This window comes from Mesorhizobium denitrificans, assembly GCF_003403035.1.
Taxonomy (GTDB): Bacteria; Pseudomonadota; Alphaproteobacteria; order Rhizobiales; family Rhizobiaceae; genus Mesorhizobium_G; species Mesorhizobium_G denitrificans.
Map to the genome: position 1 here is coordinate 113276 of NZ_QURN01000011.1, position 56204 is coordinate 169479.

A 56204-nucleotide genomic window follows, 5' to 3' on the forward strand; every position below is an offset into this window, starting at 1 on the left:
CGAGGTCGTCGCTGATGGCGCCGTCATAAACAATGCAGCCCATAGCGCCGCGCTTGAGCACGATCGTTGCCTGCGATAGCGCGCGAATCGCCTTGAGCGCCGACAGAACATCGTCCGCGCCGGAGGCGATCATGATTTCCTCTTCGGTGCCGACGATGAGGTCGCAATCGGGGAGGATGGATTTCAGCTTCGCGGATACGGCGTCCGACTTCACATAGCGCTCGAAGCCCTCGGCGTGACCAGCCAGTCCCCAGAGGTTCGGGCGGTAGTCGATGTCAAACGCAACCTTGCGGCCATGCTGCTTGGCAATGGCGATTGCCTTGCGCTGCGCGGCTTCGGCATTCTCACGGGAGAAATGCGTGCCTGTGACAACGATGGAGCGCGAGGAGGCGATGAAGTTTTCGTCAATGTCTTCCGGAGCGAGCGCCATATCCGCGCAATCGCTACGGTAGAAGATCATGGGCGACACGCCTTCGGCTTCGACGGCCAGAAGGACCAACGCGGTCAGCCGTTGTTTGTCGGTTTTCAGCCCCTCGGTCGAAACGCCTTCGCGTTCAAGCTGCTCACGGATGAAACGACCCATCTGCTCGTCGCCTACGCGCGTGAGCAGCGCTGAACGCAGCCCAAGCCGAGCCGTGCCGATGGCGATGTTGGCAGGGCAGCCGCCAACGGATTTTGCAAAGGATGCAATGTCCTCAAGGCGCGAACCGATCTGCTGGCCATAAAGATCGACTGATGCTCGCCCGATTGTAATGACATCCAGCGCCGGTGGGGCGCTGCGGGTATCCGCCATATGGTCCTCCCAATGCGCTTATGGCCGGAACACCGGCTGCCTGATGCCATGCTTTCTTTGTTTGATTTATGAAACAACAATTCCATATGAAGGTCAATATGGAATATTTATTCCTAAACGAAAGATCATGATGCCAAACGCGCTTTCGACGTCTCGATTCGTTCGATGGTGCCGAGGATTTCCGACGAAGAAACGGGCTTTGAGAACAAAAAGCCTTGAGCCAACACGCACCCAAGGGAGAGGAGCAGCTTGGCATTTTCTTTCGTTTCCACACCCTCGGCAGAGACTTCGATTTCGAGCGCTTTGCCTAGATCGATGACTGATTTTACGAGAAGCGCATCGTCTAGGGAGGAGGTTGACCCGCTCACAAATTCCTTGTCGATCTTGATCTTGGTAATCCAGCCATTCTTGATGGAAGCGAAGGTGGAGAAGCCGGTTCCGAAATCATCTAGCGCGATTGAAACGCCCGCTTCGGCCAAGGTTCGGAGTTTCTTGTCTGCGCGAGAATAGTCGAGAGATGATTCCTCGGTGATCTCTATCTCGAACTGAGCCGTGGACAGCCCACGCGCGCGGAGACCTTCAATGATGAGCTTGTCTACCTCGGTGATATCAAGCTCGAGCGGAGAGAGGTTCATCGCAACTTTGATTTCGGGACGGCCTGACTTATTGAGCCGCCCCATTAAGGCGCAGCAATTGGTGAAAACCATGTCGGTCAGCACCGGCAGCGCGCCGATCTCGCGTGCGGCTGTGATGATTTCAGGCGGGGAAATCGTGCCATGCACGGGATGGGTCCAGCGTACCAGTGCTTCTATTCCAGCTACGCGCCCGGTATCGAGATCCACGATGGGCTGAAACCAACTCGTTAAATCCGACGAAGCGATAGCGGCGCGCAAATCCCGTTCGATATGCTGGCGGCGTTCCAGTTGGTGACGGAGTTCCGTATCGAAGAAGTAAAACTCGTTACGCCCCTTCGCTTTGGCGGCGTAGAGGGCGACATCGGAGTGCAGCAGCATGTCTGCTGCGTCCAGTTTCTTCGATTCATATATACCGACGCATGCCCCGATGCGGGCTGAGGGCGCCGATGAATAGGGAGCCGTTATCGAATCGATGAGCTTCTGAACTTTCGCGTGCTCAAGACTTTTTCCGGGTTCAAGCTGATGGACGATTGCAAATTCGTCACCGCCTATGCGCGCGAGAATGGCGTCGCCAGGTGCCCAAGCGGCGGCGCGTTGGGCTAATTCGATAAGAAGATCATCGCCGATGCGGTGGCCATAGGTATCGTTGACTGACTTGAAGCCATCCAGATCAATCGCCATTGCCGCGAAGGTTTGATTTGACGGCTTGGCCGCAGCTAACGCGTGCTCGAAACCGCGCCGGTTCAGAAGACCTGTAAGGTGATCTTCTCTCGAACTGCGCTCCATCTCCTCAGCAAATAGCTCGGCCTTTCTTCTCAGCCGGATCAGCTCCAGAAAGCGGGCCTCGGCCATGAAGGAACTGCGAACCAGCCCGACCAGGAAAAGGGCGACGGCGAAAGCGAGCGCCGAGCTTTCAAACGTGGCACGCCAGACAAGAGTGAGCGCTGCGGTGATGAGGGGCGGGCCGATAAAATTGATGGAAAGCAGGGCACATGAGCCGCTGTAAGTGACCGCGCCTGCACAGATACCTGCCAGTATTATCAAATTGAAGGTTGATGTGGGCTGTGTGTAGCCTTCTGTGAGGACCGCCAGATAGGACCAACAAATGCCCGACATGAACGCGAATGCTTTAAGATGAAAAAGCTGGTTCTCGGGGACGGTGGCGATCGGTCTTAGGGCGATTGCTATGCGCGCGCCGTTGATTAGATTTACGGCAACAAACCAGATTAATACGCGAATACCTTCGCCCGCAGAATATTCGATCGCAAGGATGAGCAAGGAGAGTGCAGCGCTGATGGGCATGGAAACCCAGAGGCCGGACCTTACGTCCTCCAGCTGATCGCGGACAATGCGTGTTTCGAGGACGTCATTCTGCAAAGCGGCGGACCCGATCAAGACGCGGTTTTGGGTTTTGTCGCGATGCAAGCCAGCAGGCTATAACAGGGCGAACTCACAAGCGGACGCTGGTCACATCCAGAAATTCGGTTCGGGGTGTTCACCCATTTCGCTTGACCTATCTTTGCTACGAGATCGGTAACACGCCGCGACACGCAGGCAGGTTTCAGTTCCGGGAATGTAGAAGTAGCCCTCGCCGTAGGTATCGCAGACGCGAACATATTCCATCGGTTCCGGCTCAGCCACAACCGCGACCGCATCCGCCGCGCGAGCACCTGACATAGCAACGAGCGCTGCCGCCGATCCCAAAAGAATGCCTTTGAACGTCATTTCCAAACCTCACACGGGTTCAATTAACTGTGAGTCAGCTATGCGCTTTAAAGTTTACCTCGACAATAAGGATTTAGCTCAGCGCAGAGTGGTCGATGGCGAAATCGATCCTGGCGTGGCGGATTGACAACAGGTGTCGCGGCTAAGGGACGTTTACGCGGCGTGAGGCGGGTAGCGACCGGGGAAATCCGTGGCGCGGTGATAGGCGTCTGCGAGGCGCAGAAGTTCTATGTCGGTATTGCGCGCGCCGATGAGTTGCATGCCCATCGGCAAGAGATTCGCAGAAAAGCCCGCAGGAATGCTGATCGCTGGCAGGCCCGCTATAGAGGCAGGAATCACGACTTCCATCCATTGATGGTAGGTAGACATGGCGCGACCGGCGATGCTTTGCGGCCAGCGAATCTCTGCATCGAATGGAAATAGCTGCGCGCTTGGCAGCACAACAGCGTCATAGCTTTGGAACAACTCGGCAGCCGTGGCGAACCATTGCGAGCGTACAACGCTGGCGGCGTGAATCTGCGATGCGGTGACGGCCATACCCGCTTCGATCTCGTAGATCATTTCAGGTTTCAGAAGCGCGCGCTTTGCCGGGTCTTCGTACAGGTCGCGCTTGGAGCCGCAATTCGCAAAGCTGCGAAGCACCAGCCATGCCTTCCAAAGCCGTTCGGGATCGAAAGGCGGGACAACAGGTTCAACCCGGATGCCAAGGTCATCGAATGTTTTGAGTGCGGTTTCGCAGAGTTCGAGAACGCCTGGTTCAGTAGGCAGATGGCCGTTCCAGTTTCCTATCCAGCCAATACGCTTTGCGCGCGTGGGGTGGTCGAGTCCAGTCAGGAATGAAGGCTGCGCCGGTAGTGCGTGAGGATCCCAAGGAACGGGTCCGGCCAAAACGTCGAGCAACAGCGCGATGTCGCGGACGTTGCGGGCCATAGGGCCGTCCATCGAAATCTGGTTGAGGAACAGGTCGCCAACGGGATCGCGTGGAATGATGCCGAAGCTCGGACGAAAGCCATAGATGTTGCAGAAGCCAGCCGGGTTGCGAAGCGAGCCCATTGTGTCGGAGCCGTCCGCCAAGGGCACCAGCCGAAAAGCGAGAGCAGCGGCAGCGCCACCACTGGAACCGCCTGCGGTTTTGGAGTGATCGTAGGGATTGCGCGTAACGCCGTGGACAGGATTGAAACTGTGGGAGCCCAAGCCAAATTCCGGCGTGTTGGTTTTGCCGATGATGATTGCGCCGGCCGACCTTATGCGTGCTGCGAGAAGGTCATCTGATTGAGGGATATGATCGGCATAGATGGGTGAGCCGTGCGTGGTGCGTATGCCCGCCGTTTCAACGAGATCCTTGATCGCAAAAGGAATGCCGTGCAGCGCGCCGCGTTGTTCGACCGTGTCGGCTTGCGCGGCGTCGCGCAGAAGTTCGTCGCGTGGGCGAAGAGAAATGATTGCATTGATTGCAGGGTTCAATTGCTCAATGCGATCGAGGCACGCAGTCATAAGCTCGACGCATGACAAATTGCGCGCGGCGATTGCCTGCAAAAGCCGTTCGGCTGAAAGATTTGTAGGGTCTGCCATGATGAAAGGGGCGGCGTGGCCGCCCCAATCTCAGGTTATTTGTTTACGTCGGTCCAGATGCGCGTATAGAGATCGGACACTTCTGGCGGGCACGCCTTCAAGAATTCGCCGGCCTTTTCATATTCGGCAGGGATAACCAATTCAGGCGCCGTCTTCATTTCTTCCGGCATGAACTTGTCCGAGCCTTTGATGCCATTTGCATATTTGGCGAAGGCCGAGATCATCGCAGCGTTTTCCGGCTCCATGATGAAGTTCATGAACAGCTTGGCATTGTCGACATTCTTGGCGTCTTTCAGGATAGCGACACTGTCCATGAACAGCGGGTAGCCTTCCTTCGGATAACCGAACTTGATGTCCGGGTTGGCGAGGCGCGAACGCATGATCGCACCGTTCCAGTAATAGACTGCGGAGTAGTCGCCCGCGGGCAGCTTTTCGGTCACGCTATAGTCCATTGCCAACCACTTTGGCTTGGCTTCGAGCAGCTTGTCGCGGACCTTCTTGAGAAGCTCCTTGTCGTCCGTGCACCAGTTGCCGCCGAAATATTTGATCGTGGCGAACATGACGTCTGTCATTTCCGGCTCGACATTGATCTTTCCGACGAGTTCGGCAGGTGGATCGAGGAAGATGGCTGAGGTGTTGATGTCGCCGCCATAGACCTTGGTGTTTACGCCGATGCCGGAAAGACCCCACTGCCACGGCACGGTGTAGTGGCGACCTTCATCCCAAGGCACGTTGACCCAGCGTTCGTCGACATTCTTGAAATTTTCCATCTGGTCCGGTCGTGCTTCAAGGAGCAGACCTTCCTTGATCCAGATCGGAACGTAGTTGGCCGATGGCACGACGATGTCGAAGCCGTGGCCGCCTGCACGAACCTTGGCGAGTGCGGTGTCGTTCGAGTCGTAGTCGGTGATCGTAACCTTGACCTTGTACTGCTCCTCAAACTTCTTGATCATATCCGGGCTGGTGTAGTCGCCCCAGTTGTAGATGTTCAGTTCACCCTCTGCTGCCGCAACGCCCGTAAAGGCCAGCAGCGCGATTGCCGCCGACGCGGTCGTGGTTTTCCATTTCATTTGTCGTCTCCGTTCCCGTGTTTTTGTTTCAGTTCTTTTGGCGATTGATGAAAAAGAACGCCGTAACGAGGATGACCGATAGAGCCAGGAACGCCGTAGCGATGGCGTTGACCTCCGGCGTGACGGTGCGGCGAATCTGGCCGAGCATGTAGGTCGGCAGCGTGTCCTGTCCGCCCGACTTGACGAATTCGGTGATGACCACATCGTCCAGCGAGATGACGAAGGCCAGCATGAAGCCCGCAATGATGCCGGGGCGCAGCAGCGGCAGCGTGATCCGTTTGAAGGCCATCCACGGAGTCGCGTAGAGGTCGGCGGCGGCGCGCTCCAGTGTCAGGTCCATGCTTTCAAGTCTTGCGCGGATCGGCAGATAGGCGAAGGGAATGCAGAAAGCCGTGTGGGCGGCGATGAGGTAGCCGAGGCCGGAATATCCGGTCCACACTTTCACGCGCGAAAATACAATCAGAAGTGCGACCGCCGTAACGATTTCCGGCACCATCAAGGGCTGGTTGATAAACGCGTATTTGAAGGTGAGGCCGGGATAGGGCGGCGTGCGGGTGGTTGCCAGCGCAGCCATCGTGGCGGTTATTGTAGCAAATGTAGCCGCGAAAACCGCAATGATGAGCGAGCGCCATGCGGCATCCTGAACGGCAGAATTGTTCCATGCGACGCGGAACCAGTGCAGCGAAAGCCCACCCCAGATTGTTATCGAATCGCTGGCGTTGAAGGCGTAGACAACCAGAACCGCGATTGGCAGATACAGCATGAAGAAGGTGACGAGCGCCAGAAACGCAAAGCCCGGCTGAGTGCGGATCTCGAAACGCCGCCTAACCATGCTGTGCTCCCGAGCGAGCGGCGTTTCGCACATAGAATAGCAGCGCCACCATGACGATGACCATCAAGGTGATCGACAGGGCGGCGCCGAGCGGCCAATTTCTGCCTGCGCCGAATTGCAGCTCGATGAGGTTGCCGAGCATGAGGTTCTTGCCACCGCCAAGCACGCGCGGAATGACATATGCGCCGAGCGACGGGATGAAAACGAGGATCGAGCCTGCGATTACGCCGGGCTTGACCAGCGGGATAATGACCCGCCACAGAACTTGTAATCTGCCCGCATAGAGGTCGTACCCCGCCTCGATCAGCCGGAAATCCAGCTTTTCCATGCTGGCATAAAGCGGCAGGATCATGAGCGGCAGATAGACATAGACCATGCCGAGCAGAATTGCCGTGTCGGTGAACATGATCTGTAAAGGCTGGTCGATAATTCCGGTCCACATCAACACACTGTTTACGACGCCTTCATTGCGGATGACCTGCTGCATGGCGAAGGTGCGGATGAGCAGATTTGTCCAGAATGGGATGGTGACGAGGAACACCCAGATTTCGCGTGTGTTCCTCGGGCGCGTGGCGATGAAATAGGCTGTTGGGAAGCCGAGCAGGAGTGTCAGCAGAGTCGTGAAGAAAGACAGCTTCAGCGAGCGCCAAAAAATCGAGAGATGCGCGTCGGCCAAGGTGAGTGTGTCGTCGAAAATGTCTCGCTGGAAGAAAACGGAAAACCAGCCGTCCAGCGAATATTGGCCGAATTTAACGTCACCATAATCGCCCTTGACCATGAAGGAATAGGCCAACACCACGAAAAGCGGGCCGATGGCTGCAAAGAAGATAATGAGCAGGGCAGGGGCAGACAAAAGCCAGCGGTTGCGGATTTCCCTTTGCTGCGTTTGCCGGGCGATTTCCGCTGCGCTGCTCATTGGTTTAGTCCCGCAGCACCTGGGCCGCATCGGCGGCGATTTCAATTCCGGCTGGATCGCCTATCTCGAAGCCACAGAATTCGCTGCGCGCATTTTGCTGCCGCACAGTGAACGGACTGCCATCTTCGAGACGAATGTGAATGTGCGTGTCGGTGCCGAAATAAACGACATTCTCGACCGTGCCGGATAGCTGCCCGCCTTTTTTGACCGCGCGCGCATGTTCCGGCCGCACTACAATGGTGGCCTCATGTTTCGGTTGCATTCCTTCCGCGACCGTCGCTGGGATTTCCTTGCCTGAACTCAGCCGCACGGTTGCTCTGCTATTGGCAATGTCGACCACGGCGGCGGTGAGGAAATTGGTTTCACCGATAAAGTCAGCCACGAACCGGTCTGCGGGCTTATCGTAAATATCCCAAGGGGAGCCGACTTGCAGGATGCGCCCTTTCGACATGACCGCGATGCGATCTGACATGGTGAGCGCTTCTTCCTGATCGTGTGTAACGAAAATGAAGGTGATGCCGGTTTCGCTCTGCATTCGCTTGAGCTCGATCTGCATTTCCTTGCGCAGCTTGTAGTCCAGCGCGGAAAGCGGTTCGTCGAGCAGGAGCACTTTCGGACCCGGAGCCAAAGCGCGCGCCAAGGCAACGCGCTGTGCCTGACCGCCGGAAATCTGGTCGGTACGGCGATTGCCGAGTTCTTCCATGTGCACGAGCTTAAGCATGGCTGCGACGCGACTCTTGATCTCGTCCTTCGAGCGGCCAAGCATTTCGAGGCCGAAGGCGACGTTTTCGCTGACGGTTAGATGAGGGAAGAGCGCGTAGCTCTGGAAGACCGTGTTGACGGGACGCTTGAAAGGCGGAAGGCCGGCGATGTCATCACCGTAAAGCAGGATCGCGCCTTCGGTTGGATATTCGAAACCGGCAATCAGGCGGAGCAGGGTTGTTTTTCCGCAGCCGGACGGCCCTAGCAGGGTGAAGAACTCGTTCTCGCGGATCGCGACTGAAACATTATCCAGCGCGCGTATCGCATTCGACCCTTGTCCGAATGCTTTTACGATGCTTCTCGCCTCTACAGCTACACGCTTCTGCTCTGCCTCTTCAGGCTTTGGCATGAATTGCACCCGCGCCCGTATTTCAACCACTGTTTGTGCCAGCGTATTTGACGTCTTGGCTTCGGGCAAGGCTCCTACGTATAAATGTGCGACACGGAGAGCATCATGCAGCAAGCGGACATTATTGTTGAGAATGCGCGAGTGTTGACCCTTGATCCGGGAAGGCCGCGAGCGACGGCGGTTGCGATCCAGGGCGGAAAGATATTGGCCATTGGTGATACCGAGGCCGTAGCGGGTATGGCTTCGACGGCCACCAAGCGAATCGATGCTGGTGGCGCGACGGTGCTGCCCGGCTTTATCGACAGCCATATCCATATTTTTCCCGGTGGCGCGCAGATCAAAAGCCTGTCGCTGGTGGGGCTGAACGGTTTTGACGAGATCGCTGCGGCAGTAAGGAAACGCGCGGCGCAGGAGCCAGATACAAAAATTCTGATCGCCGAGCAGGCCGGCTATTTCATGTTCGGCGATAATGAGCCGATCACAAGGCAGATACTCGACCGCGTGCTGCCGGATCGACCGCTGGCGGTGTTTGCCAGCGACCATCACACGATGTGGGCGAATACGGCGGCGCTCAAGGCTGCGGGCATATTGCACGGGCGCGAAATGCCGCCCGGCAATGAGGTAGTGATGGGGCCGGATGGACTGGCGACCGGTGAGTTGCGCGAGTTTGAAGGATTTGCGCCGATTACCGACCTGACGCCGACAGGTGGGCGCGAAATGCTGGGCTTGCAGGGAAGCGAGCCGGGCGTGCCCCCGACAGCTGCACAGCGCGCAATTGATCGCGGCATCATCAGCGACGGGCTGGCCTATTGCGCGTCGTTGGGGATCACCAGCTTTCACAACATGGATGGCAATTTTTATCAGTTGGAATTGCTGGAGGAGATCGACCGCGCGGGAGGGCTGACGGTTCGCACGCGTATGCCATTCCGCATGATGCCGGACCGCCCGCTTTCAGACCTTGAGAAGGCCGTGGAGATGCGGTCGCGCTGGAACAGCGATGTGCTGCGCGCGGACTTTGTGAAGATTTTCATGGATGGCGTTATCGAATCCACCACCGCTCATATGTTTGAGGATTATGTCGGGATGCCGGGCGTTCGCGGCTCATCCTATTTCGATCAGGCCGCGTTCGATGCGATTTGTATCGAGGCGGATCGGCTTGGCCTGCAAATCGCAGTGCATGCGATTGGCGACGAGGCCGTCAACATCACGCTGAACGGCTATGAGGCGGCGCAGCGTGCAAATGGCAAGCGCGACAGCCGCCATCGCATCGAACATATCGAAATGCTGTTGCCTGCTGACTTGCCGCGATTTGCAAAGCTCGGCGTGATTGCCTCAATGCAGCCGACACATGCGCCCGGCGGCTATTATCCGCCGGAGCCGATCCTTTCGATGGTTGGCCATCAGCGCATGATGACGGGCTACGCCTGGCAGTCCATTCGCGAGACGGGCGCGCGTCTGGTGTTCGCAAGCGACTGGCCTGTTGCGCCGCTCGATCCTCTGCTTGGCATCAAGACCGCGATGGTTCGCGAGCCGGTGTTCGATGGCGCGCCTGACGAAAGTCAATCGCTTGCAGATTCCATTGCAGGGTTCACGGCGGACGGCGCTTACACGGAGTTCATGGAAGATCGCAAAGGCGTACTGAAGCAAGGCGCGCTGGCCGATCTGGTCATCCTGTCCGGCGATATTGAAAGGACCAGGCCGCAGGATGTCGATGCGTTGAAGGTGCAGGCGACGATTTGCGCAGGGCGCATTACCTACGAGCGCTGAGCGGCGGCCTGCGGTCAAACCACGGCGCAGCCTCCTCGAGCGCGGCGCAAATGCCCATCAAGAATGTGTCGCGACCATAAGCCGTGGCAAGATGGATGCCGACCGGCAGGCCGTTATCTGTCCAATGCAGCGGCACGGACGCTGCGGGCTGACCCGAGGCGTTGAACGCGGCAGTGAAGGGTGAATAGGCGAATACGCGGCCTGGTCCCATGCGGTATTCGACATAATCTTCCGGCTGGTGATTGAAACGCCCGATAGCGGCGGGTGGCTCCGCAAGCGTGGCGGTCAGCAGCAGATCGTAGTTCTGGAAGAACGCGGCCATCTCGCGCCCATAGGCGTGGACCTTGTTAATGGCTTCCAGATATTCGCTGCCATTAACCGTGCGCGCATAAGCGACCGCGCCGCGTGCTATGCCCTCGATTTCGCCGGAAAGCAGTGCTTCGCCGCGCTTGCGGACCGCAGAGTCCACCGAAAGCGCGGTGCCGCAGGCGACGATTTTTGTCCATGCGGCCATCATGCCAGGAGTGTCGGCCTGCGGACGGGCTTCCTCCAGATTATGTCCCATCGATTCGAGCAGGCGCGCTGTTTTTTCGACCGCTGCGCGACATTCGGGATGGATGGCCTCGCCCGTGAGCGATGTGGTGGCGAAGGCGATTTTCAGCCCACGGTCGCGGCGGCTGAGTGCTTCAAGGAACGTACCTTCCAGCGGTGGCGCAACATAGGGGGCGCCGAGGTCTGGGCCCTGTGTGGCGTCGAGCAGGACGGCGGTGTCGCGTACGCTGCGGGTGAGGAAGCCGTCAATGGCCATGCCTGCCCAACCCTCGCCGACATACGGACCATCGGGCAGGCGGGCGCGGGTGGCTTTGAAGCCGAACAGGCCGCAGGAAGATGCGGGAATGCGGACGGAGCCGCCGCCATCCGAACCGTGAGCGGCAGGAACAATGCCCGCGGCGACCGATGCGGCTGCGCCGCCGGAGGACCCGCCGGGCGTGTGGTCGAGGTTCCACGGATTGCGTGTTGGTCCGCCATAGACAGAGGCTTCGGTTACGGGGCCGACGCCGAATTCCGGTGAGGTCGTGCGCCCGAAAGTGACTAGACCGGTTGCCTTCAAGCGCTCGTAAATGGCCGAATCTTTCGCGTAGCGGGTGTTCGCAAAAAGGCGAGAGCCGCTGTTGGACGGGAAGTCCTTCGCTTCCGCGCCAAGATCCTTGAGCAAAAACGGAACGCCTTTGAGCGGGCCATCCGGCAGTCCATTTGCGATGAACCCACGCGCCGTATCCTCGCGCATCATGGTTACGGCGTTGATCTGCGGGTTCAGCGCTGCAATGCGCGCGAGTGCTTCGTCCAGCAATTCATCCGGGGAGACATCGCCGCGCGCGACATGCGCTGCCAATCCCGTTGCGTCTTCGATGTCGTAAAGTGCGCTGATGCTCATGCCGTTTCCTTGCTCCGTGGATGCGGAACATACGAACCGGCAATGTGGAAGTCACGCGGCTGATGGACCTGGATCATCGAAATTTCCGGCACTCGTTGGGGCAGGTTGCTTCGGGCTTCCGACTACTCGAAAGGACAAGCGCCGTTGCTCGGGCGTTGCGAAGCGTTCTGCCGCCTCCTTGTCGCGGCGTGCGGCTTCAGGCTGGTATTGTACGCTTGTCAGCAGAACATCTTCATGCTCGCCCTCTCTATTGGTGAATGCGAACGATTGGCCTTCGGTAAGGCCAAGCAGCGCGATTCCGCGGAGGGTCGAGATTGGGAGATAGAGGCCGGTAGGCGCATTCATATGGCCGTGCGTGAGAATCCGCGTGTCCGTATCGCCGCCATTTATAGCGTAGGTGACGCGGCTGCTGATCGTGGCCAGCGTTGGTGGAGCGTCTTCGCGAAAGACGATTTTCGCGGACGCAATTTTTCGATCCAGCAGGGGTCGAATAGGATCGTCAAGTCCGAGACAGCGCTCGCGCATGACTTCGATTATGGTGAAATCTTTCGTGGTGAGGATGCAAGATTCGTGAGACATCGCAGTGTTCTCCGAGGCTTCGAGAGCCGTTTCCTATTGGACAGGTGGAGATAACCCCTGCGCGAAACGCGCAGGGGCTAGGTTCTTGCGATCAGGCAGCCCCCTATATGCGATAGTTTGGATTTACCGGTCATGATGCAGCCAGATGACCGCTGTCTTGCACGACATGATTTACGGTGAGCCGGTGGGCGCGACCGTCGCGAGACTGCCACTCGATCGACTGCCCCGGCGAAAGGCCGATAAGCGCTGCGCCAATAGGGGTCAGGACCGAGATGCGGCCCGCTGCGATATCTGCCTCGGCAGGATAGACGAGCGTGACCGTTCGCGCCTCGCCGGTGTCGGTGGAATAGGAGAGCGTTGAGCCCATTCGCACAATGTCGGTGCGCATGCGCGCATCAGGAACGACCTTGGCGCGATCAAGCTCGGCCAACAGTTCATCGGCAACTTTAGGCTGCTTGCCAGACCATACGTCGGCCAGTCTCTCAAGCGCATCTCTTTCGGAGCGAGAAATTGTTATCGGCGGCTTGCGCCGTTCGAGTTGTACAATGGTCATAGCCTTGCCTTTCGGGCACACGCATAGCGTGTGTGGAATGATACTTTGTGGGTGTGTTGCCGCTGATGGCTTGATGCTTGCCGGGAGATTTCCGGCTTGCGCCTGCGCCCCTCGGCCAAGGCGCGACGAGCCAGGCCGGGGGTTAGCTGCCCGCGATTGGGCAGACCCTATTCAATATCCGAGATATGTATTCAGCGCGGCTCATGTCGCGAACTTGGGAATAATTGGCCAGAAAGTCAAGGCAGGCGGGGGAGGCGTTAACGCCTCACCCCATATAGGTCGGTACGGCCTCTGGTTCCGGCTCCGGTGCGTGGCCGTGTTCGACAGGCTTGTGTTCATGCCTGTGGGCAAGAAACGTGTAGAACATCGGCACGACGAACAGCGTGAACATCGTACCGATGAGGATGCCGGTGAAGATCACCAGACCCATCGAGAAACGTGACGCTGCACCAGCACCAGCCGCCGTGATAAGCGGGACGACGCCCAGTGCCATTGCGGCGGTGGTCATGAGGATCGGCCGCAAGCGAACGCGTGCAGAGGCGATAATAGCCTCACGGATCGACATGCCGTGCTCTTCCTGTTGCTGATTGGCGAACTCCACCAGCAAGATACCGTGCTTGGTAATGAGGCCGATGAGAGTGATAAGGCCGACCTGCGTGTAGATGTTCAATGTCGACCCCGGAATGGCGATCCCGAAGAAGTTCCCGTTGAGAATGTTGAGCGGCAGGATCGCGCCGAAGATCGAAAGCGGCACCGCCATCATGATGATGAGCGGATCGCGGAAGCTTTCAAACTGCGCGGCCAGAACCAGGTAGATCACGATGATCGCCATGATGAAGGCGATGAGGATCGTGTTTCCCTGCTCCTTCTCAAGGCGAGATTGGCCGGAATAATCGAGGAAGAAGCCTTCCGGCATCGTTTCCTGCGCAATTTGCTCAAGCGCTGCCAGACCGTCGCCTGTGGTGACGCCGGGCAGCGGCAGAGCCGAGATCGTGGCCGAGTTCAACTGGTTGAACTGCTCGATGGCGGCGGGTGACGCGTTGGTCGTGATTTCGACCACAGCCGACAGCGGCACCATCTCCCCCGTTTCACTGCGCACGAACAGGTCACCGAGCTTGCTCGGATTGTTCCGATACTCCTGCGGCATCTGCATGATGACGTCATAGCTGTCGGAATCGCGGTCGAACTTGGAGATTTCACCGTCGCCGACGAGCAGGCTCATGGTGCGCCCGATGTCGGCAATCGGAATGTTCAGTGCAGCTGCGCGGTCGCGGTCGATCGTTACTGTAACCTGCGGCGTGTCGTAAGACATGGAGTTTTGAACGACGATGAACTTGCCGGTGCCTTGCGCTTTCTGTTTGATCTCATCTGCAACTTCAAAGACGCGGGCAGCATCGCCAGTCGTGCGGACGACCATGGTGATGGGCAGGCCGCCGCCGGAACCGGGCAGGGTTGGCGGGGCAAAGACGAAGGCTTCAACGCCTGCGACCTTGGACAACCGGCCCTGAATGTCTTCCTGCAACTGTTTTGAAGAACGGGTGCGGTCAGCCCAATCTTTGAACGCAAAGCCGACAAAGCCCTGATTGGTCGCGCCGCTTGCGAACGCAACCACGGAGAATATCGCACGTGTTTCAGGGATATCCTGAACGAGTTGCGTGATCTGCTTCACATAGGTTTCGGTGTAGTCGGACGTTGCATAGTTGGGCGCGTTTACGATGGCCATCAGGAAGCCCTGATCCTCTTCCGGCGCCAACTCGGTCGATGTTTTCGTGAACATGAAACCGGTCAGGCCGACCAACGCCAGCACAACGATGAGCATGACAGGGCGCATTTTGAGCGAGCCAATGACCATGCGTTCATAGAAGCGCTCGACGCGCTCGAATGTGTTGTCCACGAAACGCTGGAAACGACCCGGTTGACCCTCTTTCAGAATACGCGCCGCCATCATTGGCGTGACGGTGAGCGCGATGATGCCGGAAATGACGACTGCGCCTGCCAGCGTGAACGCGAATTCGCGGAACAGAGCGCCAGTCAGACCGCCGATGAAAGCCAGCGGCGCAAACACCGCGGCGAGCGTGATGGTCATCGCGACGACCGGGCCGGCAATCTCCCGCATGCCGCTGAACGCAGCCTGCATGGGCGTCATGTGGTCCTGCTCCATGTGTCGGTGGATGTTTTCCACGACGACGATAGCGTCGTCCACGACGAGGCCGATGGCGAGAACCATCGCCAGAAGAGACAGAAGATTGATTGAATAGCCCATGAAATAGAGCACGAAACAGACGCCCACCAGCGATAGCGGGATTGTCAGGATCGGCATCAACACTGAACGGAACGAGCCCAGGAAAAGCAGGATAACCACTATGACGATGGCAACCGCCTCGCCGATCGTTTTGAACACTTCCTCAATCGATGCACTGATCTGCTCGGTGGAGTCGTACACGATTTCCATCGACATGCCTTGCGGCAAGGTCTGCTGGATAGCATTGACTTCCTTGGTCACATCTTCCGCAACATTTAGCGGGTTTGCGGCGGGTGTGGGGAAGATACCCAGAAAGATTCCGGGCTTACCGTTGAAGCTAACGCGTGCATCGGTGTTTTCCGCAGCGAGTTCGACCTTCGCGACATCACCCAGCCGCACGACGTTGCCCTCTGTGGTGCGCAGTGGCAATTGAGCGAAGCCTTCCGGCGTCTGCAGCGTGGATTTCACAGTTATGGTGTGGACCACATATTCATTCTGAGTGTTACCAGGTGCGGATAGGAAATTGGCATTGGTTATGGCGGTCAGGACTTCAGTCGCGGTGATGCCGCGAGCGGCAAGCGCAATCGGGTCCATGCGCACGCGCATCGAATAATTGGCAGCGCCGAGAATCTGGGCATCGGCAACGCCTTCCACGGTGGAGAGTCGCGGACGAATAACTCGGGAAATGTATTCGGTGATCTGTTCCGACGTCATGTTCGCGTTCTGCAGCGTGATGTACATCAGCGCGAACTGATCTCCCGTGCCCTTTACGATGACGGGGTCCAGCGCGTCGTCCGGCAGCTGGCCGCGCACACCCTGAACCTTGGATAGAACTTCGTTTACCGCAACGTCAGGGTTGGAGCCGAGCTTCATCTGCACTGTGACAACGCTGGCCGACGAGCGGGATGATGACGTGACGTAGTCGACATTTTCGGTCGATGAGACGGCGCGCGCGATAGGCGCGGTAATAAAGCCCTGAATGAGATCAGCACTCGCACCAGGATAGGCCGTCGTGACTGTAACGACCGTTTCGTCGACCTTCGGATACTGACGAATCGGCAACTGCACAACGCCTTGCAGGCCGAGCAGCATGATCATGAGAGCCAGAACGGTGGTGAAGACCGGCCGGCGAATGAAGAATGCAGAGAAATTCATTTGGCCAAGCCCTTCGCATCGAGCGTGACGGTGTTGTCGACCTTCACAGGAGCACCGTTCGATAGGCGGTTCTGGCCTGCGGTAACGACCATATCGCCAGCTTTCAGACCGGAAACGATTTCAATTGTCCCTTCCGAGCGACGGCCCGTCTTAACGAACACCTGATTTGCGACGAGCTTAGGCGCCTCAGCTTTTGTCTCGTCGGTCTTTGGTGTTTCGGAAGCGGACGCAGCGCCGGTTTGCCCCGCAGGAGCTGGTTCTGATTGCTTCGCCTGATCGGCGGGACGCACGACATAGGCGTAATCACCATAAAGGCTGGTCACGACCGCCGTCTGGTCAACGGCAATGACATTCGGCTGTTCATTCAGCTGCACGCGCACCTGCACGAACTGGCCGGGCGTAAGCTTGCCCTGAGCGTTCGAGACTTCACCGCGCACCGATACCAGACGGCTGGCGGGGTCTACGCGCGGATCAATACCGGCGACTTTGCCGGTGAAGGATAAATCGCCGTTTCTTGGTCCAAGGCGAATCGGCTGTCCGATCTTGAGGTCGGCAAGCTGCTGCTCGGGCAGGGTGAAATCCACACGCATCCTGTCGAGATCCTGAAGGGTTACGACAGTCGTGCCAGGCTGCAGATATTGGCCGTCATCAATGCGGGGAATACCGACGGTTCCGGCAAACGGCGCCGTCAACTGTTTCTGATCAAGAATGGCCTGAAGGCGGTTGACCTGCGCTTCCGAAGTGGACGAGGCGGCGCGTGCGTCATCCAGCGTCGATTGCGAGCCGACGCCGCGTTGCTGGAGTTCCAGCGCGCGCTGGAGCACCAGACGGTTGTTGGCCAGCGTAGCCTTGCCCGCTTCGAGATCCGCGCGCTCGACTGCATCGTCAAGCTGGAGAAGCACTTGTCCTGCCTGGACCTTTTCGTTTGCCGTGAAGAGAATGTCTTTGACGACGCCGGTGGTCTCGACGGTCAGGTTTACGCCCTGATTGGCGTTGACCGTTCCCAGAGCTTCAAGTTCGGGCGTCCAGCTCGTCTCCTTGACCTCCTGCGTAGACACGGTGATTTCCGGGCGCGGCATGTTTGCGAAAAAGTCCGCAATGCCTTTGTCGCGCATGAAATTGTAACCAACTATGCCGGTCACAATGACGGCAACGAACAAAAGCAGCAGAGCTGCAATAAGGAAGCGCTTCACGATGTCCTCGCGGAAATTCTTGGGCTTGGGTATTATCTTCGATAGACTCTAAAGACGGTTCATATAAACGGTGATTGAATAAATGGCAATCGTTACTGTACCGTCTGGACGGTAATGCTGACATAACGTATGCTGTTGATATGATGTCTCCACTTTGCCAACCCAAGATTACGGCCCGGGACAAGATTCTTGCTGCCGCCGTCGAGATTTCCCATGAGAATGGGGCGGCGAATCTTTCGCTTGATGCCGTTGCAGCTCGCGCAGGTGTTTCCAAGGGTGGGCTGCTCTATCATTTTCCTAGCAAAGCGGCGCTGATGCGCGCGATGGTTGAGACTTTTGTCGCTCGTGTCGAGGCAGATTTGGAGGATACGGCCAGAAATAGCGGGAATCTTCTGTCTGCGTTTGTTTCCGTGACGGGCGAAGAGTGCGCAAAGCCAATACCCGGAGCTGCCGGTGTGCTTGCGGCCATTGCGGAAGACCCGGATTTTTTGAAACCCGTGAAAGAATTTCAGCGAAGGCTGCTTGACCGTCTGCAGGCAGGCGCAAAAAGCGCAGACGATGTGCTGCTGATTTATCTGGCTCTGGAAGGACTTCGTTCCTTGCGGCTCTTCGATCTGGATGTGCTGTCAAAAGAAGAACAGGAGCGCGCGCTCAAAGCCATGCGGATGCGGGCCAAGGACTGCGGTTATTCTTACAAGTGATACGGCAGTAGCCAGTCCGGTCAGCTAGCGCTTGCACAAAATGTAAAACACGTTAACGTTTGGTGAGGCGATGAAGTAGCTCTCAAGAGCTAGATCTCGTTCGTTGACGAATGTAGCTTTCGGCACTTGCTGAAATTTGGATTTTGATTTCCGGCATTGGCGGAAGCTTGGAACAAAGTTGCGAGCCATAATCACGATTACCTCGCTAGGGTAATGTGAGTTCTAGGAGGCAATTCGATGTTCACCAAACGGAATTTTCTATTATCTGCGCTGCTGGCAAGCTCCGTACAGTTCGGTGGGCTGGGCATGGCATTCGCAGATACGACCCTTCTGAATGTTTCGTATGATCCGACTCGCGAGTTGTACAAGGACTTCAATGCGGCCTTTGCCGCCAAGTGGAAAGCCGACACCGGCGAGACAGTGACGATCCAGACATCGCACGGTGGCTCGGGCAAACAGGCACGTGCGGTTATCGATGGCCTGGACGCGGATGTCGTGACGCTGGCGCTTGAAAGCGACATCAACGCGATTGCGGAAAAGACGGGCAAGATCCCGCCGGATTGGCGCAAACGCCTGCCGAACAACTCCGCTCCCTACACATCGACCATTGTTTTTCTCGTCCGTAAGGGCAACCCCAAGGACATCAAGGATTGGGGTGATCTGGTGAAGGACGGCGTGCAGGTTATTACGCCGAACCCGAAGACTTCCGGCGGCGCTCGCTGGAACTATCTGGCGGCCTGGGCTTGGGCCTACAAGCAATATGGCGGGAATGAAGAAAAGGTCCGCGCCTATGTTGCCGAGCTTTTCAAACATGTGCCCGTTCTGGATACGGGGGCACGCGGATCGCTGACGACATTTGCACAGCGGCAGCTTGGCGATGTCTTGCTGGCCTGGGAAAATGAGGCTGCGCTGGCTGGGGCCGAATTTGGGGCCGACCAATTCGACATTGTGGCTCCGCCAAGCTCAATTCTGGCGGAGCCGCCTGTAGCGCTGGTGGATGGCAATGTCGATGCCAAGGGAACGCGAAAAGTTGCGGAGGCCTATCTGAACTATCTCTATTCGGATGAAGGGCAGAAGATTGCGGCGAAGCATTATTATCGTCCGTCCAATCCTGCGGTCGTTCCAGCCGAAGAATTGCAGAAGCTTCCGAAGTTGGAACTGGTCACGATTGACGACCCGATTTTCGGCGGCTGGGCAAAGGCGCAGCCCTATCATTTCGGTGATGGCGGCGTGTTCGATCAACTCTACAAACCAACGAACTGACGAATGACATACGCCCCCACTCGGTGGCGATTCAGACAGCCGAGCGTCATCCCGGGTTTCGGGCCGGCGCTCGGCTTTACGATCGCTTATCTCAGTCTGATTGTGCTCATACCGCTGAGCGGCATAGCCCTGCGCGCGGCCGCGCTGGGCTGGTCTGGATTCTGGGCGCTCGCAACCGACGAACGCACATTGAAGGCGCTGGAGATTTCGTTCGGCGCATCGCTGATTGCGGCTATCGTAAACGTAGTTTTCGGCACGCTCGTTGCTTGGGTGCTGGTTCGCTACCGCTTTCCTGGAAGACGCTTGATCGATGCGGCAGTGGATTTGCCTTTCGCCCTGCCGACGGCAGTGGCGGGTATCGCGCTTGCTGCCATCTATGCGCCGAATGGCTGGGTTGGCAGTCTGCTTGCGCCTTTGGGAATCAAGGTCGCGTTTACGCCGCTGGGTATCATCGTTGCCCTGATCTTCGTCGGATTGCCATTCGTTGTGCGCACGGTGCAGCCGGTGATGGAGGAAATTGACCGCGACGTGGAAGAAGCTGCCGCGACACTTGGTGCGACGCGTCTGCAAACCGTGCGACGAGTTATCTTGCCGGGGCTGATGCCGGCCATCCTGACCGGATTTGCGCTCTCTTTTGCGCGGGCTGTCGGTGAGTATGGGTCGGTTATCTTCATCGCGGGTAACATTCCCTATGTCTCGGAAATCGCGCCGCTGCTGATTGTGATCCGGTTGGAGGAATTCAACTATGCGGGCGCGACCGCAATAGCGGCCATCATGCTGGTGATCTCGTTCTTCATGCTGTTTGCCATCAATCTGGTTCAGACCTGGAGCCGTCGGAGGTATGGCTATGGTGCTTGAGGCGACGCATCACATGTCTGTGGCTGATGATCTTTCGGCAGGTCGTGCAGAGAAGATCAAGCCGCGCGATGGCAAGAGGCCGAACCCCGTCAGCGAAAGCTTCGGCGCAAAGGTGGCGCTAACGGGCCTGGCACTGGCTTTTCTGGCACTGGTGCTTCTGCTGCCGCTGCTCGCGGTTTTCGTTGAAGCCTTTCGCAAGGGGCCGGCGGAATTTTTCCTGTCGCTGAATGATCCAGACACATTCTCGGCAATTCGCCTGACGCTGACGGTCGCGGCAATCGCCGTGCCGCTCAATCTGGTGTTCGGCGTGGTGGCGGCTTGGGCGATTGCCAAGTTCGAGTTCAAGGGAAAGGCGTTTTTGACCACGCTGATCGACTTGCCGTTCTCGGTGTCGCCCGTCATTTCCGGTCTGGTTTATGTTCTGCTCTTCGGCGCGGGGAGCGCGCTTGGGCCTTGGCTCAAGAGCTACGGCATTGAGATATTGTTCGCGCTGCCGGGCATCGTGCTGGCGACCATGTTTGTTACCTTTCCGTTCGTGGCGCGCGAATTGATACCGCTGATGCAGGAACAAGGGACCAGCGAGGAGGAAGCGGCGCTTTCGCTCGGCGCGTCCGGTTGGCAGACATTCTGGTATGTCACGCTGCCCAATATCAAATGGGGATTGCTCTATGGCGTGCTGCTCTGCAATGCGCGCGCAATGGGCGAGTTCGGTGCTGTGTCCGTAGTTTCAGGCCATATTCGCGGCCTAACCAACACCATGCCGCTGCATGTCGAGATTCTTTACAACGAATATAATTTCGTCGCCGCCTTTGCCGTGGCGACGCTGCTGGCCGGGTTGGCTCTCGTCACGCTCGTGCTGAAATCAATTCTCGAATATCGCTATGGCGATGAAATCGCCGCATCCGCGAAGCATTAGGACCTGACATGGACGTATCAATCCGAAATGTGCGCAAGGAATTCGACCGCTTTCCGGCGTTGCACAACGTTTCGTTGGATATCCATTCGGGCGAGTTGATCGCGTTGCTGGGGCCATCCGGCTCCGGCAAGACAACGCTTCTGCGGCTGATCGCTGGCCTGGAAACGCCGACAGATGGCTCGATCTATTTCGGGCCGGAGGACGCCTCGCTAAAGAGCGTGCAGGAGCGCAATGTCGGTTTCGTGTTCCAGCACTATGCGCTGTTCAGGCACATGACTGTCGCCGAAAATATCGGCTTCGGGCTGAAAGTGCGCAAAGGCAATGACCGGCCGCCTAATGAGCAAATTCGCAAGCGGGCGCTGGAATTGCTCGATCTTGTGCAGCTTTCCGGCCTCGAAAACCGCTATCCGAACCAGCTTTCAGGTGGGCAGAGGCAGCGTGTGGCACTGGCGCGCGCAATGGCCATCGAGCCGCGCGTTCTTTTGCTGGACGAACCGTTTGGTGCGCTGGACGCGCAGGTGCGGCGTGAACTGCGCCGTTGGCTGCGGGAAATCCACGATACGACCGGACACACCACAGTATTCGTGACGCATGATCAGGAAGAAGCGCTTGAACTCGCCGACCGTGTGGTCGTGATGAGCCAGGGACGAATTGAGCAGGTCGGGACCGCTGACGATGCCTATGACCGGCCAAACTCGCCGTTCGTCTATGGCTTCATCGGAGACTCTTCCACCCTGCCCGTGCGTGTCGAGAACGGTGAAATCTGGCTTGCGGATCGTACGGTTGGCCTGCAGGTGAATGACGTTCCTGATGGAAACGCATCGCTCTATTTCAGGCCGCATGACATCACTTTGCTGGACGGTTGCGGCGGGTGCATTGCCGGAACGGTCGCGACCAGCAGGCGCGTGGCGGGAACGCGTCGTGTCGAGCTGGAGGTTGGCGGTTCGCAACATCGCGTGGAAATAGAGTTGCCGATTGAGCATGTGGCAGCCGAGCGCTCGCGCATCGCTTTCCGTCCGACGCGGTGGAAGGTTTTCCCGGACGCACAGGATTCGACGGCTTAGTCCAGTTCAAGAAAGGGCTGGCGTGAAGTTGGACGCCATGCCAATTGACGGACATGTCTCCTCCCCACGCCTCTGAAGATCGCTATGCCGCATTCCGGCACGGGCCTTTCCTGCGTTTTTGGCTTGCACGCTTTCTTGCAACTTTTTGCACGCAAATTCTCTCAGTTGCCGTTGGCTGGCAGATTTATGATCTGACGCGCAATCCGTTCGATCTTGGCATTGTCGGGATTGTCCAGTTTCTGCCTTCGCTGCTGCTGGTGCTGGTGACGGGCGTTATTGCCGACCGTTTCGGGCGCAGGCTTATCATGGGTCTTTCGGCGTTGCTGGAGGCGGCCTGTGCTCTCGCGATTCTGCTGCTGACATGGCATGGATTGACCAGCCCGCTGCCGGTGTTCGTTGTGTTGGCCGTGTTTGGCGTCGCGAGGGCCTTCTTTGGGCCATCGGCAGCTTCTCTCGTTGCCAATCTCGTGCCGCAGAAGGATTTCGCCAATGCGATCGCGTGGACATCATCGGCATGGCAGACCGCGACAATCGTCGGGCCTGTCGCCGGTGGGTTGCTCTATGGCGTCTCTGCGCTTGCAGCTTATGGTACGGCGGCATTTTTCATGGCGGTAGCCGGATTGCTGGTGCTTTCCATTCCAAAGCCGAACCAGCGCAGCGAAACCGACAAGCCCACGCTCCATACGCTGTTTGCCGGGTTCCGCTACATATGGAGCGAAAAGGTCGTGCTCGGCGCTATTTCGCTGGATCTTTTTGCGGTTCTGCTTTCGGGCGCTGTCGCGCTGCTGCCAGTCTATGCGCGCGACGTTCTGCAATTGGGACCGTGGGGGCTGGGCCTGTTGCGTGGGGCTCCCGGCATTGGAGCCATTGCGGTGGCGCTTTGGCTTACATCTCACCCAATCAAGAACCATGCAGGCGCGGTCATGCTCTTTTTTGTCGGGCTGTTTGGCGCATTTACCGTTCTTTTCGGCGTTTCGACAATTCCCTGGCTCTCAATCTTGGCGCTGGCGATGCTGGGCGCTTCAGACATGTTCAGCGTCTATGTTCGCGAAACGCTGATTCAGCTTTGGACCCCAGACGAGGTGCGTGGCCGCGTCAATGCCGTGAACATGGTGTTTGTGGGCGCATCAAATGAGCTTGGCGAATTTCGTGCCGGAACGATGGCGGCGTTTATCGGTCCCGTTGCCGCGGTGGTCGTTGGCGGAATTGGTGCGATGGGTGTGGCAGGACTGTGGTTTCTGCTGTTCCCGGCGCTCGCTAAAGTGCGGCACCTCGACCGGCGTAGCTGATCGCTTTCGGCTTGCGGGCGGGCGTTCCGAAAACCAGCTCCAGAAACTCTACGAGCCAGCGCTTTAGGTGCATATCCCACACCATGCGCCCGCCGAGATGGTCTTGACCCGGCTGTGCGCCCGGCAGTTCGAAGCGATGCGCGCCCCGCACCACCCAGCGATGCATCATCACGCGCGTTAGCTCCGCATGAAACTGGATGCCCCACGCGTTTTTGCCATAGCGGAACGCCTGATTTGGATAGGCGTCGGCGGTGGCGAGCAGGGTGGCGCCTGACGGAAGCGAAAAGCCTTCCCGATGGAACTGATAGACCATTTCCGGCCAAGCCATGAGGTCTTTGCCTTCATTCGTGGCCTGCAAGGGATACCAGCCGATCTCGACAAGGCCGTCGCAATGACCTTCGACCTTACCGCCAAGATGATTGACCAGCATTTGCGCGCCGAGGCAGATGCCCAGAAACGGCTTGTCTTCCTTCAGCGGTACGGAGAGCCAATCCGTCTCGCGCTTTACAAATTCGTCGGAATCATTGGCCGACATCGGGCCGCCGAACATCACGACGCCCGCATGTTGTTCAAGCGTTTGCGGCAATGCTTCGCCGAGCGGCGGGCGGCGAATATCAAGCTCGAAGCCCTCTTGCAGGAGCAGATGCCCTACGCGCCCGGGACTGGAAGTTTCCTGATGAAGGACAACGAGAATGCGAGGACGTGGCTGTGCCATTATTCTTCGGTCGGCGTTCCCTTGGCCGCGGGCACATCGCGCGCAGCCTCCTTGCGTTGTGCGATTCTGTCACGGCTGGTGACGCCAATCAATTCGGCCACACGCCACAACGTATTATCCTCAAGTTCATGGACTTCACCATCCGCATAAACAACATCCCACATCATGCGAATGAAATGGATGCGCTGCTGCTCGTCCAGATGCCGTTTCAGGACGCTTGTGAAAGCATATAGGTCCACCGCTTCGGCATCTGCATTCTGCCCGGCCTTGACCAGCCGGTCCAATTCGTCGCCGTCGATGTCATATTCGTCGCCCAGAAGCGCCTTCATCCGATCCCACTCGACGTCCTGCCGGAGGCCGTCGGCATCCATAACATGATAGAGCAGGGCCGCCGCCGCTATACGCGGATCGTCTTCGCGCGCGCTGCCTGCCGCGCCGCTGGACGGAAGTTCTTTCAGAAATGAGAGTACGCGCTCAAGCATTGTTCGACCCGCCACAAACTCGAACTTTCAAAACGCAAAACATCCACGCAGCGTTCCGTCAATTCACGAAACGTACCGAATCGCAATTATGTTATCCGCGCGTGAGGTCCTGCGCGATGGCAAGCTGCAGCAATTGTGCAAGCTCGCGCGCCGCGCGGTTCTGTGCGTCGATCTCCGCTCGCATCTCGCCAAATGACTGGCGCGGCACGTCGAATGACGACATGATCTGGCGGTTGCCCTGGCTGACCACAGCGCCATCGTCGTTTCGCGTCAGCACATAGCTGGCGCGCATTGTGATGGTTGCGGCGGTCGGTTCGTTTTCGCCGCGCGTTATCTGGCGCGTCGCCGCCGTTTCGCGAATTGAGGTTACGCGAAGATCAAGAGAATAGCGCGGGCTCGCCGGTTCGCCCTGTCCACCAGCGAACAGGAAGATAAGGCGGTTGCGAACTTCCTGCCCGTAGCGCGTGGGCACAGGCTTGATCGCAATGGATGACAACTCGGCGCGCATGCTGGAGGAAACGCCAGCGGCGGCGGGCGCGCTATCGGAATAGAGCGGGCGGACAGTGCAGGCTGACAACATCGCCACCGACATGGCGATTGCTGCGAGCGGAACGGCACGTTTCGATCTGAACAAGACTTTCCTCATTCGCTGTGCCGACGCGCCGAAAATAATCAGGCGACGACGTTGACGATCCGCTGCGGAACCACAATGACCTTGCGCGGCGGCTTGCCGTCAAGTGCCTTTATGACTGCGTCGAGCGCCAAAGCAGCCTTTTCGACGGCAGCTTGGTCTGCGTCGCGGGCAATTGTCAATTCGCCGCGCTTCTTGCCATTGATCTGAATCGGATAGACGATTTCGTTGTCTACCGTAAGCGCAGGATCGAATGCAGGCCATGACTGGCTCGCGACAAACTCTTCGCCGCCCAGTGCCGCCCAGCACTCTTCGGCCAGATGCGGCATCATCGGTGCAATCAACACGCACAGCATTTCGAGCGCCTGACGGCAGGCAGCGCGCAGGGTGCTGTCAGCCTTTCCGGCGGCAATATCGGCCAGCGCGGGCTGCAGAACATTCGCAAACTCATAAAGCCGCGCGACGGCCTTGTTGAAGGCCAACTTTTCAATGTCCTCGCCCACCAGCTTGACGGTCTTGTGCGCGGCTTTCGAAATCGTCAGCGCGTCACCTTCGGTGCCGGAAGCAGGCGCTACGCCTTGCAAATGTTCGCCAGCTTCGGAAACCAGACGCCAGATGCGCTGTACGAAGCGATGGGCGCCCTCGACGCCAGCTTCTGTCCAGATCACATCACGTTCCGGCGGCGAGTCGGACAGCATAAAGAAGCGGGCAGTATCTGCGCCATAGCTTGCGAGAATATCGTCGGGATCGACCACGTTCTTCTTGGACTTCGACATCTTTTCGATTGCGCCGATTTCAACCGGAGCACCATCCGAAAGCATGGTCGCACGGCGCGTGCCTTCGGTTTCCTCGATCTTGATCTCGGCAGGTGTTACCCAGCCATTCGGGCCACGATAGGTTTCGTGAACGACCATACCCTGCGTGAAAAGGCCCTCGAACGGCTCCGCGACCTCGTTCAGATGCCCGGTAACTTTCATGGCGCGCGTGAAAAAGCGCGAATAGAGCAGGTGCAGAATCGCGTGCTCAATGCCACCAATATATTGATTGACCGGCAGCCAGCCGTTCTTGCCATCGACCACGGAGAGCGTTGTCGGCTCCGCTTCATTCCACGGATCAGTGAAGCGCGCGAAATACCAGGACGAATCCACGAAGGTATCCATAGTGTCCGTATCACGGCGTGCAGGCTTGCCGCATTGCGGGCAATTTACGTGCTTCCATGTCGGATGATGATCCAGCGGATTGCCGGGCTTGTCGAAGCTGACATCCTGCGGCAATTCAACCGGCAACTGGTTCGTCGGAACCGGGATAGAGCCGCAATGATCGCAATGAATGACCGGAATGGGGCAACCCCAATAGCGCTGGCGCGAAATCAGCCAGTCGCGCAAGCGGAACTGCACCTTGCGCTCTGCCATCGGGCGATTGCCAATGGAGATTGCGGCCAGTCGGTCAGCGACCACGTTGAACGCCTCGGTCGGCTTCATGCCATCCAGGAAGCGCGAATTGATCATCACGCCGTCATCTGTGTAGGCCGTTTCGGTGATCTGGAAGGACGCGGCATCCGCACCTTCCGGCATAACCACCGGGACAACCGGCAGACCATATTTGTTGGCGAAGTCGAGGTCGCGCTGGTCGCCTGATGGGCAGCCGAAAATCGCGCCCGTGCCGTAGTCCATCAAAACGAAATTGGCGACATAGACCGGCAGCGTCCAGGACGGGTCGAATGGGTGCACGACACGGATGCCCGTGTCGAAACCTTTCTTCTCGGCAGTTTCGATCTCGGCGACTGACGTGCCGCCATGCTTGATCTCATCAATGAAGGCCGCCAGCGCAGGATTGTTCGCAGCTGCCTTTCGAGCGAGCGCATGGTCCGCCGCAATCGCCATGAAGGAGGCGCCGAAAATCGTGTCCGGACGAGTCGTGTATACTTCCAGTTCGCTTTCGCCCTGCGGTGCAGTGTCTTTTGCCAGCGGCCAGCGGATGAGCAAGCCTTCGGAGCGGCCAATCCAGTTGGCCTGCATCAGCTTCACCTTTTCCGGCCAGCGGTCCAGCGTGTCCAGACTGTCCAGCAAGTCCTGGCTCATGGAGGTGATCTTGAAGAACCATTGCGTCAGGTCGCGCTGTTCGACTGGCGCACCGGAACGCCAACCCTTGCCGTCGATAACCTGCTCATTCGCGAGCACTGTCATATCGACCGGGTCCCAATTGACCTTTGCGGATTTGCGCTCCACCAGCCCGCTTTTCCAGAAGTCCAGGAACATCTTCTGCTGATGCTTGTAATAGCTGGGATCGCAGGTCGCGATTTCGCGCGCCCAATCCAACGAAAGGCCCATCGTCTTCAACTGGCTGCGCATGGTGGCGATATTCGCATAGGTCCAATCGCGCGGATTGACCTTGTTATCGCGTGCAGCGTTCTCGGCAGGCAGACCGAACGCGTCCCAACCCATCGGATGCAGTACGTTGAAGCCATTGGCGCGACGATAGCGCGCAACGACGTCGCCCATCGCATAATTGCGCACATGGCCCATATGGATGCGGCCCGACGGATACGGGAACATCTCAAGCACGTAGTATTTCGGGCGCGGATTCTTGTTGTCAGTTTCGAACAGTTTGGCTTCGGCCCAGGCCTTCTGCCATTTCGGTTCGGATGCGCGCGGATTGTATCGTTCGGTTGCCATGGCCGGAAATTTACATAAAAGGACAGACATCAGGCCGCTTGTTGCGGCCAAGTTCGGTCCGGGTCTTCACCACGCTTTGGTCCGAGCGTCAACCTTAACCGCCGTTGCCGGGAATATTTGGTATGACTGACGCCGTTCAGCAACTCGAAGCCGTGAGGGCGAAAATTGCCAACGCTGAGGGTCTTGCGCGCCGCGCAGCAGGCAGTGTGCAACTGGTTACGGTGTCCAAAACCTTCGATGCAGATGCTATTCGGCCAGTGCTAGCGGCTGGTCAGCGTGTGTTCGGCGAAAACCGCGTACAGGAAGCGCAGGGCAAGTGGCCGGAGCTTAAGGCGGAGTTTCCGGATGTGGAACTGCATCTGATCGGCCCACTGCAATCCAACAAGGCAAAGGAAGCCGTGGCACTTTTCGACGTGATCGAAACGGTAGACCGCGAGAAGATCGCCGCTGAGCTGGCAAAGGAAATTGCCAAACAGGAACGCGCGCCGCGTCTGTATGTGCAGGTAAATACCGGTCTTGAAGAGCAGAAGGCGGGCATCGGTCCGCGAGAAGCTGTTGCATTTGTCGCGCGGTGTCGCGACGTGCACGGTCTTCAGATCGAGGGGCTGATGTGCATTCCGCCGGCGCAGGAAAACCCCGGTCCGCATTTTGCGTTGCTGGCGAAAATTGCACGCGCGGCCGGTGTGCAAAAGCTGTCGATGGGCATGTCTGGCGACTACGAAACGGCAATTGCCTTCGGCGCGACCAGCGTTCGCGTGGGCAGCGCAATCTTCGGAAGCCGTTGATCGATAGATCGCGCCGCCCTTGGGAGTGGTGCAGTCAGTTTACCAGATATTCGCCGTTCACGTTTCGCCATTCATTCGGCGCGATCAAGCGGCGGTGCGTGTAGATGACCGAATGAAGCGGTCCTTCCAGCTTCGTACGCCAGAACTCGATAAAGCGATTCAGGACCGGGAAGCGCGGCGCGATGTCGTAATCCTGCCAGATGTAAGTTTGCAGCAGATGCGGATGATCCGGGTAATGGTAGAGAACCTTGGCAGTCGTCAGTCCATAGCCCTGCAGCATCAAATCCATTTCGGTATGTGTCGTCATTTGCCCCACCTTAACTCGACGTTTGCTCTATCCTCCGCGATTAAAATGTGAGCCCCAATTCGTGAATCGTCCATTTAAATTTTAAGCTGCGGTCAAAAATATTGCTATAAATCAATCTGCTAGCGGCATCGTGCGATGACTGCTAATGAGGACGCTTAAACTACTGCGTCAGGCCGCCACACGAATCGAACGTCTAATGTTGTCGTGACGGCCCTCCTGATAATAGAGTGACCAGCCAGGCCGCGTTTGCGCGCGGAATTCGCAACGTTCGGGAGGGAAGCCAGTGTCGGAAGCTCATGTTTACAAGGTCAAGGCGGCGTGGAAGAAAAACGCGCTGATCGACGATGAGACTTATCTGAAGTGGTATGCGGAAAGCATCAAAAATCCCGACAAGTTTTGGGGCAAGCACGGCAAGCGTATCGATTGGCTCAAGCCTTATAGCAAGGTGAAAAACACCAGCTTCAAGGGCAAGGTTTCGATCAAGTGGTATGAAGACGGTCTCACGAACGTCTCGTATAATTGCATCGATCGGCATTTGAAGAAGCGCGGCAACCAGGTCGCGATTATCTGGGAAGGTGACAATCCCTACGACGACAAGAAGATCACCTATAACGAGTTGCACGAGCAGGTTTGCCGGCTCGCCAATGTGATGAAGAAGTACGGCGTCAAGAAGGGTGACCGCGTTACCATCTACATGCCGATGATTCCCGAAGCGGCCTACGCGATGCTTGCCTGCACGCGAATCGGCGCGATCCATTCAATCGTATTTGGCGGCTTTTCGCCGGATGCTCTGGCGGGCCGTATCGTCGATTGCGAATCTACGTTTGTTATTACGGCGGACGAGGGCTTGCGCGGTGGGCGCACCATTCCGCTGAAGGAAAACACCGACAAGGCGATTGATCTCGCGGCCAAGCAACATGTGATGGTCAAGAACGTGCTGGTCGTGCGCCGTACGGGCGGCAAGATCGGCTGGGCGAAGGGTCGCGATGTTTGGTACCACGATGAGATTCGATCAGTGGATGCCAAATGCGCGCCCGAAAGAATGAAGGCTGAAGACCCGCTGTTCGTCCTTTATACGTCAGGCTCGACCGGCAAGCCGAAGGGCGTCTTGCATACGACGGGCGGATACCTGGTCTATGTGTCCATGACGCACCAATATGTGTTCGACTACCATGATGGCGAAATCTACTGGTGCACTGCCGATGTCGGCTGGGTTACCGGACATAGCTATATCGTTTATGGCCCGCTGGCGAATGGCGCGACGACGCTTATGTTTGAGGGCGTGCCGAATTATCCGTCGCAATCGCGCTTCTGGGAAGTGATCGACAAGCACAAGGTCAATATTTTCTACACCGCACCAACAGCGATTCGCGCCTTGATGGGTGCGGGCGACGAGCCGGTGAAGAAGACCTCGCGCAAGACGTTGCGCGTGCTTGGGTCTGTGGGTGAGCCGATCAACCCGGAAGCCTGGGAATGGTATTACAAGGTTGTCGGAGACAGCCGTATTCCGATTGTCGATACATGGTGGCAAACGGAAACCGGCGGTATTCTCATATCACCGCTGCCCGGTGCGACGAACCTGAAGCCGGGTTCGGCTACGCGTCCATTCTTCGGTATTCAGCCGCAGTTGGTGGACAACGAAGGCAAGGCTCTCGAAGGCGCTGCAGATGGCAATCTGTGCATTCTGGACTCATGGCCAGGCCAGATGCGCACGGTTTACGGAGACCATGAACGCTTCGTGCAGACGTATTTTTCGACCTACAAGGGCAAGTACTTTACCGGTGATGGCTGCCGCCGAGATGCAGATGATTACTACTGGATCACGGGCCGCGTCGATGACGTGATCAACGTGTCTGGCCATCGCATGGGCACGGCGGAAGTGGAATCGGCGCTGGTGAGCCACGACAAGGTTTCGGAGGCGGCAGTGGTTGGCTATCCGCACGACATCAAGGGGCAGGGCATTTATTGCTACGTGACCCTGATGGCGGATGAGCAAGGTTCCGAGGATTTGCGCAAGGAACTCGTCGCCCATGTGCGCAAGGAAATTGGCGCGATAGCCTCACCGGACAAAATACAGTTTGCACCGGGGCTGCCGAAGACCCGTTCAGGCAAGATCATGCGCCGCATTCTGCGCAAGATAGCAGAAGATGATTTCGGCGCGCTGGGCGATACATCGACGCTCGCCGATCCGGCGGTTGTCGATGATCTGATCGAAAATCGGCAGAATAAGAAGTAGGCGTATGCCTCGTCACTGTTGGCGCTGCCCCTCATCCTTGCCCTTTCCCTGTAAACAGGGAGAGGGTGAGGGGCAGTGGTGCGGGTGGGGCGAAACTAGTGCCGGAAGTGACGGAAGCCGGTGAAGACCATCGCAATGCCATGCGCGTCCGCGGCGGCGATGACTTCATCGTCGCGCATGGAGCCGCCCGGCTGAATGACCGCAGTCGCGCCGGCTTCGACTGCCGCCATCAATCCATCCGCGAATGGGAAGAATGCGTCTGACGCAACGACCGAACCTTTGGTGAGTACGTCCGTCGAGCCTGCGGCTTCGGCAGCGTCCTGCGCCTTGCGTGCGGCGATGCGCGAGGAATCCACACGGCTCATCTGACCCGCGCCGACGCCGACAGTCGCGCCATCTTTAACGTAGACGATGGCGTTCGATTTCACATGCTTCGCGACGCGGAAAGCAAACTTTAGATCAGCCATTTCGCGCTCTGTCGGCGCGCGCCTGGTGACGACTTTAAGCTCCATATCATCGACAACGGCATTGTCGCGGCCTTGAACCAGCAGCGCGCCCGCAACGGATTTGACCGTCTGACCCGCAGAGCGCGGATTTGGCAGGCCGCTGGTTATGAGCAGGCGCAAGTTCTTCTTGGCTGCGACGATTGCCTCTGCTTCCGCCGTAGCGGACGGCGCAATGATGACTTCGGTAAATACTTTTACGATGGCTTCGGCGGCCGCAGCATCCAATTCGCGATTCAATGCGACGATACCGCCAAATGCCGATACTGGATCGCAGGCTAAGGCCTTCTCGTAGGCTTCCAGCAGCGTTTTGCCAGTGGCAACGCCGCACGGATTGGCATGCTTGATGATGGCGACGGCTGCGGTGTTTGCGGGGTCGAACTCGGAGACAAGTTCAAACGCCGCGTCTGTATCGTTGATGTTGTTGTAAGACAATTGCTTGCCCTGCAACTGCTTTGCGGTTGCCACGCCGGGGCGAACGTCGCCGGTGAGGTAAAGTCCAGCGCTTTGATGGGGATTTTCGCCATAGCGCATGACGGAATCCAGATGCCCACCGAATGCTCGCCATGTCGGATGTTCTATCTCCAACGTATCGGCGAACCAGCCGGAGATTGCCGCGTCGTAAGCAGCAGTGCGCGAGAAGGCCTTGGCAGCGAGCTTTTTGCGGAATTCGTAGGTGAGGCTGCCGGCATTCAGTTCGAGTGCGTTCAGGACGGCGGTGTAGTCTTCGGGGTCGGTGATGATCGCGACATAGGCGTGGTTTTTCGCGGAGGCGCGCACCATTGCCGGGCCACCAATGTCGATGTTTTCGACTACTGATGCATAGTCAGCGCCAGAGCGGCGAACTTCCTCGAACGGGTAAAGATTGACGACGACAAGATCGATAGGAGCAATGCCGTGGCGCTCCATCGCTTCCGAATGTTCTGCGTCGTCGCGAATGCCCAGCAATGCGCCATGGACGGAGGGGTGCAGCGTCTTGACGCGACCGTCCATGATTTCGGGGAAGCCGGTCAACTCGGAGACGTCTTTGACGCCGATGCCTGCCGCGGCCAACGCTTTGGCTGTGCCGCCGGTGGAAATGAGTTCGACGCCTGCGTGGAAAAGCGCTTTGGCGAACGGCTCAAGACCGGTCTTGTCTGAGACAGAAATAAGCGCACGGCGGATAGGCACCAGGTCAGGCGCTGGAATCTTCTTGGACGCGACAGCCATGTCAGTGCTTTCTCGTGTATTGGATTGATGGCCGGGGGCCTAACACAGGACCGCGGGAAATCAAGAGCCGGAAGGCGCTGTTTCCTGCGTTTCGCGCAGGAGGCGCCACCGCAGCACAGGCGTTTTGGAAAGCAATGCGGAGATAACAATCTGGGAGGTGCGCCGCGCGCCGCTCGTGCTCGCGAAGAATACGGATTCTTCGAGCAGAGCATGAGAATCTAGCGACGTAAAAAGCCAGCATTCGCCGGATTGACCGAGCAGGTAGATTTCGCCGCTGCGAGCCTGTTCTGCTCGAATAGTCGGGTGAATGTGAAACCGGATGGTTGCATGGTCCTTGCCGTCGGCGAGAATGGTCAAGCCTTCCTTGCCGGAAAAGCGGTCTTCGCCGTAGATGAGATTGCCGTTTGCGGAGAGCTGTATCTCGCGCTCGTGGATGATGCCGAACTTGACTTCGTAGGCGTTGTGGTTCGCGATGAATCCCTGCATGCCGGGCTGGTCGATGCGCCTGCATTCGGTGTGCGTCAGGGTGCCGGTTAACGGCGCGCCGACAATGCCCTGCACCGTGTTTGAATGCACAAAGCGTGCCTGCGAGGTTTCGTTTAGCGTGGCGGTGGAATGCGCCGCCGTGGCACGCGCCAGAGGGCGCAAATCCGGCGAGCCATAGCTATCTACTCCGCAATTGACGATGAAACATTGTCGGCCTGACGAGAGTTCGAACGACAGACAGCCTGCGTGTGCGGATGTCGAGACGGCGGTTGGTGGTGGTGATCCGGTGTCGGCGATCACGACCGTCTGGCCGAGTTCGAGTCGATCATAGCCGGAATGCGGGGCGTGCAGCAGAGGAGCCGCTGCCGCATCGTCGAGGCGCAATATAGCTGAAACGCGCTCATGAATGGTGACGCCCATGCCATTGAAACGCGCCACGGCACCATCCTTATGCCGGAATGCGCGCAGGGCGGGCATCATTCGATCAATGCTTGCGATGAGGCTTGCAGGTGGCGTGGCGGATTGGTTGGCATAGACCTGTCGCAACGGCAGAAGGTCGGCCAGCAATTCGAGCAGGACAAGCGGATTGCGCGAAATATGCCCGCCGTCGGGTAGAATCTGAAGATCGAGTTCAGCGTCGAGATGGCGCGCGGCATTGCGCAACCCGGCAGCGGAAGAAGGCAACGCCAGCGCAACGAAGGCAAGCGCGATGCGCGCACGTACGCGTTCTTTGCCCGGCGGCATTTCGCCGACCGTCGCGCGGAGGTATCGCACCTGCACGGCCAGATTTTTCAAAAAGAGGCGGTGGAAATTTGCATCGGCATGGGTGAGCAGAAATGCCGAGTATTGTAGCCAGGCAATGATGCGCTTGGCGACCGTGCCGGGCTCCCATGCAATGTCGGTCATGCGCGATCCGTGCTGCCTGATCCAGTCATTCACGAGCGCACGGGCGTTTACGGCGGCGAGTTCCGTGCCGGCAGCGCGCAAATGCCGGAGCCAGCGAAAGCCGTGCAGAGCTTTGACCCAGCCGCGATTCGAGACATTGAGCTGAAATGGCGACACGCCACCGGTGTCGACCACATGCCCCGAAAACTGGAAGCGACCGTAATAGATTTCCTGCGCGAGTGTGGGATCGGAGAGGCGCAAATCTGGCGGGACGACCAGTAGCCGCTCGGGCGTGCGGCCAGTGAAGCGCCAGCGGTAAAGCGGCCCCATGCGGACGCGCCGCCGGACCCTGCGCCAGAGTTCCCCCGTTACAAGCCTTCCGACATTTTGATTTCGGCCCAGACTTTTGGCCAAGATCGAATCCCCGTTCCTCCGCGACGCGAATCTAGATCAACCGCGCGCGCACTCCAACAAAATCCGTTAGGTGCGGCGTTTGAAGCGGGCTGCGAAAAAGCCATCCATGCCGGATATTGCCGGATTGCCCAGATCGAGGTCTGCAGGAGTGGTGCGCAGCCAGCCTTCCGGCGTGACGAAAGGTACTGCCCACGGAAATTCATCCGCTAGGACTGGGTCGGATTCGATGTCTGTTCTCTCGCTCAACAGCGCGGCCGCGAGTTGCTCACCCTCGGCAGGGTCCAGCGAGCAGTTCGAAAAGACAATCCGGCCGCCTGGCTTTACCAGTTCGATGGCGGCTTCCAGCAAACGGCGCTGAACTCCAGCGAGTTTTTCGACGTCTGCTTCGCTCTTTGTCCAAGATATATCCGGGTGCCTGCGTACCGTTCCGGTGGAAGAACACGGGGCATCAAGAAGAATCGCGTCGAATGGTTCGGCGGGTTTCCAAGAGGAAACATCAGCTTCGGCGATGGTGGCGGTTAGCTTCAGGCGGTTGAGATTGGATTCCAGCCTGCGCAGGCGATTGCGCGAGGTGTCCGTTGCCGTGACATGTGCTCCGGCAAGGGCGAGTTGTGCAGTTTTGCCGCCGGGCGCGGCGCACAAATCCGCGACATGCAGATCGGCGATATTTCCAAGCAGATGGGCAGGCAGGCTGGCGGCAGTGTCTTGCACCCACCACGCGCCTTCATCGAATCCCGGCAGCTCGGTCACAGGGCCGGTCAGCTTTTCAACGCGGACAGACCCGGTGGGCAGGATGAAGCCGCCGAGCTTTTGCGCCCATGCTTCAGCGTCAGACTTGACGGTGAAGTCAAACGGGGCTTCGAGCCGATGCATGGCGAGTATTTTGGATGTCTTCGTCTCGCCATACGCGGACACAAGCCGATTGCGCAGCCAATCGGGCGCATCATCGGTGCGGGCGAGAACGGCGGGCAACGCGCGCTCCTTACGTCGAGACATTTCGCGCAGAACGGCGTTGACCAGACCGGCGAAGCGCACCGTGCGCGGATCGGACTTTGCGTGATCCACGGCGAGATCGACGGCGGCGCTGTCCGGTACGTCGAGAAAGAGGATCTGTGCCGCACCAACATGCAGAATGTGTTGGAGCGTGTTTGCGTTGGCAGGCAGAGGCCGGTCCAGACGTGCGGCGATCAATTCGCCGATCGTAACGCGAAAGCGCAAAGCGGCGTTGAGAATTGCACGCACCAGTGCGCGGTCGCGCAGATCCAGCGCGAGGAACTGCCGATGGCCGTGGTCGTGATCGGTCAATCCATCAAGAGATGTGTGTGCATCTACAACGGCTGCCAGCAAGCGGGCTGCAGCCATTCGCGCGGGCAGGCCAGGCGTTTCCGTGTTGACGTGCGGCTTGTTCTTGCGAGGGGCGTTCATAGTCGCCCCATATCGCGGCTCGTGCGCGCTGGCAATCAGGACCAGCGGTCGTTCGGTTTGCCTGGCGCGCGTCCCCACGGGCCAGTGTTGGGGTCGGCCTCGGATTGGGACGTGCCCCAAGGACCGGCGGTTTCCGTCGGTTCGCCATAGGTTGGACCGGCTGGCGCTTGAGCGGTTGGTGCAAACGTGCCCGAATTGGCCATCGCTTCCAGTGCGGCGATACGGTTTTCGACGTTGGGGTGTGTCGAAAACAGATTGTCCATCCTCTCGCCGTGGAGCGGATTGTAAATGTACATATGCGCCATTGCCGGATTGCGTTCGGCAAGCGGGTTCTCGATGCGCTTCGCGGCTTGTGCGATCTTTGCAAGAGCGGACGCGAGCGCACGCGGATTACCTGAGATTTCCGCGCCTCGCTGGTCTGCCGAATATTCGCGCGTGCGACTGACAGCCATCTGAACGAGCATTGCAGCGAAAGGAGCGACCAAGACCGCGACAATGGTGCCGAGCGCACCTAGCGGATTGTTGTTGTTGCGATTGCCGCCAAAGAAGAGCGCGTAGTTTCCGATCATGGAAATAGCGCCTGCCAGTGTGGCCGTGATGGTCATGGTGAGGGTGTCGCGATGCTGGATATGTGCAAGCTCGTGCGCCATCACCGCGCCGACCTCTGCGGGTGTGAGGCGCTGGAGCAGGCCGGTCGTTGCCGCAACGGCTGCGTTGTTCGGATTGCGTCCGGTGGCGAATGCGTTCGGCTGAGGTTGGTCGATCAAATATGTTTTCGGCATCGGAAGGCCGGCGCGCTTCGACAAATCAGCGACGATTGCGTGAAATTCTGGAGCGTTCTGCGCGTTGACCTCGACTGCGTGGTTCATGCGCAGAACCATCTTGTCAGCATTCCAATAGCTGAACAGGTTCATTGCAGCCGCAATGAAAAAGGCGGTCATCATGCCGCCCTGCCCGCCAAGCATGTAACCAACGCCCATGAAAAGCGCAGTCAACACAGCGATCAGCATTGCCGTGCGTACGAGGTTCATACATTCCGCTCCCGAAAAGCTGGCCGCACCGTGCGCCCTTGCGCTATATGATGGTGGATGAACTCGCGCGTTTCAATGAAAAGCAAGTTGAATGACGAAAATGGATGACCCGAGCGGAATAGGCGAGAAGAAGGAGCCGCGACCCCTTAGCGAGGCTGCGCGCCGTGCGCTGGCGGAAGCCGCGGAGCGCCGCCGCCAGTACAAAGAAGCCGAGGCGAAAGTGCCGACTGAAAAGGGCGGCAGGGGAGGGCTTGAACCCGCACGCTATGGCGATTGGGAAGTGAAAGGTCTTACAAGCGATTTTTGATCGCTTGCGGCAGAGGAACTTAGCCCGCCTCCGTACGTTTGCATTGACGAACCTCCTTGAAAGATTGGTCCGCCGATGCACATTCGTCTTGGTTACGAAATCGAAGTGGCTTGCGACAGCCCAATGCCACTCGTTTCGCTGCTGGAGATTCATCCCGAACGACAGAACGACATCCTGTCTCAGTCGCCTGTTGAGACAACGCCGGACGTAAAGTGTGACAGTTACGCTGATCTCTACGGCAATATCTGCAGGCGCTTCCTCGTGCCGGCCGGAGATTTCCGTATTCGCTACGATGCCGTTGTGGGCGACAGTGGCGATCCGGAAGAGATAAATCCGTTCGCGCACCAATTGGCCGTCGAAGACCTGCCGTCAGATGCGCTCGGTTTCCTGCTTGGAAGCCGATATTGCGAAACGGATCACCTCTCGGACTTGGCTTGGTCGCAATTTGCGAATGTGCCGGCTGGATGGGCGCGCGTTCAGGCGATCTGCGACTACGTGCATAATCGGTTGTCTTTCGGATATGGCTACGCGCGCTCTACCCGCACCGCTGCGCAAGCGCATGAAGAACGGGTGGGCGTTTGCCGGGACTTCGCGCATCTGGCGATTACGCTATGCCGGTGCATGAATATTCCGGCACGCTATGTGAATGGCTATCTGGGGGACATTGGCGTGCCCGCCGACCCGGCACCAATGGATTTCAGCGCCTGGTTCGAAGCCTATCTCGATGGCAAATGGTACACGTTCGATGCACGCCATAACATTCCGCGCACTGGCCGCGTTGTCATCGCCCGTGGCCGCGACGCGACGGATGTTCCGCTTCTTCACACATTCGGTCGACACGAATTGAAGCTGTTCAAGGTGTGGACTTATGAGGAAAAGAGCGTTCCGTCCGTACAAATGCAACAGCGCGTTGACCGAACGCAATCGGCCCAGATTCTCGCGTAATTGTATCCGTTTGGTACGACCACACCTGTCTGAATTTGGCACAAACCCTGTATTTGGGTCGTTTTCGGGTCGAGCGCTGGAAGTATTTGTTTTCCTGCAAAAAGAATCCACCCAATAAAATCATATACTTGTATCGTTTGGGCTAAAATTGGCACGATGCCACAACCAACTGGCCCGGAACGTGCATTTAAATAGATAATTGCGGCGCTTGGGGCCGCAGGGGCGGGTGGGCCGCTAAGAGTAGCGAACTAGGGCCAGGTGAAGTCGCGCGTTTTCGGGGCAAATGGGGCGCGCTGACTACGGACCTAGCAAAGGGGCCGCTTCTTCCGACGGGGAGAGGCGGTCTCTTCTTTTTCAGTGGGTCGCATTGTGCGGATTTGCTGCCGGGTATGGCGTCGGCAACAAGATGATGAGGCCGCCAATCAAAAACAGCAGAATAGCTCCCATACCGAGATGGGTTGAACCTGTGACTGCCGTCACAGTGGCGACCATGAAAGGCGCCAGAAAACTTGTTGCGCGGCCTGCCAGTGCGTAGATGCCGAAATATCGACCTGCTTCTTCCGGCGAAACGCTTCTTGCGAGATAGGAACGAGACGAGGCCTGAACCGGGCCAAAGGCAATGCCGATCAGCAAGCCATAGAGAATATATGCTTTTTCTGCGTGGGAGGCGAATAGCCCTTCGCCCCCAGTTGCTGAGAAATGGATTGCGCCGAACAGCGTATAATCCGTTCCTGTCGAGACGATGCCCAGCGTCGCGATCGACAGAAGCACAATGGCAATGATGACAACAAGTTTGGAGCCGACGACCGTATCCAGCTTGCTGGCGACAAGGCAGCCAAATATCGCGATGATGTTCAGGATGATCCCGAACAGGCCGATTTCTGTGATGGTCCATCCAAACATCGCGGCGGCAAAAACGCCGCCAAGCGCGAGCAAGGCGTTGACGCCGTCCTGATAGACCATTCGGGCGATCAAAAAGCGAAGAATGCCGCTGCGCCCACGCACTTCCTTAAGCGTCGATTTCAGCTCGGCCAAACCCTCACGTACGGCAGGGCGAAGCGCCTTGCCGCGTGCGCCATCGGGGGTGAAAATGAACATCGGCAGGATGAATATGAAATACCAGATAGCGGATATTGGCCCGGTAATGCGGGCGTCTTCACCCTGAACCGGGTCCAAGCCAAAAAGCGGCTTGATGCCGATGAGTGTGAGGCCCGTTTGCGGTGATGCGGCAAGGCATAGGACGACGAAGATCAGCACTACCATTCCGCCCAGATAACCCAAACCCCACGCAAAATTCGAGATGCGGCCGATCTCGGCGGCGGGGACAAGCCGCGGCATCATCGAGTCATTGAAGACGGTTGAAAATTCCGCAGCAATGGATGCGAGGGAAAATGCCAGCAGCACCGGAATGAGCGGAGAGCCGGGGGCTGCGAACCACAGTGCCATAAGGCTCGTGATCTTGATCGCGGCAAAAAAGGCAATCCACGGCTTGCGCCGCCCCGTCTGGTCAGCGACGGAACCAAGAATGGGGGAGAGTATTGCAATGGCGAAGCCCGCAAGCGCGACGCCATATCCCCAAGCTGCCTGGCCCGTGACAGGATCACTGGCCATTCGAGAGACGAAATACGGCCCGAAAATAAAGGTGGTAACGACTGTGAAAAAAGGCTGCGCCGCCCAGTCGAACAGCATCCATCCCCATATGCCGGCCCGTGAGGACCGGCCATCGACCGAAGCGGCCATACGTCGCCTTTCTAGCCGGCTCAAAGGCCGGTCAGGTCGCCCATCAAGCCCGCCGCGACCGAAAGGCGGGATACCGTAAGTTCGCTGCCTTCTGTGAGTGCTTGCAAGCGTTCGCGCAACCGTATGATCCGCTCGCCGCCGGCATCAAGCCAAGCGGCGGCTGGCTGAGCGCTGTCGCCAAACTGTGTCAACGCACTTACGGCCATTCCGCGACGCGCGGCACTTGTCATGTCCAGCGCCCGTGTCAGCGCCAGCCCGTCATAATAATCTGCCGGGTTGAGCGCACGGGCGGCATCTTCGATGCGCCCGATGCGGAACGCTTCAGTGAGCACGAAGAAGGCCTTGGCCGCGCTGGTGATGTCGGCATTGGCTTGGCGCGCAACGAGCGCGATGTCCGGGATCAGTTCGCTCACTTCCGTGATCGTCAGCCGCTCGGCCAGCTTTTGCGGCACACCCGCTGCCAGATAGGTTTCCTGGCGCGCCAGGAGACGGTCGCGAGAGAAGTCCGGAAGCAGTTCCATCAGCTTCGGTTCGAGCGCCTTGCGTGCTTCCCGCAGTGCTGCGATTTGCGCGCCAAGAGGCGCGAACTCGTCGCCATTCTTGAGATCCCATGCGCTGGCCGAATGGATCAGGCGACCGACAGTCGAATAGAGATCGATCTGCAATTGCCCGTCGATCCGGTTGTCGAGTGCATCGATTTCTTTGAACAAGGCAGGCAGGTCGAAGCCGTCGCGGACAACTGCGAAGGCTCGCACCACCTCGCGCGGGCCGCGCTCTGTGGCGTCCTGCAGCTTTGTTACGAAAGAAGGGCCGCCGCGGTTGATGACGTCGTTAGCGAAGACGCGCGCGATGATCTCGCGACGCAGACGGTGACCCTCGATATCCTGCTTGTACTTCTTTTCCATGCGGTCGGGGAAATAAGCCATCAAATCGCGGTCGAAATGGCTGTCGTCCGGCACATCGCTTGCCACGATTTCGGAGAAAAGCACGATCTTGGCATAGGCCAGCAAGACGCCAAGCTCCGCGCGGGTGAGTGGCTCACCCCTCAATTCGCGTTCAGCAAGAGCGGTTGGCGACGGCAGGTTTTCAACCGCACGGTCCAATAGTCCACGCGACTCCAATACGCTCATGAAACGCGCCTGATGTCCGAGATCGAGCATGCCGCGCTTGCGCGCAATAGAAAGCGCCAGTGTCTGCTCATAATTGTTCGATAGCACCAGTTCAGCGACCTGATCGGTCATTTCGGCCAGCAACTTGTTGCGCGCCGGACGGGTGAGCGCGCCACGGCGCATTGCGCCAGCAAGTGCAATCTTGATGTTGACCTCGACGTCCGAAGAGTTGACGCCGCCGGAGTTGTCGATGGCATCGGAATTGCACGCACCGCCAAGCAAGCCGAACTCGATGCGCGCGCGCTGCGTCACACCCAGATTGGCGCCCTCGCCGATAACTTTTGCTCGAACCTCGGCAGAGGTTACGCGGATCGCGTCGTTGGCGCGGTCCCCGACTTCCTGATTGGTTTCCGCTGTCGCGCGGACATAGGTGCCGATGCCGCCAAACCAGAGCAGATCGACATTCGCCCGCAGGATTGCGTTCATGATCTCGGTAGGCGAAGCGTTGGTCTTGGTCAGCCCGATAGCGGCCGCGGCCTGTGGTGTCAGCGCAACCGATTTCTGGCTTCTCGAGATGATCATGCCGCCCTCTGACAGCGTGGACTTATCGTAGTCCTGCCAGCTTGAGCGCGGCAGAGCGAACATGCGCTTGCGCTCGGCAAACGAAATCGCTGCATTCGGGGTCGGGTCGATGAAGATGTCGCGATGATCGAAAGCTGCAATCAACTGGGTCTGTTCGGACAGAAGCATGCCGTTGCCGAACACGTCACCCGACATATCGCCGACACCGACAGTGGTGAATGGCGTGGTCTGGATGTCGCGGTTCATCTCGCGGAAGTGACGTTTCACCGCTTCCCACGCACCGCGTGCGGTGATGCCCATTTTCTTATGGTCGTATCCGGCTGAACCGCCTGATGCGAAGGCATCATCGAGCCAGAAGTGATGGGCGGCGCTGATGCCGTTCGCGGTATCCGAGAATGTCGCGGTGCCTTTATCTGCGGCAACGACGAAATATGGGTCGTCGGTGTCGCGGCGCACAACGTCAACTGGCGGGATGATCGTGTTGCCGTCGAGATTGTCTGTGACCGAAAGCAGGCTGGAAATGAAATTGATGTACGCGGCGGTGCCAGCGGCGAAAACTGCATCACGCGAGCCGCCGGTCGGCAGACGCTTCGGAAAAAAGCCGCCTTTCGCACCGACAGGGACGATCACAGCATTTTTGACCTGCTGTGCTTTTACCAACCCGAGAACCTCAGTGCGATAGTCCTGCGCGCGGTCCGACCAGCGCAAACCGCCGCGTGCAACCGGGCCGAAACGCAGATGCACACCTTCTACCTCGGGTCCGTAGACAAAAATCTCGCGCCAGGGACGCGGTTCCGGCAGGCCGTCGATTGAGCGAGGGTCGAGCTTGATTGCCAGCGAACGCGGCTGACCGGGTTCGACAGGCGCGAAATGGTTCGTGCGCAGCGAAGATTCTATCAGGTTCACATAGCGCCGGATGATGGTGTCGTCATCGATGTTCGGAACATCGTCCAGCGCATCCTTGATCTTCGCTTTCAGATGCTTCGCGGTTATTTCGCCATCCTTTTCGGACGGGTTGAACTGCGCAACGAAGAGCGCATGCAGCCCGCGTGCGATTTCGGGATAGCGGTTTAGCGCTGCGGCAATGAAATCCTGGCTTTGCGGAATGCCCGCTTGTTGAAGATAGCGGCCATAAGCCCGCAAAATCCCGAGTTCAGAGGGGCTCAGGCAAGCGGTTTGCGCCAATGAATTGTAGCCATCATTGTCTGCTTCGCCGTGCCAGACAGAGAGGAATGTCTGCTCGAACAGAATGCCTTCGTCGGTGAGGTCCAGCGGCTTTCCGAAGCCGCTTTCCAACTGCATGTCATGCACAAAAACCGGCTCGGCGTTTTCATCCGCGACTTCGAACGTGCGCTCACTGATGACGCGGAAGCCCATGTTTTCGAGCAAAGGAACGCGCTGCGAGAGCGCGACCGGTTGGCCGAAATGGTAGATCTTCAAGGAAGCTTCGGTCGGCTTCTGCCCCGGTGCGCGGTAGAAGTCTGTTTCGATTGCGTTTTGTGTGTCCAACGCAGCAATGCGGCGCGCGTCGACAAGCGCTTCGGCGGGGGTGAAGGTGTTGCGATAACTCTCGGGGAAGCGGTTTGCCATGCCCACGAGTTGCATGTCTTCTTCAGTGCCCGTAGATGCCTCACGAACCGCGTCTTCCCACGTCCGCACAATGTTGAGGATACCCGCCTCGATGATTGCGGGGTCGATCTTCGGTGTCTTGCCGCCGGAGCGCCCGATAATGAAATGGACGCGTGCGAGTCCGCCCTCTGGAAACGCCGGATAGTATGCCGACAGGCGGCCATCAAAGATGGTCTTGAGATAAGTGCCGATCTTTTCGCGCACATGCGAATCATAATGATCGCGCGGAACGAAGACGAGGACCGACACGAATCGGTCGAACTGGTCGACACGCACCAGAGCGCGCACGCGTGGGCGGTCCAGCAGGCCGAGCATTGCGTCGGCGTGTTTGCGCAGAATAGGCACCGAAATCTGGAAAAGCTCGTCGCGCGGGTAGGATTCCAGCACGTTTAGCAATGCTTTGCCGGAGTGGTCGCTGCGATCGAAACCCGATTTGGCTAGTACGGCTTCGGCTTTGGACCGAAGGTAGGGGATTTTCACGACCGAGCGCGTATACGCCGTGGACGTGAAAAGCCCCACGATCCTTAGCTCGCCAGCAAGCGCACCCTTATTGTTGAAAATCTTTATCCCGATGTAGTCGAGATAGGCGCGACGATGGACCATCGATTTCGCATTGGCCTTACTAACCAGCAGAGGGTCGGGGCCGTATAGAAACGTTCGCACCTCTTCGCTCGTTGTCGCGCTGCTGTGCGCGTCGCGGCGCAATACTGTGACTTCCGGGTCACACAGAATGCCCAGACCTGGTTCCTTTGAGCGCGTCAGCGTGCCGCTCTCTTCGGTGCCGGAATATTTGAACTCCCTCATTCCGAGGAATGTGAAATTGTCGTCGCGAAGCCATTCGAGGAAGGCGATAGCCTCATCTACCGCATGCTTTTCTAGCGGGACGGGCGTGTATCGAAACTGCGAGATTGCCTGATCGAGACGCGCGAGCATCGGCTTCCAGTCGTGAACGACTGAGCGAATCTGCTTGACCAGCTTTTCCAGATTCTGATGCAGCGCCTCGGCCTGTTCGGCGCTCAAGCGGTTGACGTGAATATGGATGACGCTGACCTTATCGGCATCATGGTCGCCCTTAAGCGCCGACTCAGCCAAGATTTTCTCGACGCCGCTTTTGCCATGCTCAACGGCCAAGACCGGATGGGTGACAAAGTGCGGCTGGCCGGCTGTGTCGGTCACTTCGCCGAGAATTGAATCGAACAGAAACGGCATGTTGTCGTTGACCACGGTCACGACCGTTGTCGGCTTGCCGTTCAAAGTAACGGCAGGATCGGAATCGATGGCGATAACGCTATCCCCACGACGATGACGCGCAAGGGCTTGCTCGGCCAGTTCTGACGCGCGGGCAAGCGCACCTTTCTCATAAACCGCGACGTCTTCAGCGGAAGCGCGGTCCAGCAGATAATGCATGAAGCCCGTCAGCTTATGGGCTTCCGGCTTGCTGGGCGTTTTCGGTGATTGCTTGCGGCTGCTTCTCGACTTAGAGGATGCCGATTTTTGCTTGGCGTCCATCTTTCCCTCCCGTCCTTGTCGCTGATCTGATGCTGCCGGCATTTTGGCACGCCCAGACGACATTTTTTCGATATGCTAGACCAATCAGGCCGTATTTGGCGACCGCTCATTCGGATATGCCTGAAAAAAGTGCAATAGCTATATAAGAGGATACTTAATATGCCTTCTCATATCACGGCGCTGTCACTCGAAACTGGCGAACTGAGCGACGGAACAAGGGCATATTTCGATAAATGCGTTGAAAAGCTCGGCATGGTGCCGAATGTTCTGTGGGCGTACGCATTCGATGAAAAGAAGCTGCGCGCCTTCACCGATACGTACAACGACCTGATGCTGGGCGAATCAGGTCTATCCAAACTTGAGCGCGAAATGATCGCGGTCGCCGTGTCTTCGGTGAACCACTGCTATTATTGCCTGACGGCTCATGGCGCCGCTGTGCGGCAGCTTTCGGGCGACCCGGCGCTCGGTGAAATGATGGTGATGAACTATCGCGCTGCGGACCTGTCTCCACGGCATAAGGCAATGCTCGATTTTGCCGTGAAGCTGACTGAGAAGCCCGCCGAAATGGAAGAAGCCGACAGAGCGAAGTTGCGCGAGGCCGAATTTTCGGACCGCGACATATGGGACATCGCCTCCACGACCGCGTTCTTCAACATGTCGAATCGCGTTGCCGCAGCTGTCGATATGCGCCCGAACGACGAATATCACAGCATGGCACGCTAGAAGCCAAGTTCGCGGACGAATACGCGACCAATCCAGCGCCAAAGCCGCGATGCTGCACTTTCCGGCTTTGCGTCGATAAGCAAGGTGCCGCGTATGGTCTGGCCGATTGGGGTTGATGTCGCTGGCGTTTCTGCGCGCACAGCGTAATGGGCCGTGACCGGCGCCAATGTCTTGTTTGCTTGTTGATAGACCGCAATGGGACCGCCATTGACGGAAGCCAGATCGGGCAGGTCGATACGGGTGACGCCATACGTGCTTACGCCAACCAGGGTGGCGTCGAGCTTTCCGCGGCTGAGGTCGGCGGGCACGAATACCGTTTTCGCGCCATCTTCAAGACGCGCGCGGTCATCGCCTTCGACATAGCCACGGATAGCGAGCGAACCTGTACTTTCGAGATAGCCGAGCTGCTGGTTGCGCCCTACCCATCGACCCTCCACAATTCCTGAATTTATGTCGGCGATGCGCCCGTCAAACGGCGCGCGTACAATGAGCTTGCTTTCGCGCTCCTCCAGCCCTGCACGCTGCGCCTGTAGCGATGCAAGCTGACTTTGAATGGTTCCGCTTTGCGCGCGGTCTTCGGCTTCTGCGCCGATACGGGAAAGGCGCAGTTCGGCAAGCGAAATTTCGATCTCGGTTAGCTTGCGCTCATGCGCGGTAGCTGGCGATTCAATCTCGAAAAGCACGTCGCCTTTGTGTACCTCTTGTCCACGTATGACGCGGACAGCGGTGATTTTGCCCGGCTCTTCAGGATAAAGGCGAGCAAACAATTCCGGCTGCAGAATGGCGGGGGCTGTGACGCGGCTCGATACCGGCAGAAAGACGAAGGCGATTGCGGCTGCAAAAATCGCCAATGAAAAATATGTGCGGCGACGGGACAGGATTTCATGTCGCATGGCGAACCATTCCTTGATTTCGCTCCAGACGGGACGGATCAGGAAGAATCCGACCTCAACCGCGAAAAGCATGATGCCGACGATTTTGATGAAGAAGTGATAAACCAGCAGCGCAATGCCGATATAAAGCAGAAGCCGATAGATCGTGGTGGCTATGGCGTAGGCGGTTAGAAAAAGATCGATCCTGCGTGGGAAATATTCGGGCGGTTCTGCGCCCAAATCGAACAGAAACTCACGAATGCGCCATTTCAGGTGGCGGAACGCGCGGGGCTGAAGGTTCTCGATGCCGACCGCATCGGCGAGAATATAATAGCCGTCAAAGCGCATGAATGGATTGGTGTTGACGACGAGGCTGAGTATCCAGCCAATAGCCGCAAGCACGAAAACAGCGCTGCGCAGCGGGCCGTCTGGCAGAAACGACCATGCGAGAAGCGCATAGGCCGCAACTGCGAACTCGACGAGCATTCCAGCCGAATCGATGGCTAGCCTTTGACGCCGTTGCTTGAGCCGCCATGCATCCGATACGTCTGTGTAAAGCAGGGGCATCAACACCATCATGGCGAAGCCCATTGTGGGAACGCGACAGCCATAACGGTGCGCGACATAGGCGTGGCCAAGTTCGTGCAGCGACTTGATAAAGCCTACTGAAAGCAGGGAGATGATCGCGCCTTCAAGCGTGAAGACATAAGGGAAAGTGCTCTTGAACGCCTCCCATTGTCTTGAGACCAGATAGAGGCCCATCAGCCCGACGATGACGGTGAACATCAGGAAAGTGCGGGAGAACAGTGGCGCGACGATCGGCCATGTCGCGCGCAGGAACGGCGTCGGGCGGACCAACGGCACTTTGAAAAACAGGTAGTTGTGTACCAGTCGCATAAAGAGCGAATGGCGCGGCTTCGACGCAGCATGCAGCGGACGCCACGAGCCAGACGATGGTGTTGTGAAAAAGAACCCCGAATCGAGCAGGCGGGTGGCGGTCGTGATTTCCTCGGGTGTGGCTTCTCGCCCGAAATTTCTCGCGACCATTATCATGAGCTTGGCGACGCTGCCCGCGCGGTTCCAGAGCGAAAGCAGTTGGAACATCTCGTAGGTGATGCGGAAGAAACGGTTACGGATCGGGTCCAGCACGATCCACACAGGCGCACCGGAATAGCTTACGCCGCCGCGCACGATTTGCAGGTCTTCCCGCAGCGGTGGCAGCGGGATATCGGCGGGTGCAGCTAGATCCCCAGCCATTGCCGCACTGCCGCGACGGGACGTCGGAACAGGTAGAACGCGAGCGGCACCTTGTCTCCGTAGAGTTGGGCCGTTCCGCGTGTGCCGAGCCTGGTTGCTGCATCGCCATCGAACTGCGCGTAGATGCGATAGGCCAGTGTGTTGTTTTCGATGGTCTGCGCTTCGAATGAAATCGTGCGGACTTTTGCGTCTACGGGCTTCAAGGGGTTGGAATCCAGAAACGCGCGTACTTTTGCGCCTTGCTTGAGCGCGATGGCATCCGCCACGGGCACGTCGACTCGCAGTTCCAGCTTTGCTGGGTCTGCGATTTCCATGATGCGCTCGCCGGTTGCCACAGGCCGACCGACCCAATCGCGCGGATCGCCAAACACGGCTACGCCTGTCGCCGGAGATTTAATCTCGGTGCGAGCCAGCATGTCTCGCGCGTAGTCGCGCTTCGCCTCGGCCAGCGCTAACTCGCTGCGCGAAACGGCAAGTTCGGCGCGCATACGTGGATCCGTTACGGCGCTTTGCGTTACCTGCTTGAGCCTTGCCTCGGCGACGGCGATGTTTCGCTCTGCGACGGCAAGTTCATTGCGCAATGTTGTCGAGGCAAGCCGCAGCAGCGGTTCGCCTTCATGGACCGATTGATTTGGCGCGACGAGAATGTCCTCGATTACGCCATCCATGGACGGCGCGACGACACGCGGGCTAACCGACGTTACTTCAGTGGGTGCAAGAATGGTAAGCGGAACCGGGATTGTACCCGCGACGACCGCCGCAACGGCAAGCGCGGCAACAAGCCATCCAATTTTCAACCTCGGCAGAACCTTGCGTTTGCCTACGAGCGCCAGCCACGAATGCGCGTATGTCTCGGCAAGGCGAGCGGCGACGATGGAGTCCTGCTCGATCCAAGGCACTTCGCGAGACATGATCATTCCGGCGAATGGGACGCCTTCGCGTGTCAAGAGCGGAACCCATGACATAAAGCGGAAGGGATATTCCTTGTGCTCCGGATCTTCCGGTGGGCAGTAGGCCGGCAGCACGAATTCCCGGACCTTCGCCAGGCCGACATCAGCATCGAGCGCACGCACCACGCTTTCGATCCAGCGCAATCTGGGTGAATCGCGATCGATTTTACTGATCGAGGAGACTTGGGCGATGCGCGGCTTTCCGCTGCTGAGCGTGAGCAGAAAAATCTGCCTCGCACGCGCCAATTTCATGGTTTCGTTGGCAATCGCGAATTGAAGCTCGCCGACCGTTGCGGCGCGCCGTGCTTCGGATTCTGCCTTGAGAAGCAGTTCGATGCCGCCGCCCGCGGCCTGCTGCGGTGGAGTAAATCCCTGCGCCGGAGGGGAAACGGAAATTACTCTCTCGGCGGTTTTTGGTTCTGCCATTTGAGATTCAACCGTTGGGTTGCGTGAAGCGAACTGGTCCGCTCATGCCGGGCAGGATGCCGCTAGCCGGGTCGGTGAACCGGCCAATAACCTTGATTGTCTGGCTGACCGGATCGACAACGGGCGCAATCGCCGCCACCTCGGCATTCAACGTTTCAGCCTTTTCTTCGAGGCTCATCGTGAATTTATCTCCGGGCTTCAGCCAGCGCATCCAATTGGCAGGCAGCAGCATTTCGATTTCCAGAGCGTCGTCACTGACAATTTGCATCAAAGGCTTGGTGCGATCGGTGAGTTCGGCGACGTTGGCGGTCTTTGCTGCAACGCGCCCATCGAAAGGAGCCTTGATCTCGCATTGCTTGATCTTGATGCGGAACGTATCGACTTCCGCCGCGGCCTGATCTGTCTTGGCTTTTGAAAGCTGGACTTCAAAGCGACCGACCGCATTCAGCTTGGCCAGCCGCAAATTGTTGTCGTACGTTAGTTGCTCGGCTGCCTGCCGGGCTTCAGACGAGCGCAACTCGGCGCGCAAGCCATCGCAATCGAATACCGCGAGCGTGTCGTCCTTCTTAAAGCTCTGCCCTTCACGGAAGGGAAGCTCGACGATGCGGAATCCGAGATCGCTGGATATGGTGGCTTCGTTAACCGCTTTGACGATGCCGCGCAGCGACGGCGCATCATCCTGCGCAGAGGCTGATAATGGATGTGCAGCGAGCATCGCCATGGCAGCGATGAGGCAACAGGATGCTCGCAATTGCTTCGGCCAGACCTTCATTCGGCCTCCTCGCCTATTCGGCGGACGCCACCTGCAGCTTTGGTGCGTTGCCCCGTTCTGTCCACATATCACGCAATTGACGCGCTACCACATCGACCGGCTGCGTAAGGTCGATGCCCACTGGGAACGGGTTTATACCAAGCGAAGCGTAAACATTTGCATACGCATTTTGCAGATCTGCATAAACCATGTCTGCCTTGGCATCAGCCAGCAAGGTATTCATTTCCTCACGGATGAGCAATTGCTGGCTGGTTTTGTCGGCCTGTGTCTCCGCACGCACCTGCTTGAGAATCCGATGCTGCACATTTGAAAGCGCTGCAGCCGTGCCGTATGACTTGCGCAGATGCGCGTGGCGCACGCGGCTGATATTGACCTGCGTCATGACAGCCATGGCCACGGACAGGGCGCGCTTGTCCAGAACTTCCTCGGAAGCTTGCGAGCGCGCCTTTACCGCTGGCATGCTCATAAGTTTCAACAGATTCCAGCTGACCTTCGCGCCGTAAGAAACCCATTCGTTCTGCGCGATGAACTCGTTTGAATCGTAGTTGAGCCCGGCGTAGAGATTGAAGCTCGGCAGAAGCTGCAGCAATGCGGCCTGCACTTCCTTGTCGTTTACGCGAATCTCATAGTTGACTTCGCGCATTTCCGGCCTGTTCGCCGCAGCGACGAGATAAAGCTGACCCGGATCGTTCGGCAGGTTCAGCTTGATATTGCCTCTCTTTGGCGCAACCAGGTTGAAAGGCGTGCCCGGGCGGACATTCATGAGCGCCGCAAGTTGGCTCTTTGCAAGGCTGAGTTCGTTCTCAAGCGACTCGATCTCACGCTTAACTTCAATAAGTTCGCGCTCGTAGGTGAGGGCAATCAACGGCGAGGTGTCGCCAGAAGCTGAAAGCGAGCGCGTTTCGCGCAGCGCCTGCTGGACGCGGCCCTCAAGACCACGCATGCGGTTTACGAGACGATCATAGCTGACTGCGCGCCAATAGGCTGTTCGGACATCTTCAATTACGCGATTGACGATCTTACGCTTGGCTTCGACCTGAATGAGTGCCCGATCGGCCGCTTGTTGAGCGCGGACATAGGAAAGGCCGAAGTCGAGAATATTCCAAGAAAAGGTCAGGTCAGACGTGAGAATGTCCGGATCGCGCGTCGAAGGCGTCGTGTCGTCGGCATCGTTTCTGCCGGCATAACCTGAACTGGCGACGAGATCGGGTAGAGTTGCGTAATTTGCGAGATTGATATCGCGCAGCCTAAGCGCAGCCTCCATGACCTCGACTTGAACGTCCAAGTTGTATTTGAGCGCTCTCGCCATTGCTTCATAGAGGTCAACAGAGCCGCTGATCGGCTGCTGATTGGCATCAGCGCGCGACAGTTTATCCGAACCAAATGCGAGATTGTCAGCGTCTGAAAGCTCTTTTGGCTTCACTGCGCAGCCGCTGACGGTGAGAATGAGCGCAATGGCGATTGCCAGTTTTCTGCTGGATTTCGTCATATTGCTCACCACCCGCCCTCAAACCATACGCAGCACTTTGCCACGCGAAAGCGCGTCAAAGAGCATTCAACTAAATGGCTACTATTTTAAAGTTGCAGCGACTTCCAGCGTGGCGGCAGCAAAGAATCGCAGAATCCGCATTTGCGTTGCATCGAATCCACATAAATCAGGCTCAACGCAGTTAATCATGGGTAACTTTTCTCATGATATAATATTTTATTTGCAGTAAATTTGTTTACCTACGATGTGTAAGCCGACTGGTATCAATGCTGGTGGTCGGGTTGTGTCCGACCTTCGGTTTCATATCTGGATCTGGTGGCGGCCATCCAATGAACGAACGATTTTCTCATTCAAGGGATCGCGCGCGAGCGCGCAAAAAGGCTGGGTCCAATGGCTCTCGCTTCGGCGATATGCTCATGGAGCTGGAGCAGCGCATAGCATTCGATGCAGCGGCTGGCGAGCATGCGGAAGCGGCTGCTGAGCGGCATTCGCCCAATGTCGAAAAACAACCTGAGCACGATTTTTCGGCCTTGGCCAAAGCGCTTGAGGCTCGTGGCAACGCTCAGGAGAATAGATCTGAGAACATACCATCTAATGCGTCGACACATCGTCGTGACGATTCTTCAAATGGCAATGTCGATAGAGATCGCGAATTGGGGCGGCGCGGTGCCTCCGGAATCACGCACGAGGAACACCGCGGCGAGCTTGGGTCGCGCAATTCTGACCATCACTTGCGCGCAAGTCTCGATATTCCCAACGTGCAGGAAAGCACTATTCGTTCGCACGATTCAGGGCTTCGGAGCTTCCAGGACGGAAATCGGCCTGCTTCGGACACTGCTCATCGCGGAAATGAGCGACATAACGTGATTGCTGACGAGCAAATCGGTTTTCTCGACGGCAATCACAGTACAAGCAGCTCCGCAAGAGAGATCGTATTCGTCGCCGGCGATATTGAAGACAAGGACTCGTTGATCGCCAGCTTCGGCAAGGATGTCGAGGTTGTGACGCTTGATCCTACCAAGGATGGCGTGGAGCAGATAGCAGCGGCATTGAAAGGCCGCACAGGCATTGAAGCCATTCACATTCTGTCGCACGGCGGAGAAGGGCAGCTTTCGCTTGGAACGGCGTCACTTACCGCCGACAGCATGCAGGGCGAGTATCTCGACGAACTGACGGTAATTGGCCATGCCTTGTCTGCGGACGGCGATATTCTGATTTATGGCTGCGATTTCACGGCTGGTGACGCCGGGTTGCGCGCTGCCATCGTGCTTGGCGGAATCACCGGTGCTGATATTGCGGCCTCCACCGACACGACCGGCCATGTTGATCTTGGCGGCGATTGGGATCTGGAAACGCATGTTGGCGCTATTGAAGCCGCTGCAATCGACCCGACCGACTGGCACCATGCGCTGGTCCAGACCACAATCAATCCTACAGGCGGTACGCTCGGAACTGGTGCCGACGGTTTGCGCATCTATGTGGGCAATACAGGACAGCTTCAGGTTACCTATAAAGGCCTGACGCAATTCTACAGCCCGAACGTGACAGACACGAGCACGAGCCTTTTCAACGGCATCTTTCTCGCATATGGCAATCGGATTCTCGGGCCCAGTACATCCGTGACAAACATCGTCGACACCGTGTGGCAGTCGGCTGGTGCACAAACTCTGACGGGTGCGGGTACAGAAGCTAACCCCTACGTCGTTACTACCCGTCTCTATTATAATATCGGTGGCACTTCCGGCTATGACGCAGGCACGGACCTGCTCGTCCAAATCGAGACAATCTACGCATCTCCGAATGCCTTTTTTACTCAGAACGTAACGGTAACTCCGCCAACGGCAAACGGACAAATTATCAAGTATTATCATACACTTGATACTTATTTGGCGGGCGTAGACGCGGGGCCTGCATTTTCGCTGGATCCCAGCCTTGCAATCAACAATATCACCGACGGAGACCCTTCTTACGTTGGTGTGCGTCGAGGCATCGGCACAAGCACCGAAGCTGTTGTCGGCTTTGCGGAAGTTGAAGGTAGCCCCCTTCAGTTCGATCACTACTATTCAGCGGTCTACAACGGCATGTACGCCAGCATGGATAATGGCGGCGACTTGGCCAATACGTGGAACACGAATCCGAGTACCGACAACGGTATCGCGGTTCAGTTCACGCTTGGTGCGATCACAACCGCGCAAACCTTCAGCTATCGGATCGCATTTGACGGCGACACGACACTCGACCTCGACGCCAACAACAGCACGGCTACCGGGACAAGCTATGTCGGGACCTTCCAGGCAACGACCGGTAGTCAGGTTGCCGTGGTCGATACGGATATCGATATCACCAATGTTATTGGTGGCATTGCTGACGCAACAGTCACGCTGACGAATCCGCAAAGCGGCGATGTGCTGACCGTAGACGACAGCTCTTTGCCTGCGGGCATAACGGTGACTGTGCACTCGGCTTATTCGGTTACGATTGCCGGTGTCGCTGACGCCGCCGCATATGAAGCAGCGCTTCAGACTATCAAGTTCTCGAGCACGAGCGGTGTCACTTCGACGCGCAGCTTTACCGTTGCGGTGCATAACCAGCTTAACTCAGTCACAACGACCGCCACAGCTACGTTGAACGGAAACTTTAGTCCCGTCGTGGACCTGAACTCGGGTCTGACAGGTATCGTTCAAACCAACAATATCGTTGCGAACGGTGACTTCGCAGATTATGCGGACAAGCCTTATGGCTGGACTGAAGGCGGCTCAGGCACAGCAACCGACAGTGGAGTGACCGGTCGCTATGCCTTCACATCGAATAATGCTGCGACCCTTACACAAGACGGGCTGACAGGGCTTAATGTCGGGCCGGGTCTGAACGGTGCTGGCCAAATTACGCTCGATATCGGCTGGGTGAACAGTGCCACGAGTTCGCGCACGTTCGAAATTCAGGTTGCCGGTGTTGTGTATGCGCGCCTCACCACTGGCGCCGCGGTAACGAGCGGCGCCATTGCCTATCTCAATGGCGCAACTAACGCTGCCGGGACCACCGCCACAACGGCGATCACAGCGATGGGTAGCGGCACCGGAACGCTAACTTCGATCATCATAAATCTGCCTGCTGCGGTCGCTGCATCGGGCAGTCTTGTTTTCAGCGGCAGCAATGCCGGGGATGACGTCTATATCGACAATGTACGGCTGCGCACAAACATCACCTCCATGGTGGACCAGACGGCAGGTTCAAACTGGAACGCGACTTACACTGAAAACGGCTCACCGGTCGCGATTTCTGATACCGACAATGATGTTCGCGACGGCGATAGCGCCAATATGGCCTCCGGCGTTGTGACGATCACAAACGCGCAGAGCGGTGACCGCCTGTTGGTCGGAGGCTCGGCAGCTGCTTCGGGTACTATCAACGGCATCAGCTATACAAATACGGGCTCGGTCGTTACGCTTACTGGTTCTGCCACGAAGGCGAACTATGCCGCCGCAATCCGGGCCATCACGTTTGAAAACACGACTGACAATCCGGGATCTGTCACCCGCGACATAACTGTTACGGTAAATGACGGCACCACAAACTCTAGCGCCGCGCACGCGTTTATAACGGTGGTCCCGGTAAACGACGCGCCGGTGGATGCAAATGAAACCAATTCGGTAATCGAAGATACGACGCTTTCCGTAGCTGCCCCCGGAGTGCTGGCAAACGCCACAGATCCCGACGGGGATACCATGACCGTTTCGCAGTTCGTTTGGAACAGCGTGACCTATGCAGCCGGTGCAACCGCAACCGTTTCGGGCGTGGGGCAGCTCACCATCAACGCCAATGGCAGCTACAGCTTTGTTCCGGTCGCAAACTACACCGGAGCAATCCCCGTGGCGACTTACACGGTGTCAGACGGAAATGGCGGCACCGATACATCCACGCTGACGCTCACGATGACAGCGGTTAATGACGCACCGGCGGGTGCGGACAAGACGATCACCACCAATGAGGACACGGCCTATACATTCGCTGTTGCCGATTTCGGCTTCAGCGATCCGAACGACAGCCCGGCCAATGCATTCCAGGATGTGATTATCACCACGCTTCCGGCCAGCGGCACGCTGCTTTTGAACGGTGTTGCGGTGACGGCTGGTCAGGTGATCACGGTTGCGCAGATCCCGACACTGACATGGACGCCGCCGGCCAATGGCAATGGCACGGCTGTGTCGAGCTTCACCTTCCAGGTTCGCGACAATGGCGGCACGGCCAATGGCGGCCAGAACACCGACCAGACGCCGAACACCATCAGCTTCAATGTGACGTCGATCAATGACGCACCGGCGGGTGCGGACAAGACGATCACCACGAATGAGGACACGGCCTATACGTTCGCCGTTGCCGATTTCGGCTTCAGCGATCCGAACGACAGCCCGGCCAATGCATTCCAGGATGTGATTATCAC

The 56204-nt window shown here is 57.8% G+C and carries 40 protein-coding genes and 1 pseudogene (1 of these 41 cut by a window edge); 13 read left to right on the top strand and 28 right to left on the bottom strand.

The features are described from left to right. From DY251_RS14910 to DY251_RS14945, 8 genes and pseudogenes are all read right to left on the bottom strand, one after another. A protein-coding gene (locus tag DY251_RS14910) for a bifunctional 5-dehydro-2-deoxygluconokinase/5-dehydro-2-deoxyphosphogluconate aldolase (protein ID WP_116624709.1) crosses the window boundary here: on the bottom strand, window positions 1-793 show its start. The gene continues 1139 nt to the left of window position 1, outside the view; 793 of the gene's 1932 nt are visible here — the first part of the coding sequence; it begins with the start codon at window positions 791-793; its stop codon lies off the left edge, out of view. A gap of 125 nt (window positions 794-918) precedes the next feature. Further along, window positions 919-2805 (bottom strand): putative bifunctional diguanylate cyclase/phosphodiesterase, encoded by a 1887-nt coding sequence (locus DY251_RS14915; RefSeq protein ID WP_245415976.1) that lies wholly within the window; start codon window positions 2803-2805, stop codon window positions 919-921. A gap of 153 nt (window positions 2806-2958) precedes the next feature. Continuing rightward, a pseudogene (locus tag DY251_RS14920) lies at window positions 2959-3153 on the bottom strand (porin); the annotation flags it as partial. Between the two features lie 153 nt (window positions 3154-3306). Beyond that, window positions 3307-4725, bottom strand: coding sequence for an amidase (locus DY251_RS14925; RefSeq protein WP_116624710.1), 1419 nt, complete (start codon window positions 4723-4725; stop codon window positions 3307-3309). Window positions 4726-4760: 35 nt separating this feature from the next. Next, window positions 4761-5795, bottom strand: a complete 1035-nt coding sequence (locus DY251_RS14930; protein ID WP_116624711.1) for an extracellular solute-binding protein — start codon at window positions 5793-5795, stop codon at window positions 4761-4763. 28 nt (window positions 5796-5823) lie between these two features. Further along, window positions 5824-6627: an ABC transporter permease gene (locus tag DY251_RS14935; protein WP_116624712.1), complete on the bottom strand. Its 804-nt coding sequence runs from the start codon at window positions 6625-6627 to the stop codon at window positions 5824-5826. Then, a complete protein-coding gene (locus DY251_RS14940; protein ID WP_116624713.1) occupies window positions 6620-7543 on the bottom strand; it encodes an ABC transporter permease in 924 nt (307 codons plus the stop codon). The genes DY251_RS14935 and DY251_RS14940 overlap by 8 nt, the downstream gene beginning before the upstream one ends. Window positions 7544-7547: 4 nt before the next feature. Beyond that, window positions 7548-8654: an ABC transporter ATP-binding protein gene (locus tag DY251_RS14945; protein WP_116624756.1), complete on the bottom strand. Its 1107-nt coding sequence runs from the start codon at window positions 8652-8654 to the stop codon at window positions 7548-7550. 105 nt (window positions 8655-8759) lie between these two features. Between DY251_RS14945 and DY251_RS14950 the strand changes: the two genes are divergently transcribed. Next, on the top strand, window positions 8760-10421 hold the full coding sequence (locus tag DY251_RS14950; RefSeq protein WP_116624757.1) for an amidohydrolase: 1662 nt from the start codon (window positions 8760-8762) through the stop codon (window positions 10419-10421). Here the strand turns inward: DY251_RS14950 and DY251_RS14955 are convergent. The 5 genes from DY251_RS14955 to DY251_RS14975 form a co-directional block, all read right to left on the bottom strand. Beyond that, window positions 10405-11856 carry an amidase gene (locus tag DY251_RS14955; RefSeq protein WP_116624714.1) on the bottom strand — a complete coding sequence of 484 codons (1452 nt, stop codon included), beginning with the start codon at window positions 11854-11856 and terminating at the stop codon, window positions 10405-10407. The two genes, DY251_RS14950 and DY251_RS14955, sit on opposite strands and share 17 nt — an antisense overlap. Window positions 11857-11907: 51 nt before the next feature. Then, window positions 11908-12435: a GreA/GreB family elongation factor gene (locus DY251_RS14960; RefSeq protein ID WP_137113848.1), complete on the bottom strand. Its 528-nt coding sequence runs from the start codon at window positions 12433-12435 to the stop codon at window positions 11908-11910. Window positions 12436-12565: 130 nt separating this feature from the next. Next, window positions 12566-12988, bottom strand: coding sequence for a nucleoside diphosphate kinase regulator (gene rnk, locus DY251_RS14965; protein WP_116624716.1), 423 nt, complete (start codon window positions 12986-12988; stop codon window positions 12566-12568). Between the two features lie 265 nt (window positions 12989-13253). After that, entirely contained in the window at window positions 13254-16385 is a 3132-nt protein-coding gene (locus tag DY251_RS14970) for an efflux RND transporter permease subunit (RefSeq protein ID WP_116624717.1), read from the bottom strand. Further along, window positions 16382-17578, bottom strand: coding sequence for an efflux RND transporter periplasmic adaptor subunit (locus DY251_RS14975; RefSeq protein WP_425373305.1), 1197 nt, complete (start codon window positions 17576-17578; stop codon window positions 16382-16384). The genes DY251_RS14970 and DY251_RS14975 overlap by 4 nt, the downstream gene beginning before the upstream one ends. 140 nt (window positions 17579-17718) lie before the next feature. Between DY251_RS14975 and DY251_RS14980 the strand changes: the two genes are divergently transcribed. The 6 genes from DY251_RS14980 (at window position 17719) to DY251_RS15005 (ending at window position 23669) form a co-directional block, all read left to right on the top strand. After that, window positions 17719-18279: a TetR/AcrR family transcriptional regulator gene (locus DY251_RS14980; protein ID WP_281004470.1), complete on the top strand. Its 561-nt coding sequence runs from the start codon at window positions 17719-17721 to the stop codon at window positions 18277-18279. Between the two features lie 237 nt (window positions 18280-18516). Then, window positions 18517-19542: a sulfate ABC transporter substrate-binding protein gene (locus DY251_RS14985; protein WP_116624718.1), complete on the top strand. Its 1026-nt coding sequence runs from the start codon at window positions 18517-18519 to the stop codon at window positions 19540-19542. A 3-nt stretch (window positions 19543-19545) separates the two neighbouring features. Continuing rightward, a complete protein-coding gene (gene cysT, locus DY251_RS14990) occupies window positions 19546-20400 on the top strand; it encodes a sulfate ABC transporter permease subunit CysT (RefSeq protein ID WP_116624719.1) in 855 nt (284 codons plus the stop codon). Next, window positions 20384-21316: a sulfate ABC transporter permease subunit CysW gene (gene cysW, locus DY251_RS14995; RefSeq protein WP_245415977.1), complete on the top strand. Its 933-nt coding sequence runs from the start codon at window positions 20384-20386 to the stop codon at window positions 21314-21316. The genes cysT and cysW overlap by 17 nt, the downstream gene beginning before the upstream one ends. 8 nt (window positions 21317-21324) lie before the next feature. Next, a complete protein-coding gene (locus DY251_RS15000; protein ID WP_116624720.1) occupies window positions 21325-22380 on the top strand; it encodes a sulfate/molybdate ABC transporter ATP-binding protein in 1056 nt (351 codons plus the stop codon). A 53-nt stretch (window positions 22381-22433) separates the two neighbouring features. Beyond that, window positions 22434-23669: an MFS transporter gene (locus tag DY251_RS15005; protein WP_116624721.1), complete on the top strand. Its 1236-nt coding sequence runs from the start codon at window positions 22434-22436 to the stop codon at window positions 23667-23669. On the opposite strand, the gene DY251_RS15010 is transcribed toward DY251_RS15005, so the two are convergent. The 4 genes from DY251_RS15010 to leuS all read right to left on the bottom strand — a co-directional run bounded on the left by DY251_RS15010 (window position 23638) and on the right by leuS (window position 28172). Further along, entirely contained in the window at window positions 23638-24384 is a 747-nt protein-coding gene (locus tag DY251_RS15010) for a glutamine amidotransferase (RefSeq protein WP_116624722.1), read from the bottom strand. The genes DY251_RS15005 and DY251_RS15010 overlap by 32 nt on opposite strands. After that, a complete protein-coding gene (locus tag DY251_RS15015) occupies window positions 24384-24866 on the bottom strand; it encodes a tellurite resistance TerB family protein (protein WP_116624723.1) in 483 nt (160 codons plus the stop codon). The genes DY251_RS15010 and DY251_RS15015 overlap by 1 nt, the downstream gene beginning before the upstream one ends. A gap of 91 nt (window positions 24867-24957) precedes the next feature. Next, window positions 24958-25500: an LPS assembly lipoprotein LptE gene (lptE, locus tag DY251_RS15020; RefSeq protein WP_342633572.1), complete on the bottom strand. Its 543-nt coding sequence runs from the start codon at window positions 25498-25500 to the stop codon at window positions 24958-24960. A gap of 38 nt (window positions 25501-25538) precedes the next feature. Then, on the bottom strand, window positions 25539-28172 hold the full coding sequence (leuS, locus tag DY251_RS15025) for a leucine--tRNA ligase (RefSeq protein WP_116624725.1): 2634 nt from the start codon (window positions 28170-28172) through the stop codon (window positions 25539-25541). 122 nt (window positions 28173-28294) lie between these two features. On the opposite strand from leuS, the gene DY251_RS15030 reads away from it, so the two are divergent. After that, entirely contained in the window at window positions 28295-28957 is a 663-nt protein-coding gene (locus DY251_RS15030; protein WP_116624726.1) for a YggS family pyridoxal phosphate-dependent enzyme, read from the top strand. 34 nt (window positions 28958-28991) lie between these two features. On the opposite strand, the gene DY251_RS15035 is transcribed toward DY251_RS15030, so the two are convergent. Next, window positions 28992-29264 (bottom strand): usg protein, encoded by a 273-nt coding sequence (locus DY251_RS15035; RefSeq protein ID WP_116624761.1) that lies wholly within the window; start codon window positions 29262-29264, stop codon window positions 28992-28994. 283 nt (window positions 29265-29547) lie between these two features. Between DY251_RS15035 and acs the strand changes: the two genes are divergently transcribed. Further along, window positions 29548-31500: an acetate--CoA ligase gene (gene acs / locus DY251_RS15040; RefSeq protein ID WP_116624727.1), complete on the top strand. Its 1953-nt coding sequence runs from the start codon at window positions 29548-29550 to the stop codon at window positions 31498-31500. 95 nt (window positions 31501-31595) lie between these two features. On the opposite strand, the gene purH is transcribed toward acs, so the two are convergent. From purH to htpX, 4 genes are all read right to left on the bottom strand, one after another. Then, a complete protein-coding gene (gene purH, locus DY251_RS15045; protein WP_116624728.1) occupies window positions 31596-33212 on the bottom strand; it encodes a bifunctional phosphoribosylaminoimidazolecarboxamide formyltransferase/IMP cyclohydrolase in 1617 nt (538 codons plus the stop codon). 60 nt (window positions 33213-33272) lie between these two features. Next, window positions 33273-34997 (bottom strand): heparinase II/III family protein, encoded by a 1725-nt coding sequence (locus DY251_RS15050; protein WP_425373306.1) that lies wholly within the window; start codon window positions 34995-34997, stop codon window positions 33273-33275. A 66-nt stretch (window positions 34998-35063) separates the two neighbouring features. After that, entirely contained in the window at window positions 35064-36422 is a 1359-nt protein-coding gene (locus DY251_RS15055; RefSeq protein WP_116624730.1) for an RsmB/NOP family class I SAM-dependent RNA methyltransferase, read from the bottom strand. A gap of 35 nt (window positions 36423-36457) precedes the next feature. Continuing rightward, complete coding sequence (htpX, locus tag DY251_RS15060) at window positions 36458-37453, bottom strand: zinc metalloprotease HtpX (protein WP_116624731.1); 996 nt, start codon at window positions 37451-37453, stop codon at window positions 36458-36460. Window positions 37454-37544: 91 nt separating this feature from the next. Here htpX and DY251_RS15065 point away from each other — a divergent pair, with 91 nt between their 5' ends. Both DY251_RS15065 and DY251_RS15070 read left to right on the top strand, forming a co-directional pair. Then, window positions 37545-37760 (top strand): DUF1674 domain-containing protein, encoded by a 216-nt coding sequence (locus DY251_RS15065; protein ID WP_116624732.1) that lies wholly within the window; start codon window positions 37545-37547, stop codon window positions 37758-37760. Between the two features lie 75 nt (window positions 37761-37835). Continuing rightward, entirely contained in the window at window positions 37836-38705 is an 870-nt protein-coding gene (locus tag DY251_RS15070; RefSeq protein WP_116624733.1) for a transglutaminase-like domain-containing protein, read from the top strand. Window positions 38706-39059: 354 nt separating this feature from the next. Here the strand turns inward: DY251_RS15070 and DY251_RS15075 are convergent, their stop codons facing one another. Beyond that, entirely contained in the window at window positions 39060-40445 is a 1386-nt protein-coding gene (locus DY251_RS15075; RefSeq protein WP_116624734.1) for an MFS transporter, read from the bottom strand. A gap of 20 nt (window positions 40446-40465) precedes the next feature. Beyond that, window positions 40466-45274 carry an NAD-glutamate dehydrogenase gene (locus tag DY251_RS15080; protein WP_116624735.1) on the bottom strand — a complete coding sequence of 1603 codons (4809 nt, stop codon included), beginning with the start codon at window positions 45272-45274 and terminating at the stop codon, window positions 40466-40468. A 159-nt stretch (window positions 45275-45433) separates the two neighbouring features. Here DY251_RS15080 and DY251_RS15085 point away from each other — a divergent pair, with 159 nt between their 5' ends. Beyond that, complete coding sequence (locus DY251_RS15085) at window positions 45434-45997, top strand: peroxidase-related enzyme (protein ID WP_116624736.1); 564 nt, start codon at window positions 45434-45436, stop codon at window positions 45995-45997. Here the strand turns inward: DY251_RS15085 and DY251_RS15090 are convergent. The 4 genes from DY251_RS15090 to DY251_RS15105 are packed head-to-tail and all read right to left on the bottom strand — an operon-like array spanning window position 45994 to window position 51763. Beyond that, entirely contained in the window at window positions 45994-48126 is a 2133-nt protein-coding gene (locus DY251_RS15090) for an HlyD family efflux transporter periplasmic adaptor subunit (protein ID WP_116624737.1), read from the bottom strand. The genes DY251_RS15085 and DY251_RS15090 overlap by 4 nt on opposite strands. Next, entirely contained in the window at window positions 48111-49502 is a 1392-nt protein-coding gene (locus DY251_RS15095) for an efflux RND transporter periplasmic adaptor subunit (protein WP_116624738.1), read from the bottom strand. The genes DY251_RS15090 and DY251_RS15095 overlap by 16 nt, the downstream gene beginning before the upstream one ends. A gap of 7 nt (window positions 49503-49509) precedes the next feature. Then, window positions 49510-50274 (bottom strand): efflux RND transporter periplasmic adaptor subunit, encoded by a 765-nt coding sequence (locus DY251_RS15100; protein ID WP_245415978.1) that lies wholly within the window; start codon window positions 50272-50274, stop codon window positions 49510-49512. A gap of 13 nt (window positions 50275-50287) precedes the next feature. Further along, on the bottom strand, window positions 50288-51763 hold the full coding sequence (locus DY251_RS15105; RefSeq protein WP_116624740.1) for a TolC family protein: 1476 nt from the start codon (window positions 51761-51763) through the stop codon (window positions 50288-50290). A gap of 329 nt (window positions 51764-52092) precedes the next feature. Here DY251_RS15105 and DY251_RS15110 point away from each other — a divergent pair. Beyond that, window positions 52093-56204: DUF4347 domain-containing protein (locus DY251_RS15110; RefSeq protein ID WP_158553262.1), on the top strand; the 4112-nt coding region annotated here is incomplete at its 3' end.

Excerpts from the sequence above, each read along its gene's own strand:
- cysT (WP_116624719.1), top strand. The coding sequence starts at position 19,546 with ATGACATACGCCCCCACTCGGTGGCGATTCAGACAGCCGAGCGTCATC.
- DY251_RS14925 (WP_116624710.1), bottom strand. The coding sequence starts at position 4,725 with ATGGCAGACCCTACAAATCTTTCAGCCGAACGGCTTTTGCAGGCAATC.
- DY251_RS15035 (WP_116624761.1), bottom strand. The coding sequence starts at position 29,264 with ATGACGACACATACCGAAATGGATTTGATGCTGCAGGGCTATGGACTG.
- DY251_RS14970 (WP_116624717.1), bottom strand. The coding sequence starts at position 16,385 with ATGAATTTCTCTGCATTCTTCATTCGCCGGCCGGTCTTCACCACCGTT.
- DY251_RS14980 (WP_281004470.1), top strand. The coding sequence starts at position 17,719 with ATGATGTCTCCACTTTGCCAACCCAAGATTACGGCCCGGGACAAGATT.
- cysW (WP_245415977.1), top strand. The coding sequence starts at position 20,384 with ATGGCTATGGTGCTTGAGGCGACGCATCACATGTCTGTGGCTGATGAT.
- htpX (WP_116624731.1), bottom strand. The coding sequence starts at position 37,453 with ATGAACCTCGTACGCACGGCAATGCTGATCGCTGTGTTGACTGCGCTT.
- DY251_RS14935 (WP_116624712.1), bottom strand. The coding sequence starts at position 6,627 with ATGGTTAGGCGGCGTTTCGAGATCCGCACTCAGCCGGGCTTTGCGTTT.
- DY251_RS14930 (WP_116624711.1), bottom strand. The coding sequence starts at position 5,795 with ATGAAATGGAAAACCACGACCGCGTCGGCGGCAATCGCGCTGCTGGCC.
- DY251_RS14960 (WP_137113848.1), bottom strand. The coding sequence starts at position 12,435 with ATGTCTCACGAATCTTGCATCCTCACCACGAAAGATTTCACCATAATC.
- rnk (WP_116624716.1), bottom strand. The coding sequence starts at position 12,988 with ATGACCATTGTACAACTCGAACGGCGCAAGCCGCCGATAACAATTTCT.
- DY251_RS14945 (WP_116624756.1), bottom strand. The coding sequence starts at position 8,654 with ATGCCAAAGCCTGAAGAGGCAGAGCAGAAGCGTGTAGCTGTAGAGGCG.
- DY251_RS14940 (WP_116624713.1), bottom strand. The coding sequence starts at position 7,543 with ATGAGCAGCGCAGCGGAAATCGCCCGGCAAACGCAGCAAAGGGAAATC.
- DY251_RS15070 (WP_116624733.1), top strand. The coding sequence starts at position 37,836 with ATGCACATTCGTCTTGGTTACGAAATCGAAGTGGCTTGCGACAGCCCA.
- DY251_RS15100 (WP_245415978.1), bottom strand. The coding sequence starts at position 50,274 with ATGAAGGTCTGGCCGAAGCAATTGCGAGCATCCTGTTGCCTCATCGCT.
- DY251_RS15085 (WP_116624736.1), top strand. The coding sequence starts at position 45,434 with ATGCCTTCTCATATCACGGCGCTGTCACTCGAAACTGGCGAACTGAGC.
- DY251_RS15055 (WP_116624730.1), bottom strand. The coding sequence starts at position 36,422 with ATGAACGCCCCTCGCAAGAACAAGCCGCACGTCAACACGGAAACGCCT.
- DY251_RS14950 (WP_116624757.1), top strand. The coding sequence starts at position 8,760 with ATGCAGCAAGCGGACATTATTGTTGAGAATGCGCGAGTGTTGACCCTT.
- DY251_RS15080 (WP_116624735.1), bottom strand. The coding sequence starts at position 45,274 with ATGGACGCCAAGCAAAAATCGGCATCCTCTAAGTCGAGAAGCAGCCGC.
- DY251_RS15090 (WP_116624737.1), bottom strand. The coding sequence starts at position 48,126 with ATGGCTGGGGATCTAGCTGCACCCGCCGATATCCCGCTGCCACCGCTG.
- DY251_RS14985 (WP_116624718.1), top strand. The coding sequence starts at position 18,517 with ATGTTCACCAAACGGAATTTTCTATTATCTGCGCTGCTGGCAAGCTCC.
- DY251_RS15095 (WP_116624738.1), bottom strand. The coding sequence starts at position 49,502 with ATGGCAGAACCAAAAACCGCCGAGAGAGTAATTTCCGTTTCCCCTCCG.
- DY251_RS15010 (WP_116624722.1), bottom strand. The coding sequence starts at position 24,384 with ATGGCACAGCCACGTCCTCGCATTCTCGTTGTCCTTCATCAGGAAACT.
- DY251_RS15065 (WP_116624732.1), top strand. The coding sequence starts at position 37,545 with ATGACGAAAATGGATGACCCGAGCGGAATAGGCGAGAAGAAGGAGCCG.
- DY251_RS15030 (WP_116624726.1), top strand. The coding sequence starts at position 28,295 with ATGACTGACGCCGTTCAGCAACTCGAAGCCGTGAGGGCGAAAATTGCC.
- leuS (WP_116624725.1), bottom strand. The coding sequence starts at position 28,172 with ATGGCAACCGAACGATACAATCCGCGCGCATCCGAACCGAAATGGCAG.
- DY251_RS15075 (WP_116624734.1), bottom strand. The coding sequence starts at position 40,445 with ATGGCCGCTTCGGTCGATGGCCGGTCCTCACGGGCCGGCATATGGGGA.
- DY251_RS15000 (WP_116624720.1), top strand. The coding sequence starts at position 21,325 with ATGGACGTATCAATCCGAAATGTGCGCAAGGAATTCGACCGCTTTCCG.
- DY251_RS15005 (WP_116624721.1), top strand. The coding sequence starts at position 22,434 with ATGTCTCCTCCCCACGCCTCTGAAGATCGCTATGCCGCATTCCGGCAC.
- purH (WP_116624728.1), bottom strand. The coding sequence starts at position 33,212 with ATGGCTGTCGCGTCCAAGAAGATTCCAGCGCCTGACCTGGTGCCTATC.
- DY251_RS14955 (WP_116624714.1), bottom strand. The coding sequence starts at position 11,856 with ATGAGCATCAGCGCACTTTACGACATCGAAGACGCAACGGGATTGGCA.
- DY251_RS15015 (WP_116624723.1), bottom strand. The coding sequence starts at position 24,866 with ATGCTTGAGCGCGTACTCTCATTTCTGAAAGAACTTCCGTCCAGCGGC.
- DY251_RS15105 (WP_116624740.1), bottom strand. The coding sequence starts at position 51,763 with ATGACGAAATCCAGCAGAAAACTGGCAATCGCCATTGCGCTCATTCTC.